Source organism: Delftia sp. DS1230, assembly GCF_040112715.1.
Taxonomy (GTDB): domain Bacteria; phylum Pseudomonadota; class Gammaproteobacteria; order Burkholderiales; family Burkholderiaceae_C; genus Comamonas; species Comamonas tsuruhatensis.
On sequence record NZ_CP157763.1, the window covers coordinates 3,753,621 to 3,810,557 of the forward strand.

Annotated in this window: 47 protein-coding genes and 1 pseudogene (2 of these 48 running past the window's edge); 22 read left to right on the forward strand and 26 right to left on the reverse strand. The window is 67.0% G+C overall.

The features are described from left to right. Both AAN986_RS16880 and AAN986_RS16885 read left to right on the forward strand, forming a co-directional pair. Positions 1 to 90 carry the end of a hypothetical protein gene (locus AAN986_RS16880; protein WP_047217284.1) on the forward strand. 1,224 nt of this gene lie to the left of the window's left edge, so the window shows 90 of its 1,314 coding nt (coding positions 1,225-1,314); its start codon lies beyond the left edge, outside the window; it ends in the stop codon at positions 88 to 90. 79 nt (positions 91 to 169) lie between these two features. Next, the gene (locus tag AAN986_RS16885) at positions 170 to 1,180 is read left to right on the forward strand and encodes a hypothetical protein (protein WP_047217283.1); all 1,011 of its coding nucleotides are present in this window, start codon (positions 170 to 172) and stop codon (positions 1,178 to 1,180) included. A 131-nt stretch (positions 1,181 to 1,311) separates the two neighbouring features. On the opposite strand, the gene gstA is transcribed toward AAN986_RS16885, so the two are convergent. Next, complete coding sequence (gene gstA, locus AAN986_RS16890) at positions 1,312 to 1,944, reverse strand: glutathione transferase GstA (protein WP_047217282.1); 633 nt, start codon at positions 1,942 to 1,944, stop codon at positions 1,312 to 1,314. Positions 1,945 to 2,094: 150 nt separating this feature from the next. Here gstA and AAN986_RS16895 point away from each other — a divergent pair, with 150 nt between their 5' ends. Both AAN986_RS16895 and AAN986_RS16900 read left to right on the forward strand, forming a co-directional pair. Further along, positions 2,095 to 2,418, forward strand: a complete 324-nt coding sequence (locus tag AAN986_RS16895) for a helix-turn-helix domain-containing protein (RefSeq protein ID WP_013802924.1) — start codon at positions 2,095 to 2,097, stop codon at positions 2,416 to 2,418. A 92-nt stretch (positions 2,419 to 2,510) separates the two neighbouring features. Beyond that, complete coding sequence (locus tag AAN986_RS16900; protein ID WP_349335407.1) at positions 2,511 to 3,491, forward strand: GyrI-like domain-containing protein; 981 nt, start codon at positions 2,511 to 2,513, stop codon at positions 3,489 to 3,491. A gap of 198 nt (positions 3,492 to 3,689) precedes the next feature. Here AAN986_RS16900 and AAN986_RS16905 read toward each other — a convergent pair whose 3' ends face one another. Both AAN986_RS16905 and AAN986_RS16910 read right to left on the reverse strand, forming a co-directional pair. Next, complete coding sequence (locus AAN986_RS16905; protein ID WP_047217280.1) at positions 3,690 to 4,316, reverse strand: hypothetical protein; 627 nt, start codon at positions 4,314 to 4,316, stop codon at positions 3,690 to 3,692. A gap of 21 nt (positions 4,317 to 4,337) precedes the next feature. After that, complete coding sequence (locus AAN986_RS16910; protein ID WP_156179759.1) at positions 4,338 to 4,889, reverse strand: hypothetical protein; 552 nt, start codon at positions 4,887 to 4,889, stop codon at positions 4,338 to 4,340. Positions 4,890 to 5,067: 178 nt separating this feature from the next. Here AAN986_RS16910 and AAN986_RS16915 point away from each other — a divergent pair. From AAN986_RS16915 to AAN986_RS16925, 3 genes and pseudogenes are all read left to right on the forward strand, one after another. Next, positions 5,068 to 5,160 (forward strand): annotated as a pseudogene (locus tag AAN986_RS16915) (integrase); the annotation flags it as partial. Between the two features lie 562 nt (positions 5,161 to 5,722). Continuing rightward, positions 5,723 to 6,661, forward strand: coding sequence for a Bro-N domain-containing protein (locus AAN986_RS16920; protein ID WP_047217279.1), 939 nt, complete (start codon positions 5,723 to 5,725; stop codon positions 6,659 to 6,661). Between the two features lie 34 nt (positions 6,662 to 6,695). Continuing rightward, the gene (locus AAN986_RS16925; protein WP_349335408.1) at positions 6,696 to 7,430 is read left to right on the forward strand and encodes a hypothetical protein; all 735 of its coding nucleotides are present in this window, start codon (positions 6,696 to 6,698) and stop codon (positions 7,428 to 7,430) included. A gap of 38 nt (positions 7,431 to 7,468) precedes the next feature. On the opposite strand, the gene AAN986_RS16930 is transcribed toward AAN986_RS16925, so the two are convergent. Together AAN986_RS16930 and AAN986_RS16935 are read right to left on the reverse strand one after the other, a co-directional pair. Beyond that, positions 7,469 to 7,753: an immunity protein Tsi6 family protein gene (locus tag AAN986_RS16930; protein ID WP_047217277.1), complete on the reverse strand. Its 285-nt coding sequence runs from the start codon at positions 7,751 to 7,753 to the stop codon at positions 7,469 to 7,471. 123 nt (positions 7,754 to 7,876) lie between these two features. Then, complete coding sequence (locus AAN986_RS16935; RefSeq protein ID WP_349335409.1) at positions 7,877 to 10,036, reverse strand: Cache 3/Cache 2 fusion domain-containing protein; 2,160 nt, start codon at positions 10,034 to 10,036, stop codon at positions 7,877 to 7,879. Between the two features lie 327 nt (positions 10,037 to 10,363). Here AAN986_RS16935 and AAN986_RS16940 point away from each other — a divergent pair, with 327 nt between their 5' ends. Further along, complete coding sequence (locus tag AAN986_RS16940) at positions 10,364 to 10,654, forward strand: hypothetical protein (RefSeq protein ID WP_047217275.1); 291 nt, start codon at positions 10,364 to 10,366, stop codon at positions 10,652 to 10,654. A gap of 25 nt (positions 10,655 to 10,679) precedes the next feature. Here the strand turns inward: AAN986_RS16940 and AAN986_RS16945 are convergent, their stop codons facing one another. From AAN986_RS16945 to AAN986_RS16960, 4 genes are read right to left on the reverse strand one after another with little or no spacing between them, the layout of a single operon-like run. Next, positions 10,680 to 11,333 carry a response regulator transcription factor gene (locus AAN986_RS16945; protein WP_047217274.1) on the reverse strand — a complete coding sequence of 218 codons (654 nt, stop codon included), beginning with the start codon at positions 11,331 to 11,333 and terminating at the stop codon, positions 10,680 to 10,682. 18 nt (positions 11,334 to 11,351) lie between these two features. After that, positions 11,352 to 14,612, reverse strand: coding sequence for a response regulator (locus AAN986_RS16950; protein WP_349335410.1), 3,261 nt, complete (start codon positions 14,610 to 14,612; stop codon positions 11,352 to 11,354). A 20-nt stretch (positions 14,613 to 14,632) separates the two neighbouring features. Further along, positions 14,633 to 15,844: an EAL domain-containing protein gene (locus tag AAN986_RS16955; protein ID WP_349335411.1), complete on the reverse strand. Its 1,212-nt coding sequence runs from the start codon at positions 15,842 to 15,844 to the stop codon at positions 14,633 to 14,635. Positions 15,845 to 15,848: 4 nt separating this feature from the next. After that, positions 15,849 to 18,038 carry an ATP-binding protein gene (locus AAN986_RS16960; protein WP_349335412.1) on the reverse strand — a complete coding sequence of 730 codons (2,190 nt, stop codon included), beginning with the start codon at positions 18,036 to 18,038 and terminating at the stop codon, positions 15,849 to 15,851. 489 nt (positions 18,039 to 18,527) lie between these two features. Here AAN986_RS16960 and AAN986_RS16965 point away from each other — a divergent pair, with 489 nt between their 5' ends. Next, positions 18,528 to 20,855, forward strand: coding sequence for an Ig-like domain-containing protein (locus AAN986_RS16965; protein WP_349335413.1), 2,328 nt, complete (start codon positions 18,528 to 18,530; stop codon positions 20,853 to 20,855). A gap of 31 nt (positions 20,856 to 20,886) precedes the next feature. On the opposite strand, the gene AAN986_RS16970 is transcribed toward AAN986_RS16965, so the two are convergent. From AAN986_RS16970 to AAN986_RS16995, 6 genes are all read right to left on the reverse strand, one after another. Further along, complete coding sequence (locus AAN986_RS16970; RefSeq protein WP_046984647.1) at positions 20,887 to 21,204, reverse strand: DUF3325 domain-containing protein; 318 nt, start codon at positions 21,202 to 21,204, stop codon at positions 20,887 to 20,889. Beyond that, positions 21,197 to 22,870, reverse strand: a complete 1,674-nt coding sequence (locus tag AAN986_RS16975; RefSeq protein ID WP_047217270.1) for a PepSY-associated TM helix domain-containing protein — start codon at positions 22,868 to 22,870, stop codon at positions 21,197 to 21,199. The genes AAN986_RS16970 and AAN986_RS16975 overlap by 8 nt, the downstream gene beginning before the upstream one ends. A 16-nt stretch (positions 22,871 to 22,886) precedes the next feature. Continuing rightward, positions 22,887 to 23,165 (reverse strand): hypothetical protein, encoded by a 279-nt coding sequence (locus tag AAN986_RS16980; protein WP_016448165.1) that lies wholly within the window; start codon positions 23,163 to 23,165, stop codon positions 22,887 to 22,889. 88 nt (positions 23,166 to 23,253) lie between these two features. Continuing rightward, positions 23,254 to 24,972 carry an FMN-binding glutamate synthase family protein gene (locus tag AAN986_RS16985; protein ID WP_047217269.1) on the reverse strand — a complete coding sequence of 573 codons (1,719 nt, stop codon included), beginning with the start codon at positions 24,970 to 24,972 and terminating at the stop codon, positions 23,254 to 23,256. Positions 24,973 to 25,059: 87 nt separating this feature from the next. Continuing rightward, positions 25,060 to 26,565 carry a HAMP domain-containing sensor histidine kinase gene (locus tag AAN986_RS16990; RefSeq protein ID WP_047217268.1) on the reverse strand — a complete coding sequence of 502 codons (1,506 nt, stop codon included), beginning with the start codon at positions 26,563 to 26,565 and terminating at the stop codon, positions 25,060 to 25,062. A 2-nt stretch (positions 26,566 to 26,567) separates the two neighbouring features. Continuing rightward, positions 26,568 to 27,284 (reverse strand): response regulator transcription factor, encoded by a 717-nt coding sequence (locus AAN986_RS16995; RefSeq protein ID WP_016448168.1) that lies wholly within the window; start codon positions 27,282 to 27,284, stop codon positions 26,568 to 26,570. Between the two features lie 168 nt (positions 27,285 to 27,452). Between AAN986_RS16995 and msrB the strand changes: the two genes are divergently transcribed. The 7 genes from msrB to AAN986_RS17030 all read left to right on the forward strand — a co-directional run bounded on the left by msrB (position 27,453) and on the right by AAN986_RS17030 (position 36,107). Beyond that, on the forward strand, positions 27,453 to 27,953 hold the full coding sequence (gene msrB / locus AAN986_RS17000) for a peptide-methionine (R)-S-oxide reductase MsrB (protein ID WP_047217267.1): 501 nt from the start codon (positions 27,453 to 27,455) through the stop codon (positions 27,951 to 27,953). A gap of 16 nt (positions 27,954 to 27,969) precedes the next feature. Beyond that, positions 27,970 to 29,799, forward strand: coding sequence for a cytochrome c biogenesis protein DipZ (locus AAN986_RS17005; protein ID WP_047217266.1), 1,830 nt, complete (start codon positions 27,970 to 27,972; stop codon positions 29,797 to 29,799). Between the two features lie 34 nt (positions 29,800 to 29,833). Beyond that, entirely contained in the window at positions 29,834 to 30,583 is a 750-nt protein-coding gene (msrA, locus tag AAN986_RS17010; protein ID WP_047217265.1) for a peptide-methionine (S)-S-oxide reductase MsrA, read from the forward strand. A 73-nt stretch (positions 30,584 to 30,656) separates the two neighbouring features. Beyond that, positions 30,657 to 32,015, forward strand: a complete 1,359-nt coding sequence (gene chrA, locus AAN986_RS17015; RefSeq protein ID WP_047217264.1) for a chromate efflux transporter — start codon at positions 30,657 to 30,659, stop codon at positions 32,013 to 32,015. A 13-nt stretch (positions 32,016 to 32,028) separates the two neighbouring features. After that, a complete protein-coding gene (locus AAN986_RS17020) occupies positions 32,029 to 32,856 on the forward strand; it encodes an AraC family transcriptional regulator (protein ID WP_047217263.1) in 828 nt (275 codons plus the stop codon). Positions 32,857 to 32,940: 84 nt separating this feature from the next. Then, positions 32,941 to 33,627 carry a phenylalanine--tRNA ligase beta subunit-related protein gene (locus AAN986_RS17025; RefSeq protein WP_047217262.1) on the forward strand — a complete coding sequence of 229 codons (687 nt, stop codon included), beginning with the start codon at positions 32,941 to 32,943 and terminating at the stop codon, positions 33,625 to 33,627. Positions 33,628 to 33,947: 320 nt separating this feature from the next. Continuing rightward, positions 33,948 to 36,107 (forward strand): TonB-dependent siderophore receptor, encoded by a 2,160-nt coding sequence (locus tag AAN986_RS17030; RefSeq protein ID WP_047217261.1) that lies wholly within the window; start codon positions 33,948 to 33,950, stop codon positions 36,105 to 36,107. A 36-nt stretch (positions 36,108 to 36,143) separates the two neighbouring features. On the opposite strand, the gene AAN986_RS17035 is transcribed toward AAN986_RS17030, so the two are convergent. After that, a complete protein-coding gene (locus tag AAN986_RS17035) occupies positions 36,144 to 37,094 on the reverse strand; it encodes a transglutaminase family protein (protein WP_013802957.1) in 951 nt (316 codons plus the stop codon). A 227-nt stretch (positions 37,095 to 37,321) separates the two neighbouring features. On the opposite strand from AAN986_RS17035, the gene AAN986_RS17040 reads away from it, so the two are divergent. Further along, positions 37,322 to 38,008: a GntR family transcriptional regulator gene (locus AAN986_RS17040; protein WP_012204906.1), complete on the forward strand. Its 687-nt coding sequence runs from the start codon at positions 37,322 to 37,324 to the stop codon at positions 38,006 to 38,008. Between the two features lie 12 nt (positions 38,009 to 38,020). Here AAN986_RS17040 and AAN986_RS17045 read toward each other — a convergent pair whose 3' ends face one another. From AAN986_RS17045 to AAN986_RS17055, 3 genes are read right to left on the reverse strand one after another with little or no spacing between them, the layout of a single operon-like run. Continuing rightward, positions 38,021 to 38,440, reverse strand: coding sequence for a heme-binding protein (locus AAN986_RS17045; protein WP_047217260.1), 420 nt, complete (start codon positions 38,438 to 38,440; stop codon positions 38,021 to 38,023). 48 nt (positions 38,441 to 38,488) lie between these two features. Beyond that, positions 38,489 to 41,575, reverse strand: a complete 3,087-nt coding sequence (locus tag AAN986_RS17050; RefSeq protein ID WP_047217259.1) for an FAD-binding and (Fe-S)-binding domain-containing protein — start codon at positions 41,573 to 41,575, stop codon at positions 38,489 to 38,491. An 8-nt stretch (positions 41,576 to 41,583) separates the two neighbouring features. Further along, complete coding sequence (locus AAN986_RS17055) at positions 41,584 to 42,273, reverse strand: GntR family transcriptional regulator (RefSeq protein ID WP_012204897.1); 690 nt, start codon at positions 42,271 to 42,273, stop codon at positions 41,584 to 41,586. A 158-nt stretch (positions 42,274 to 42,431) separates the two neighbouring features. On the opposite strand from AAN986_RS17055, the gene AAN986_RS17060 reads away from it, so the two are divergent. The 4 genes from AAN986_RS17060 to AAN986_RS17075 all read left to right on the forward strand — a co-directional run bounded on the left by AAN986_RS17060 (position 42,432) and on the right by AAN986_RS17075 (position 46,972). Then, positions 42,432 to 43,673 (forward strand): aminotransferase class V-fold PLP-dependent enzyme, encoded by a 1,242-nt coding sequence (locus AAN986_RS17060; RefSeq protein WP_012204896.1) that lies wholly within the window; start codon positions 42,432 to 42,434, stop codon positions 43,671 to 43,673. A gap of 105 nt (positions 43,674 to 43,778) precedes the next feature. Further along, positions 43,779 to 44,825, forward strand: a complete 1,047-nt coding sequence (locus AAN986_RS17065) for a tripartite tricarboxylate transporter substrate binding protein (RefSeq protein WP_047217258.1) — start codon at positions 43,779 to 43,781, stop codon at positions 44,823 to 44,825. A gap of 11 nt (positions 44,826 to 44,836) precedes the next feature. Beyond that, the gene (locus tag AAN986_RS17070; protein ID WP_082138041.1) at positions 44,837 to 45,436 is read left to right on the forward strand and encodes a tripartite tricarboxylate transporter TctB family protein; all 600 of its coding nucleotides are present in this window, start codon (positions 44,837 to 44,839) and stop codon (positions 45,434 to 45,436) included. Between the two features lie 27 nt (positions 45,437 to 45,463). Beyond that, positions 45,464 to 46,972, forward strand: a complete 1,509-nt coding sequence (locus tag AAN986_RS17075) for a tripartite tricarboxylate transporter permease (protein WP_047217257.1) — start codon at positions 45,464 to 45,466, stop codon at positions 46,970 to 46,972. 10 nt (positions 46,973 to 46,982) lie between these two features. Here AAN986_RS17075 and AAN986_RS17080 read toward each other — a convergent pair whose 3' ends face one another. The 7 genes from AAN986_RS17080 to AAN986_RS17110 all read right to left on the reverse strand — a co-directional run bounded on the left by AAN986_RS17080 (position 46,983) and on the right by AAN986_RS17110 (position 56,652). After that, complete coding sequence (locus AAN986_RS17080) at positions 46,983 to 48,200, reverse strand: Fic family protein (protein ID WP_016453711.1); 1,218 nt, start codon at positions 48,198 to 48,200, stop codon at positions 46,983 to 46,985. A gap of 94 nt (positions 48,201 to 48,294) precedes the next feature. Further along, positions 48,295 to 49,338, reverse strand: a complete 1,044-nt coding sequence (locus AAN986_RS17085) for a transporter (RefSeq protein ID WP_047217256.1) — start codon at positions 49,336 to 49,338, stop codon at positions 48,295 to 48,297. Between the two features lie 178 nt (positions 49,339 to 49,516). Further along, complete coding sequence (locus tag AAN986_RS17090; protein ID WP_016448183.1) at positions 49,517 to 50,134, reverse strand: hypothetical protein; 618 nt, start codon at positions 50,132 to 50,134, stop codon at positions 49,517 to 49,519. A 133-nt stretch (positions 50,135 to 50,267) separates the two neighbouring features. Then, on the reverse strand, positions 50,268 to 50,981 hold the full coding sequence (gene pdeM / locus AAN986_RS17095; RefSeq protein ID WP_047217335.1) for a ligase-associated DNA damage response endonuclease PdeM: 714 nt from the start codon (positions 50,979 to 50,981) through the stop codon (positions 50,268 to 50,270). Between the two features lie 34 nt (positions 50,982 to 51,015). Beyond that, positions 51,016 to 53,901, reverse strand: a complete 2,886-nt coding sequence (locus AAN986_RS17100; RefSeq protein WP_047217334.1) for a ligase-associated DNA damage response DEXH box helicase — start codon at positions 53,899 to 53,901, stop codon at positions 51,016 to 51,018. 22 nt (positions 53,902 to 53,923) lie between these two features. After that, positions 53,924 to 55,615, reverse strand: a complete 1,692-nt coding sequence (locus tag AAN986_RS17105) for an ATP-dependent DNA ligase (protein ID WP_047217255.1) — start codon at positions 55,613 to 55,615, stop codon at positions 53,924 to 53,926. Continuing rightward, a complete protein-coding gene (locus AAN986_RS17110; protein WP_047217254.1) occupies positions 55,612 to 56,652 on the reverse strand; it encodes a ligase-associated DNA damage response exonuclease in 1,041 nt (346 codons plus the stop codon). The genes AAN986_RS17105 and AAN986_RS17110 overlap by 4 nt, the downstream gene beginning before the upstream one ends. Before the next feature lie 224 nt (positions 56,653 to 56,876). Between AAN986_RS17110 and AAN986_RS17115 the strand changes: the two genes are divergently transcribed. Next, positions 56,877 to 56,937, forward strand: partial view of a DUF2789 domain-containing protein gene (locus AAN986_RS17115; protein ID WP_034364437.1) — the 5' portion only. It continues 203 nt past the right edge of the window; the window shows 61 of its 264 coding nt (coding positions 1-61); its start codon is at positions 56,877 to 56,879; the stop codon falls past the right edge of the window.

Below are 56,937 nucleotides of genomic sequence, written 5' to 3' on the forward strand. Positions count from 1 at the left end.
ACCGCACAGGCCAACACCTTCAAGGGAAGCAGCACCTCGGTGAACCCGCAAATCATCGGCGTGATCGTCGACTTCCCGGGCATCCACTGACCTGAAGACCAGCGGGTGGGCGGGACGCCGCAGCGGGTCCCGCCCACCCGCCCACCCCCGTCAACCGGAGACAGCGTTCATGAACGTGATCCATCAGTTCCTCGGCGGCCTGGCTGATCTGGTGCCTCCGCCCCCAAGGGCCCCAAGCGTATCGAGCGGGCCGAAAACCGGCATGGTGTTCAAGCGCTCGGCATCCATTTCGGCGCCGCTGGTGCGGGGGCAGATGCTGATGCCAGTGACCGCGTGGAACTGGCCGGATCCAGTGACTGGCACCATGGCCGACGCGCAGTTCCTCTTTGCAGATACGGTGCCCCAGTCCGCTGCCAATGGCGCGCTGTACCAAGCGTCGGGGCGCAGCTTTTCGCAGGGATACAAGACCTTTCTGCAGGTACTCGAAGCCTGCAAATTTCCTTATCAGTCGATGCTTGCAGGCGCCATGCAGAAGATGGCGGCACCTCCAGGCGACCCTGCCTACTCGCCCACTCCGGTGGGATGGACCAAGGTGTACGAGACCGGCTACCTCCAGTGGAAACCGATCTGGACACTGCCCAAGAGTTCGTCGGAGTGGAGCGCAGCAGTGGCTGTCGGCACGATCGCAAACCCCGGCACCTTGCGCTTGAATCTCAACGACACATCCGGCGCAGGGCCGCAGGCTCCGGCTTCCCTGCAGGCCCTGGACGCTTCCGGCCGCGTCCTTGCGCTACCCGCCGCTTCGCTGGAGACGGTGACGATCACCTCTGAATGCTGGGACCAAGTGCCGATCTACCCCGGCAGCTGGTACGACGCCTCGATGGTGGCGCTGGGTCGCGGCCTGGTGCCGGATGCAGGCGTATTCTTCGGGCCTGGCGGACTGATGGCGTGCCGTGTGTCAACTTTCTACGTCGCGTTGAAACCCCGCTTCGACTTCACTGCCGCAGCGCCGATCCCCGCCTCGCTGCGCCAGACGCTGGATGAGGCGGACACCGTGCAGGCCATGGGTGTGACAGTTCAGCGCGCACGCGGAGACGGACAGCCAAACCAGGCCTTGCGCCTCGTGAACACCGATCCTGCCCCCGTCATCGTGGCCGTGAGCCTTGAAACCTTGGCGTGATCCGTCACGTCCACATCACGTCACTTCACGTCAGACGATTTGCATTGGGCACCCTCAAGGCCGCAAGGCGCGGGCTACTTGCCATGACGCAGCAAAGTGCGTGGTGGCCGCATGCGTGGCGGCCCCCGGCCCTACCGCAGCCCTTCCGCCTGCAGCGACCGGCGCACGGCAGGCCGCTCCCGCATCCGCGCATACCAGCCGGCAAGATGCTCCAGGCCATCGAAGCGAATGCTCGTCTTGTAGACCGACTCCAGCCACGGCGCCTGCCCCCACTGCGTAAGCGCGAACAGATAGGCATCGGCCACGGTGAAGCCATCGCCCATCAGGTAGCGCTTGCCGGCCAGTTGCGCGTTCACCCAGGCATACCGCTGCTCCAGCTTGGGCTTGGCCGTCTCCACGCCGTACTTTCCCGCCGCCACTGCATACAGCAGCGGGATGAAGCCCTTGTGGATCTCCGAATTCAGGAAGGCCAGCCACTCCAGCAGCCGATAGCGCTCCAGGCTGCCATGGGCTGGCGCCAGAAGCGATGCAGGCCGCAGGTCCGCTAGGTACTGCAGGACGGCAGGCCCTTCCCGCAGCAGGCTGCCGTCGTCCAACTCCAGCAAGGGGACATAGCCGAACGGGCTGAGCGCACGGAAGTCCCTGCCGTCTTCCGTCTGGTGGGTCTTGTGGTCCACCCTGACCAGCTTGTAATCAAGCTCCAGCTCGTTCAGGACAATGTGCGGCGCCAGCGAACAGGCGCCCGGCAAGTAATACAGCTTCATGGAATTTCTCTGGTGATGGAACAAGGGGCCTGCGCATTCAGGCGCAGCCCCTGGCCAATGTCATGCACCAGGGAACAATCTGGAAGAAGGCAATAAAACTGCCCATAGGTTAAAAAAATATACCTACCGCCTGCCTATGATGAATGTGCTATGAAATCCAACATCTCCGGCTGCTCCGTGGAAGAAGCCATGCGCCTGCTGGGCGGCCGTTGGAGGCTGCTCATCGCCTCCTACCTCATCGACGGCCCCCGGCGCTTCAACGACCTGCGCCGCGACATGCCCGGCATTTCCCAACGCTCCCTCACCCTGGACCTTCGCGCGCTGGAGGAAGCGGGCCTGGTCAAGCGCACCGTCTACCCCACGGCGCCGATCAAGGTGGAGTACGAATTGACCCAGGATGGGGAGCGGCTCAAGCCGGTAGTGGGGGTGATGAAGGAGTTTGGGTTGTGGGTGAAAGGCAAGGCGCCGGCCTGACGAAAACTGCGCCGGCTGGTCGTCTCCATCCGCCCCCCTGCTGACAGGCAAGCCCCATCGCCGCATGCACGGTGATTTGAAGAACAACGACCATGACGAACAAGCCTTCCGAGCAGGCATCCCGCGCCGAGTACGCGCGACGGATCAATCGCGTGCTCAACTACATCGATGCCCACCTGGATCAGCCTTTGGATGGTGCGCATCTGGCCGACATCGCCAATTTCTCGCGCTTCCACTTTCACCGAATTTTTGCCGCATGGATGGGAGAAACGCTGGGCAGCTATGCGCAGCGCCGACGGCTCGAGAAGGCGGCGTTCCGGCTGTCCTGCGGCAGCAAGGAAACCGTGCTTGAAACCGCCTTGGCCACCGGCTTCCAATCGGGCGAAGCATTTGCGCGCGCCTTCAAACTCAAGTTTGGCTGCACGCCATCGGCCTGGCGCTCCACCACGCTTGAGCGGCTGAAAACCCAGGCGGCCGCCATCGGGCAGCCGCCAGTCAGCCAGCAGAGCAATCCTGATCAGGTCTTCGGCAATCTCCATCAGGAAGACCTGCGCGCGTTCGGCGAACCTCAGGGCTCTTGTCACCTGAAGGAAGAAATCGCCATGGACGTACGCATCATTGATCTACCCAAAGCACATGTCGCCTATCAACGCTTGATCGGCCCCTATGGGCCAGCCATAGGCCAATTCTGGCGAGGCACCATTGCGCCGTGGATGCACTCCAATGGCCTCAGCGATCAAACGTGCTACGGCATAGGTTATGACGACCCCTCTCTCACGCCCGCCAACAAATGCCGCTATGACGCCTGCGTGGAAGTCCCCGCGCATTTCGTCGCCAGCGGCCAGGTGGACATTCAATCCCTGCCGGGCGGCCGTTACGCCGTGGCAAGGTTCAAAGGAAAACCCGAAGGTCTGGCCAATGCCTGGATGTGGCTGACGCGCGAATGGATGCCGTCCAGCGGAATGCAATGCGACGACCGGCCTTGCTTTGAGATGTTTTCTGCGGCCACCGCAATGGATGCCGACACAGGCGAGTTCTGCTGCGACATCTGCATTCCGGTGCGCGCGCTGTAAAGCGACTTAAGCCGGTTGAGGTTTGACGAATGTGTTGGGTTGGCCGGGTGAATCCACTACCCGCTGCAGGCGTTGGACCTTAGCCGTCAGGTGTCGGCTTTGCAGCGGTTGCGGTCATCCAGACTTGGCCGTCGAACGCGTACTATCGGCCAGAAGCGGCCGATGGTGGGATCAAGAAGCAGACATTCAACGCCTGAATTAGACCTCACCCGCACTGCTCAACTCTTGTAGCGTGTGAAGGTACTGATTAGCGATCAAGTCGAATCCGAACTCAAGGTCTAGAACAGGAAAATTCGGCGATGAACCCCCAAGTGCTGAGGTGACAACGTTGTTCAGGTTCTTTCCATGCGTATCAAAACTTGTTATCCGGTAGATCGGGTACAAGTAGTCCAGCTTGTTGCCATGCATATTCTGAAGGCGACCAAGCATGGTTCTCACATCAGGAGCCCGCGGAAGTTGCCGCCATGCAGGATCAGGCTGTGCAAGTGACGAGTTGATCGGCAGTTGCTCGTTGTGAAGCTTTAGGTACTCGCTCTTGAATGAGTCAACAAACTCATTGTAGCGGGCCTGCCTCTGTGTAGGGTTGTCAAATATGTAGGTGATCCAGAAAAAACTCTCTATCAAAGATCTTGCCAAAATGTGCGTGATATAACGCTGGTCAACGCTGCTGTTATCAAGCATCCCGTTGGCTTTGAGTGTGCCCGCAATAGACCGAAACCGCAGGGCCTCTTGGCCAAGCAATCCTATCGGTCCGGCCGATCCAGAAATAGCGTCAAAGCGAGCAATCTCGCTGTTTAGAAGTTCAAAGTGATCAATTTTGTTCATGTGAGGTCTAATGCCCTGAGTTCAGCCGATGCCGAAGGCGGTCGGCTGCGATGAATGATTAGTTGCAATCATATCTATTTCATCTAGGTAGGATTGCCACCAATCATGTGCTTCCCAAGCTATGTCTTTCTCATATTTTCCAGAGTAGTGCCCGGTAGATATCCATGAGCGAAGTGGGGCTCCAGGATTGATCTGACCACCACGTGAATTCGCACAATCGATTCTCACAACTGTTGCTCCTCGATTATCGTCATAAGGGCCGGCGACAGTTAGATTTCTGTCGATTCCGTATTCATAGCTCTTTAGAATTCTATTTCTCTCGGATTCGATAAATTCCCAAAATATCGATGGCTCTGGCTTGCTCTTTTGTAGCTCTGCCCACTTCACTCGGATTGCATATGCCATTGAAGGGCTAATTTGGGAGTCAACTTTATCTAATACATGACCAACTGATCGTAGTAATCCAATTATTCCAAACCAGCTGATCCGGAACCACTCGGATTGGAGTGTATTTGAGTGCTTGGAAATAGCAAATTTTGCATCCTGCAAAACTATGCGCGCAGCTCGGGTCATATGGCTAATTCAATTTATCCCGCAGAACCTGCGAAATAAGTTGGGCAAGGCGGGATATTCTGGGCACGGCCTCCTCCTGAAAGTGGCTTGCAGCCTGGGTTGGCGATCGATACATTGTACAAAAACACAAGCATAAAAATTCCATGAAACTCGGCACACCAGTTTTCGCTCCACACGACTGTTGGACCAAGTCCGTGAGCGAATTCGTTACAAACACTATAGCCTGTGCACCGAGCAGGCCTACGTGCAGTGGGTGCGCGTATTTGTGAAATAGTACGGTGTGCGAGCCTGGTTGAATGACGGCTTTGGAGCTTCTAGCTGGATGGCGGCTCTGGGTCGAGAGCCGTCGTCTGGTTGTCTCCGCTGAACGTCGGCTCCCAGCCTGAAGCCGTCGTTCAATCGCCTGCGGTGGCCTACTGCTGACGCACAGGCCTTGAACGACTGAACTGCCAAGAAACCAAAACAGTGAGGTTTCCCTCGCAATTCACTGCAAAGCCCCTCATTCAACAAGTCCCTGCACCCTCCATCCAGCACCCCCTACGTAACAGCTTTGGGTAGCTCCTGCACCCCCACACCTGCTACGATCCCCCCCGGTGCTCAACACACCTCATAGGCGGAAGTCACTCCCGTAAGTCCAGTGGCTTTTTTTCGTCCATACGTTTCGTCTTGCCCCGAGCTCCGGGGCAAGGCTTGCTTATGGCCGGGTGGCGCGCAGCTATACAAGACCCTTCGGGGGAAATCTGCGGGCGGCCCTATGACCGTGTTGAAGCACCCGGCCGCCTCTCTCAACAGGAGGCGAAGTTGGTAGTCCAACGAATCATAGGAGGCCAGTCATGGCTACGCAGACCCCGTCCGTCCGTGGAATCCCTGCAGACGACATCACCCCCCAAACCTTCCACTTCGGTAACACCCCGATTCGCACATTCCCCAGGAATGGCGTGACCTGGCTTTTTGCCAAGGATGCGTGCACCGCCCTGGGCATCTCCCGACACAAGCTGGCCACGGGCAAGCTCACCGACGACCAGCGTTGCACCGTCCGCCTTGCCAGCGAACCCGGCCGCAAGCCCAGGCGCGAAGCCGTGACGGCCATCAGCGTGGAGGGTCTGCATGCACTGATACAGGCCAGCCCCTCACCTGAGGCCAAGCGCTTCAGGCGCTGGGTGAAGCACAAGGTCCTGGCCAGCATGGATGCATCGGCCAAAGACCGCAAACCCAAGTACAAGACCAAGCATCCGCCCCAGAGCCTGATCCCGGGGCCTGCGCCCAAGGTCTTGCGCCGCATCCGCACCTGCGATGACCTGTCTTTCACACGGCGCAATGAGAAGGGGGAGCGCATTCAGTGGTTTGTGCCGCAGCGCGTGAACAGCGGGCATGAGCACTACGGGATTGGAGAGATCTGGTTCAGCGAGGTGGTGGAGCTGGCCCGCCACAACCCCAGGCATGCCTATGACGCCATGCGGTTTGCGGGGCCGGAGATGGCGCGCTACTGGAACCATGGGCACCCTGACGGGTTCTTTGACCGCATGGCACGTTGGGCGCTGGGGGCCATTCTTGCCAATGCGCAGGAGCCCGTGCTGCCGTTCGAGCTGCCCTGCCTGGGCTTTGCGCCGCTGGAGGGCATGGAGGCCATGCTGGCGACTGCGGCTGCGCCCCGGCCGTTGCCGGACCATGTGCAGGAGACCATCGACAGGCAGGCCTGGCAGGAGGCGGCCGAGTGCCAGCGGCATTACTACGAGCGCCGCCGCCGTGACCTGATGGCGCGGCACGACTGAAGCGCGCGTCAAATGCCACTCCTTTGCCCCAGGAGTGGCCAGCGGCTGGCCGGGCAGTGAACCGAGCAGTGACCCGGGCAGGGACAATGGCGCATATAGCGAGACTCCCATGAAGTTGAACCTGCTCACCCTGCACGAAAGTGACCTGGCCGCACTGCCTGAAGGCGTGTACCCTCGCCGCCTGACCCACCCCGTCACCGAGATGTTCATGGCCCTGCTGCCTGCGGTTGAGATCAATGGCAGCAGCAAGATTGCCGTGGTTCTTGGCCCCCAGGGCGAAGCGGAGGCATTCGACAACGTTCTTGGAGTGACTGCGGTTTTTGTTGAGGATTTCGACTTTCCGCATTTTCTGGCGCAGGACCGCGCTGCCCAGAACCAGCAGTTGCTGGAGCTCCTGCGCCAGTGCCTGATGGACATCGCCAATCGCAAGGTACCGAACCTGCAAGCCGTGCAGGCCATCAACGCAGCAGCGGATGCGGTGGTGCAACGCCAATTCCAGCTGACGCTGCCCATCAAGAAGCTGGGCAAGCGCAGCAAGGACAGAAAGTCCCGGGTGGAAGTGTTCCGGCGCCTTGATTCCGAAGTGGGTGAAGCCTGGTATTGCGAAGTCACCAGAGCAGGACAGAGCACCCCGCAAAGGCTGTGGATGAGCGATGTGCCCGGCTTCATTGACCGGCGCGACTATTTCAAGACCGCCGAGATCAGCGGCAACAGCTACATCGCCAAGAGCCGCCTGGGCCGGGTGGTCTTCGAGACTCCGCTGGCGTAGCGCCAAACGGCCCCCGCCATTTCCTGTGCTGGGGGCGCTCAGGGCAAATCGATCTTCAGCCCGCGTCCGGTCTGCACGGCCACGTGGTGCGCATCCTTCAGGGCACGGGCCAGCTCTGGATCGGTCTCGTCGAACTCCTTGACCGCAACGCTGCCGATGGTGATCTGGTGCAGCCTGGAGCGATCCAGGCCCCGGTCCAGCAGCACCGCACGCACGTATTGCAGCTGTTGCGTCAGGTGTTGGAAGACATCGTGCCCTGGCAGGGCCAGGGCACGTTGGGCCACCAGCGCCAGAGCGCAATCGATGTATTCAAGGGGCGTCAATGGGATTCAACCGGTTCATGGAGTGGCTGCAGAGCATGCCAGAGCGCCGCGGGCCTGAGAGGGCGGGCCGCTGGAACCAGGGCACCAGGGGCTCCAGGCTCCCCTGGCCTCACCCGGTGGCTCTCAGAAATTGTCCCAGTCGTCATCGGCCGTGGAGGCCATGGCGACGGGCTTGGCGGCGGCCGTTTTTACTGGGGCCGCCGGGGCTGCGGGCTTGGCCGCGGCAGCGCTGGGCGCCAGGGCCGGGGCACGGTGGATTGCGTCGCTGGTGGTTGGCGCGGCGCTCGCTGCGCGGGCCGCAGTCTGCAGCGGCGCACCGCTGCCGCCCGGCAGCCTGAAGACCGAGACCACGCGCACCAGTTGATCGGACTGGTGGCGCAGGCCTGCGGCGGCGCCGGCCATTTCCTCGACCAGGGCGGCGTTTTTCTGCGTGGTCTGGTCGATGTGGGTGATGGCCTCGGCCACCTGGGCGACGCCGCTGTTTTGCTCGGCGCTGGCGTGGCTGATGTCCGAGATGAGCTGGGTGACCTTGCGGATTTCCTCCATGGCCTGTTCCATGGTTTCCCCGGCAAACGCGGCCTCCTGGTTGCCGGTGTGGATTTCGGCGACGCTGTGGCTGATGAGCTGCTTGATTTCCTTGGCGGCCTCGGCGCTGCGGCCTGCCAGGGCGCGCACTTCCTCGGCCACCACGGCAAAGCCCCGGCCATGCTCGCCCGCGCGGGCCGCTTCCACGGCGGCGTTGAGGGCGAGGATGTTGGTCTGGAAGGCAATGCCGTCAATGACGCCGATGATGTCGGCAATCTTCTTGCTGCTGGCGTCTATGCCCTGCATGGTCTGCACGACCTTGCGCACGGCCTGCCCGCCTTCGGTGACGACGCGCTGGGCCTCGCGCGTGATGCGGTCGGCCGATTGCGCGTGGTCCGCGTTGTGGGCCACGGTGGAGCCCAGCTCTTCCATGGCGGCGGCGGTCTGCTCCAGCGCGCTGGCTTCGCTTTCGGTGCGGGCGGCCAGGTCCTGGTTGCCCTGGGCGATTTCCGCGCTGGCCAGAGCCACGCTATGGGCCTGTTCGTTCACGCTGCCGACCACGCGGGTCAGGCCCGTGCTGGTGGTGTTCATGGCCTCCAGCAGGTGGCCGATTTCGTCATGGCGGTCGCTGTGCACGCGCAAGGTGAGGTCGCCATCGGCAATGGCGTAGGCCATGTGGCTGGCCTGCTTGAGCGGGCGCACGATCATGCGGCGGATGAGCCAGAACCACGCGGCCGACAGCAGCAGCACGGCGCCCAGGCCCATGAGGGCGAACTGCAGGATCAGGCTGCGGGTCTCGGAGACGAATTCGTCCACGTATGCGCTGGTGGCGATGACCCAGTTCCAGGGCGCGTAGTGGCTGAAGACGACCAGCTTGTCGCGGGGCTGCTCCTCGCCCGGGTTGGTCCAGGGATAGGCGATGCTGCCCTGCTTGCGGTCCAGCATGTCGCGGATGAAGAAGCGGCCGTCGCCGTCCCTGGACTCGCTGATGTTCTTGCCCTCCATGGCGGGATGCACCACCAGCTGGCCGCGCTGGGGGCCGTCTTCGGCGTTGAGCACGAAGTAGTAGCCGGTCTGGCCGACCTTGAGCGCGCGGATGGAGTCCTTGAAGTGCTCCAGCAGTTGCGAGAAGTCCTGGCCCACGAAGGCAATGCCCACGGTGGCGCCCGCCGCGTCCTTGAGCGGGCGGTAGTGCGTCATGTACTGGCGGCCGAACAGATGGGCCAGGCCCATGTAGCTTTGGCCGGCCTGGATGGCGGCGTAGGCGGGATGGGCGCGGTCCAGGCGGCTGCCCAGCACGGCCCCGCCCTTGTCATCCTTGTCGTTCTTCAGGGTGGTGGCAATGCGCACGAAGTCGCCCTGCCCCTGGGCCGCGAACACGGTGGCCACGGCGCCGGTGCTGCGCGTGAAAGCCTGCAGCTGCGCATCGTTGCCGTTGAACGGCTGGCCGTCCAGGCTCAGCACCGGCTCGCTGCCGCCGGTGTCCAGGCTGAGCGTGCCCTGCAGGCTGTGCGCCAGGCTGTCGGCCAGGAACTGGGTGCGCTGGCGCAGCTCCTTGTCGTTGGACTCGATGAAGTTGTACAGCGTCCGTATGCCCTGCTGCATGTCGCTGTTCATCCTGGACTGCAGGGACTTGCTGACATCCCAGGCAATGCCCAGGACCAGCAGGCCCAGGATGGAGGCGACCCAGACGAAATTGGTGATGGACAGTTTGGTGCCCAGCCCTTGGCGGCGCCAGAAACGTTGGCCGATGTGCATTGATGCATCTCCTGTGCGGCGTAGGGCGCCGCTGTTGTGTGCGCACGCGGTATCGGCATGGAATGCCTGCGTGCCAGGCCAGGCTGACCCAAGTCAAGCCGTGGCGATTCATGGGCCGAAGCGTATCGGCGCCGCCGCCTGGGGGATTTGAGATGGGTCAAGGAAGTAACCAAGTGTTGCAACAGCAGCGGAGACTGTCGGATTGCCGCCGGCGGCGGCATTCATTGCAACGGATATGACAGCCGACGATAAGAATCGTCTTAACCTGGATTGCGCAGGTTCTGGCAAGACTGGACAGCGGTATATCGATCCGTTTTATTTCCAGAAATGCAGCCGAAAACAACCCAGAAACTGTGCGACCCATGCTACGAATTGCTGAGCAATACATCCCTGTCCAAGCCGCACCCCGGACTGAGGTTCCGCTTTTACTCGCTGGAGCAGGATGCCAATTTCGTGAACTATGGCTGCGTGCATTGCCAGGCGCCCCTGGCGATGAAGACAAGCCGGCGCGGGGCACTTCTGGGGTTTCGCCTGATGCCGTCCGAACCGCACTATCGCCTGGGCGAGGGGGACGCCGAGGGCGGCAGCCAGGCGCAAGGCCAGGTGCTGGAAGGTTGACCGGCTGGTGCAGCCCGCAGGCCGGTCAGTCGAAGAGATGGTGCTCGGCGCAGAAGGCGGCCAGGTCCTGGTTGCTGTCCACGTTCAGCTTGCGCATGGCGGAGTTCTTCTGGAGGCTGACGGTCTTGACGCTGCGCCTCAGGCGTGCGGCGATTTCCGTGATGGATTCCCCCTTGGCGAAATGCCTGAGGACTTCGAATTCGCGCGGCGAGAGGTTGTTGGCGCGTTCGCTCAGGAAAACCGTCCTCTCCTGCCTGGGCGTGCCTGCCTGGAACGAGGGCGAGTAGTAGCGCGTGTTGAGGCGCACGCATTGCAGCGCCGCCATGATCTGGCTGAGCGGATCTTCCTTGAGCAGCACACCGGCGACGCCGGCGTCATACAGGGCCGAGATGATCATGGGGTTGGAGACGGTCGTCAGCACCAGCACCTTGATGTCCGGGAAGTGGCGTATCAGATAGTCCACGTAGCGCAGGCCATCGCCATAGACATCGTCGCCCGGCATGGAGTAGTCGGTCAGAACCACGTCCAGGGGGTTCGATCTGGCGTATTGCATCAAGGACGATGGCGTGCTGAACGTGGCCACGACCTGGAGATTGGGGTCCTGCTCCAGGAAGTCCTTGACGCCAAGCAGGACCACGGCGTGGTCGTCCACGACAGCAATGCGCAGTTTCAGTTTCATGGGATCGCAAGCAAAGGGTTAGGGCTGGGGCAATTGCGCCATCATGGCGCGAAGGTCGGCCAAGAGGTCGTCCAGCAGGACTGACAGCGCGGCCTGCAGGCCGGGCTCCCGGGTACCGTTCGGGAGCTGGTCCTCCAGCGACTGGGTGCGCGCGGCAAGCTCCTGCATCCTGGCCAGCAGCAAGGCGCCGCGCATGCGATGCAGCGCCTGCGCGGCCAGGTCGGGCCGGCGCTCATCCAGGCCACGGGCCAGCATTGCGATGTCGTCGTTCATGCACTGCACGAAGACCTGCCGGTGCGTCTGCAGCACGTTGGGCTCCGACAGGGCCGCAGGCTGCGGGGTATCCCCCGCCGGGGTGCCGGCCTGGGCAGGCGCCGGACGGAGCCGCTTTTTCGGCGCGAACTTCTCCAGGGTGCGGACCAGCGTGCGCAACGGGATGGGCTTGACCAGCCAGGCATTCATGCCGGCATCCAGGCAGCGGTTTTCCTCGTCCAGCATGGCATTGGCGGTCACGCCGACGATGGGGCAGGCAACGCCCTCCGCACGCAGCCGCTCCGCCAGTTCGTAGCCGTTGAGGTAGGGCATGTTCACGTCCGTCAGCACCAGATCGTGCGGGCTGATGTCCCACAGCGCCAGCGCCTCCTCCCCATCGTCGGCGACCGTGACTTCGCAGCCCAGGCTCTCGAGCTGGCCGCGCAGCGTCACCTGGTTGACGGGATTGTCCTCGGCGACCAGCACGCGCAGGTCGAACAGGGGCAGATCGGAGCCGGAGCCGGCCGAGCGCTGTGCGCCGCCGAGCACTTGTGCAATGCCCAAACCGATGCTCAGAACGTTGTGCCCGTCGATGCCCCGGTTGTCCGGCGAGGAAAGGTTCAGGTGCGGCCCCATCCATCCGGGCGCGGGGCTGTCCGCCGGCAACAGGACGTCCAGCAGCAGTTCATCCTTGTCTGCGGCCACCGGAGCGGCGCCCGCCGCGCGGGCCTGGCCGCCCCAGCGCTGCAGCCAGGCACAGATGTTGTCCGTCAGTTCCGGGTGGGGGGTGCGCACCGCGATGCGGGCACCCTTGAGCTCGGGCGCCTCCTCCTCCTCCTGCGCGACGGTCTCCAGCCCCAGCTCGAACCAGAACCGGCTGCCCAGGCCGGGCTCGCTCCAGACCTCGATGGAGCTGGACATCATCCGGGCCAGGCTCCAGCAGATGGACAGGCCCAGGCCCGCTCCACGGGCGGTGCGGCTGCTGTTCTTGACCAGATAAAAGGGCGTGAAAAGCTCGCCATGCAGGGATTTTTCTATGCCCACGCCCGTGTCGCAGACCTCGAACACCAGCCGGACCTGGGAGGCCGTGCCCGGCACGCTGCGCAGGCGGACGATCACATGGCCGGCCTCCGTGAACTTGATGGCATTGCTGATGAGATTGCCCAGGATCTGGCGGATGCGCACCGCGTCGCCCAGCACCGACTCGGGCACCTGCGCGTCCACGCAGGAAAACAGCAGCAGGCCGTTTTGCTGCGCCATGGCGGCATAGGAGCTGGTGCAGTTTTGCACCAGCTCCCGGGGGTTGAACGGGGCCTTTTCCAGTTGCAACTGGTCCGCCTCGATCTTGCTGGTGTCCAGGATGTCGCTGATGATCTGCAGCAAGATGGACGAGGAGGCCTCGATACGGTCCACATACTTGCGCTGCAGCTGCGTGAGCTCGGTCAGGCCCAGCAGCTCCAGCGTGCCCAGCGCGCCATACAGCGGCGTGCGGATCTCGTGGCTCATGGTCGCCAGAAAGGTGGACTTTGCCTCGTTGGCCTCGTCCGCCGCGATTCTTGCCCGCTCCAGATTGCTCTCGATTTCTGCGCGCGCACTGACGTCGGCAAACACGCACAGCGTCACATCCTGGCCCAGGTAGCGGGTGGGCGCGTAGGCCACGTAAAGCGTTCGGCCCTGCGCGGTGACCAGGCGCTCCATGGTGCCTGCGGCCCGGGCCTGGACAATCCCGTCCAGTGCCGCCTTGTTCTCCGGCGAGCCGGGGCGCAGGTAGCCATCGGCCGAGTGCAGCCACTCCTGCACCAGCGAGTTGCTGAAGATGATTTTCCCGCTGCCGTAGGCCACAAGACAGATGGCCACGGGAGCGGTTTCGATCAGCGTCCTGTTGAATTCATTGCTCTCGACGATGACCCGCTGCGCCTCCTGCGCGGGCGCAATCACCTTGCGGTTGAACCAGCGGGTATAGGCAATACCGGCCAGCAGGCTCAGCAGTAGGGCCAGCACCAGGCCGGCAGAAGGCGCGAACAGCCGGCCCTGGAAAAAGGTGGCGTAGTCCACCTGGTAGTAGCCGGTCCACCGGCCGGAGGCATCCTCGGTCTTGAGGATCAGGCCATTGCGCGTGTACTGCATCCCCGTGTCGTCCACCTGCGGGACGGGGCCGGTGCCCATGAGCACGCCGAAATCCCGGTGCTCCAGCCAGAAAAGATGCCTGGGCAGCGTATGGATGGTTCTTTCTATGGCGCTGATGCGCTGGCGGCTGAAAAGGATGGCGGCGTAGATCGGGCTTGCGGCGGCTTCGTCGCCGGCATCGATATGGCTTGAAAAGCCGGCGGCGACCATGCCGATCATCTTTTCCGGGAACTGGGGCGACCGGAACCAGACGATCTCCTGCGCCGGCGCCGTGGAGCCGGCGCCCGGCCGGGCATCGGCGGCCCTGGCCCGCAGATGCGCCTTGACGGCGGCAATCGTGCTGTCGAACATTTCCTGCGTGACGCTCTCGTTGCCGATGGGCACGTCGATGGCCGGCACGCCGATGCTGATCGCCCCATCCTCCTTGGTGAAGAAGGCAGCGGCTGCAGGGAAGTAGGAGCCTGCCCAGAAGGAGGAATAGCCTGCGGCCAGGGAGCTGCCCAGCGAGAAAAGCCGGTCCGGGAGCGTGTCGCAGGCCACGCGCGCAGAGCATTGCAATGAAAAGGGAATGCCGCCGATGGCCTCGCGGCCACGGAACATGCGGTAGTCCGCCTGCGCAGGAGCGGGCACGTCGACGATGGTGGCTATCCTCTGGTCCGGCAGCGCTTTCCAGGACTCGTTGCGGCCCTTGAGCCGCCGAAGGAAGATTTCCTGCTCCTGCAGCGAGCCGACGATGGCGGAGAAGTTCAAGGCCAGGCGGCCCTGCTCCTGCTCGAAGATCCTCTCAGAGCCCCACAGCAGCACAGCGATGAGGAAGATCGCAAGGGGAAGCACTCCAAACAGTACCCGGTTCTGCCAGCGTGTGGTGCGTGTGATCTTGCTGAACGGGGAGTCGGGCATGGACGCCTTGCGTGCTTGGGTCAGGTGGGGTTGCCTTGGTGCCGGGGCTCGGATGCCAGCATAAGGGCAAATTCAACCGCAGGCACCGCGGCGGACAGCAGATAGCCCTGCACGCAATCGCATCCGATGCTGCGCAGCAACTCCAGGTCCCGGGTGGTCTCCACGCCTTCCGCCGTCACCGTCAGGCCCAGCTGCCGCCCCAGTTGCACCGACGACGTCAAGGCCGCAGTCCGCACCTCGTCACCTGCCGCACCGGCCACGAAGGCCCGGTCGATCTTCAATTCGGTGAAGGGCGTGGAGATGAGGCTGTACATCGAGCTGTAACCCCGCCCGTAGTCATCCTGGGCCAGGCCAAAGCCTTTGAGCCGCAGGCGGCTCGCGCACATGTAGTAGTTGGCGGGTATGCCGACGGCCTGGTCCTCCAGCAGCTCGAACGTGATGTTCTCCGCAGCGATGCCGCACCGGGCCGCCATGCCGTGCAACTCATCCGGCAGCCCGATATCGTCCAGCAACGGTATCGGCAGGTTGACGGATACGGGAATCACATATCCCGAACTGCGCCAGGCCAGGTGCGCCGACATGGCGTCTTCCATCATCCGCACCAGCAAGGCATGGTCCAGGCCATGGAACCGGATGGCGGACATGAACGAGCCCGGCATCATGAAGCCGAACTGCCGATCGTTCCAGCGTGCCAGCGCTTCCACACCGACGGTGTGGCCCGTGAGCAGGGATTTCTTGGGCTGGAACCAGGCCTGTATGGTTTTCTCCTCCAGCGCCTGGATCAGGTGCGCCTTTGCGAAAATCGGCCGTTCCTTGATGCCTGGAGCGCTTTTCCTCTCGTATGCACGCAAGGACCTGAGTTGGCTCGCCAGGACCTGGACATGGTCCGCACCGAACGGCTTTTGAAACATCCCGATGACGGAAAAGCCGGACTCCTTGGCCATGAGACTGACACTGTTCATCAACCGGCGCGAGCAGGAGCTGGATATGACGAGCATGGGATGCAGGCCGCGCTGGCTCAGTTCATTGATGAACTGCAGGCCGTCCATGTCGGGCATTTTCAGGTCGGTGATGACGAGGTGGAATCCGCCATCGCGCAGCATTTGCAGGGCATCGCGTGCGTTGCAGGCAATGTGCGTGTCCACGATTCCCGCCTCCATGAGCAGGCTGCGCGTGTGCTCGCAGCACAGGGCGTGGTCGTCAAGAATGAGTACTTTGAATGTCGACAGCATGGGATCAGTTCCTGCATTGCTTGATGTGGTTCAGGGTGGTGCGCAGCACCGCCAACGTGAATGGCTTGCACAGCAGGCTGTCGAAGCCGGCCGGCAGTCCGTCGCCCTGCCCTTGCGCCTGCCCTTGCGCCTGCGTTTGCGTCTGCCCCTGCGGCTGTGCATTGGCCGTCAGCCCGACGATCGGGCGGACATACCCGCGCTTTCTGAGCGCACGCGCCAGGGCCGGGCCGTCCAGCAACGGCATGTGCAGGTCGGTGAGAACGGCATCGAATTCGAGCAGGCCGGGCAGGGACAGCGCGTCCTGTCCATTGCTGGCCTGCTGGACCTCGCAGCCCAGCACCTGCAGTTGCTCTCGCAGGATGATTCTGTTGATGGGGTTGTCCTCGACGATGAGCACACTCAGCCCCATCGGCTCGTGGACCTGGGGAACGGTGGCGTACAGGTCAGGGCGCGCGCCCGGCGCAATGCCCTGCTGGGCCATGCCCAGCGCCTGGCCCACGGCCAGCACGCCAGGCATGCTGGTTTCCCACACACGGGCCTGCAGGGTTTCGCGGGGGACCTCGCCCGGCGCCAGCGCCACAACGCATTTGCCCGTCCATTGCGGACGGCGCACCGACCGTGGCCAGGCTTGCACCAGCACCGCCTGTTCATTGGGGCCCTGCACCTGCTCCCGGTACGGCTGGGCCATGGCGCCCCAATGCCGCAGCCAGGCGCACAGGTTGTGCACGACTTCCGGAATGGCGCCATCCACGTAGACGGTGTGCGGCAACAGGTTGGGCACTGCCTCATAGCCTGCCGCGCTCTCGCGCGGCAGGCGCAGCTCGAATGACACGCAGGTCCCCAGTCCCGGCTGGCTGGCGGCCGTCAGCCGCCCGCCCATCTCCTGGCTGAGGCGCAGGCAGATGGACAGCCCCAGGCCTGCTCCCTGGACCTGCTGCTGCGTGGCCGCATGGGCACGGAAGTACGGGTCGAACAGGAAGGGCTGCTGCTCCGGGTCGATGCCGATGCCGGTGTCCTGCACCTGGAACCGCAGGTCGGTGCCTTCCTCGCTCTCTCCCATGACCTGCAGGCGGATGGCCACATGGCCGGAGAACGTGAACTTGATGGCATTGCCCACCAGGTTGTCCAGGATCTGCCGCAGCCGCAAGGCATCGCCCACCAGCAGGGGCGGCGTTTTCACATCGGAGACGGCATACAGCTGCAGCCCCTTTTGCTCGGCACGCGACAGCAGGCCTGCGGCCACGCTGTCGAGCAGTTCGGTGGCCGAGAACGCATGGGCCTCCAGTTGCAGCCGGCCCGCCTCGATGGCCGACAGGTCCAGGCTGTCGTTGACGATGCGCAGCAAGGAGGCCGATGCCTGCTGCATGGCCCCCAGGTAGCGTGTCTGTTCGGAAGGAACCCTGGACAGCGCCAGCAGCTCCAGCGTTCCCAGGATGCCAAAGAGCGGCGTCCGTATTTCATGGCTCATGGTGGCCAGAAACTGCGTCTTGGCCTGGCTGGCCGATTCGGCGCGCAGCTTGGCATCAACCAGCGCTGCCTGCACCTGCCTGAGCGCCGTCACATCGCTGACCAGGCAAAAAACCACCGGCTCGCCTGCGTGGCTGGTGTGCGTGGTGCTGACCTCCACCAGCCGACCGTCTCCCAGCACCAGCTCGCGCCGGCCCTGCTGCGCGCCCGCGGCAACGGCATGCTCGAACCACGAAGAATCACTGCACACCCACTGCCGCGCCAGCCCGTTGGACAGCAGCAGGCTGCGATCGCTGCACCGCACCAGTGCCAGGCCCACGGGGGCCGTGTCCAGCAGCTTTCGGCAGAGCGCATCACCGGCGGCGCAGGTGCCTGCCCGGCTCCAGGCCGAAGCCGGCACGCCGCGGCGCAGCCGGCGCACGCACCATGCAAGAACAGCCATGAAGGCAAGTCCCAGCGACACGGACCCCAGCAGCAGCCAGACATGGGCCCTGACCAGCTGCCGCGCGGACTCCCAGCGGCCTGCAAGCCATCCGGCGTTGTTCGCGGATTTGCGCAGCAACAGGGATTCGGGAAGCGCCCGGCCTGCCTGCATCAGTGAATGGAGCGGCCCGGGCTGGACCTGCGGTGCGCTGGCGCGCCACGGCCAGGCATAACCGGCTTGCGCGTGGATGGCTGCGTGCGTGGCCCCCAACGCAGCGTCCAGCAGCAGGAAACATCGGTCCATGAAAAACAACTGAATGTCTCGCACGGGCACATGACCGAGGCTGCGCGATGGCGTCGCCGGGGCGGCGTCGTCCCTGCCGCCGTGACCGGCACAGGCCAGCATGGCCATGATCGCCAGTGCAAATGCCATCAAGTCACGCCGTGCCAGGGACAGGCACAGCCTGTGATGTATCGATCTGGAAGAAAGCAAGAGAGCTTGAAACTGGCGCATTGCCGAATCTTAGAAATCAAAAGGCGAATTTGGACTAAGAATTTTCTTAATGCTGAAACCTCTTGCACGCCACCTCGCCAAAGAGCGATTTCAAGCATCGATCCGCCATCGGAAAATTGCCCAAATTCTTTGAAAATGCCATTATTCCTGTCACTTTAAGAAAATTCTTAAACCAATATCCCAATGACCTGGAGATCATTGCCGGATTGATTCATCGACAAAGGCTGCTCCGTTTCTCACCACCCCTGTGATATTGAACACAGACGTCGCGCATGCAGAATGCCAGCGCTTTTTTCACGTCCTGTGTTGCGCAATATCCAGAATGCGTTTCGGCAGCCCATTTCAGGGAAAGTGAAAAAGGCAATGAAGATATACAGGCAACGATTCATTCCCATGGCGGCACGCAGGCCCCTGCGCCTGCTCGCCCTGGCATTGCTGTCGCAAGGCTGTGTCGCCACGGCCCAGGCATGGACCGTCGTGGTGGACAGCGCCGCCGACGCAAGCGGCCCGTGCGCCAGCACCGGCCTGGGACCCTGCTCCCTGCGCGACGCCATCACCTACGCCAACGCCAACCGCAACAAAGGGGGCGACAACCGCATCGAGTTCAACATCGGTGCGGGGGGAGAGCAGACCATCGTCACCCAAAGCAACTGGAATGGCAGCCTCATGCAGCCCATTGCACCCGCCACATCACTGACGGTGGACGCCAGCACGCAACCCGGCTATGAGGACCACTTGCCACGCCGCCCCCTGATCACGCTGCAGGCAGGCAGCTCCGAGTTCGGTACAGGGCTCGAGCTGGCAGGCGCCATCACGGTGCGCGGTCTGGCGATAGGCGGCTTCAACACCGCCCTGGCGGTGACCGGCGACGGCAACACCGTGCTGGGCTGCCATATAGGCGTTGACGCATCGGGAACGGTCGCCATGGGCAATCGCAGCAACATCCTTGTCAACTCCGGCAACCGCAACCGCATCGGTAGTCTCGATATTGGCGGGCGAAATGTCATCTCCGCGGCGGAAAATTCCGGAATATGGCTTTCCTGGCCGGGCGCCGGTACAGAAAACATCATTCAGGGAAATTACATAGGCACCGATATCACCGGCAATGTGGCGCTGGGAAACCAGGGAAACGGCATCAGCGTGGCATCCGGATTTACCGGCACGCTGATCGACGGCAACCTCGTCTCCGGCAATGTCAGGGAAACCGGTGGTTCATCCGGGATTTCCATTTCCGGCTCGCACACGCTGGTGACCCGCAACCGTGTCGGGACCAATGCAGCCGGCACGGCCATGATTGCCAACAATGGTCCAGGCATTGCCGTATTCTTCTCACCGGAAGGCGGACATCGCATTGGCACAGGCCCTGAAGACGGCAACCTGGTTGCCGGAAACAAGGAAACGGCCATTGAATTGAATGGAAACTACGCCGCACGCAACTCGAATACCCTGATTGCCGGGAATATCGTGGGAACCAGCCTGGATGCCAGCACCATGCTGCCCAATCAATGGGGCATCGTCATCAAAGATTCGGACGAGGTGACCGTGCGCGGAAACATCGTCGGTGGCAGCAAGGCCTCCGGCATACAGTTCCAGGGCGCCGGCAAGAACAACCTCGTGCAGGGCAACTACGTGGGCGTCAGTCCCCAGGGAACCGCCCTGCCCAATGGGGAAGGCGTTTCCTTTTTCCAGAAGGCCCATGACACCCTGGTCGGCGGTGACGACGCGGCACATGCCAACGTGATTGCGCACAACAGGCTGTTCGGCGTGGGATTGCGGGGGGACGAAGTCAAGGGCGTCTCCATGCTCGGCAATGCCATCTACGGCAATACCGAGGGAGGCATCGCACGAACCAGCCTGGCCAACGGAGATCCTGCCGATCCGGTGCTGCTCACGGTGACGCCCGACGGCCTGTCCGGCACGCTGGACAGCGTCGCCAACGAGAGCATGCGCATCGAGTATTTCTCGACGCCCAGGCTGCCCGACGGGCTGGTGGAGCGCGCCGCCGGCAAGGTTCTGCTGGGCTCGCAGACCGTGACCACCGATGCATCCGGCCATGCGCCTTTGGTGTTCAAGGGCGCCATGCCCCCGGGCGACCAGGCCGCTGTCACGGCGACCGCCACCCGGATTTCCACCGGCGACACCTCGCGCTTTTCCAACGCGATGGCGGCCAACGCCGCCCCCGTGGCGCTGCCGCAAGCCGTCACGACGCCGCAGGATACGGCGCTGTCCATCACCCTCGCTGGCACGGACTTCGAGTCGGACCCGCTGCGCTTCGAGATCACCGCCGGCCCCGCCCATGGCGCCATCAGCGGCTTCGATCCCCAGACGGGTACGCTGGTCTACACGCCGGCGGCCGGCTACTCCGGGCCGGATACCTTCGCCTTCACGGTATCCGACGGGCACCAGAGCGCTGCCGCACCAGCATCCGTGACCATCGAGGTGATCGCTGCCGATCCTCCCGACCCCGGTCCGGGCACGGACCCAGGACCCGGTGCCGGCCCCGGAAATGTCCAGGCCGTTCCCGGCCTGGGCCAGGGTGGCATGCTGGCACTGTTGTGCGGCATGGCCTATCTGGCCAGCCGCAGGATGAGGAAAAGGCAGGCCTGAGCCCGCAGCGGGCGCAGGTCCCGCGCAAACGTCAGGCCGGCAGCCAGCGCAGCCAGCGCGGCCGCCAGGTCAGCGTGAAGGCAATGGCCAGGGCGGCGGCTGCCAGCGTCATGATCCAGACCAGGGAGGCCATGGAGGCATGGTCCACCGCCAGGCACAGGCCCAGCGAGGCGGCCAGGCCTGAGGCGCCCAGCCAGCGCAGCAGCCTGACCTTGCCATCGGGCTGGGGCATGTCGCCGTGCACCTGCTCCCAGTGCACGTCCTTGGCCAGCGCAAACCAGGCCATGCCCAGCAGCGATGCCGCAAAGGCGGCGGCCAGCAGCAGTGCGTCCATCAGTCCCTCAGACATGGGCCACCTCCGCGGCGCGCGAGGGCATGGCGGGCGCGGCGCGCGTCTTGAGCTTGCGCGCCACCACCACGGCCAGCACGGCGCTGGCCAGCATGAACAGGTCCACGCCGGCCACCGGCCAGTAGCCCGCGCCCAGGGTCTTGAACAGGTGGTCGCCCGTGGTCAGCCAGTTCAGCAGCACGGCCACCACGGCCATGGCAGCCACGGCCCAGCACTGCTCGCGCCAGGCGGGGTTGGGCAGGCCCCGGGCCACGGGGGCGCTGCGCACAAAGGCATGCGCCATGGCCAGCAGCCAGGTGGCCCAGAAGAAATAGCGTTCCATGTCGCCCCGGCCCGGCCAGCCCTGGGGCATGGCCTCGGGCAGCAGGCGGTTGGCGATCAGCATGCCCAGCGTGGCCACCAGCATGCCGGTGACCGTGGTGACGGCCAGGGCATCGACCACGCGCGCGCCCTGCACGCCCTGCTTGGCGTGCTGCTTCTTGCGCTTTTCCACGAAGAAGACAAAGCCGGTGGCAATGCACACGCAGCCGGCCAGGCCGCCCAGCACGTACAGCCAGCGCAGCAGCCAGTGGCGGAAGTGCTGCAGGTGCAGGCCGGTGAGGAAGGTGTTGATGCTGTCCACGGCCGTGCGCGGAGGATCTTCGCGCAGCAGGGCGCCCGTGCTGGCCTTGAAGTGGATGCCCTCGCCCGTGAGCGCGATGCGGTCGGTGCCGGCCCGGTAGACGCTGACGTAGCCATTGGCATCGCCCACATGGGTGACGGACAGGAAACCCACGTCGCCGGCCATGCCCTTGGCGGCCCAGCGGCGCTGCGCCTCGGCCACCATGGCGTCCACCGAGGCCATGGGTGCGGCCACGCCGGCGCGGTCGTGCGGCAGGCCGGTTTCCTCGGCCTCCATTTTTTCGTGCAGCTCGTGCAGCGGCTCCAGCTGGGTGTGGGTGATGGGGAAGTAGATGCCCGCAAAGATCACCAGGCCCGTGAAGGCGAAGAAGAAGTGGAAGGGCAGCGCCACCACGCCGGTAAGGTTGTGCAGGTCCAGCACGCTGCGCTGCGTGGCCTTCTTCGGACGGAAGGTGAACAGCTCGCGGAAGATCTTGCGGTGCATGACCACGCCGCTGACCAGGGCCACCAGCATGATGAGCGCGGCAAAGCCCACGATCCAGTAGCCGAGGTTCATCCAGTTGAGCGTCAGGCTGTAGTGCAGCGGGTAGAAGAAGCGGCTGCCGATCTTGAGGTGGTCGTCCGGCAGGGATTCGCCATTGCGCGGGTCGATGGTGCGCATGGCCCAGATCAGGGTCTCGGGCTTCTTGGCGTTGGGCACCTCGTAGCCGGCGAACAGGCCCAGCACGGGATCGCGGTGGGTGGTGTAGGCGCCCCAGCGCTGGGGCGTGTCGAAGCGCTCGGGCAGCGGGCCGTTGACCTCGCCGCGCATGGCATCGCGCGCCTGGGCGTTGGGCTGCATGGACTCGAAGACCGGCTTGAGGATCTGGTCGTACGAGGGCATGGGCGTGGGCTCGAAGCGCGAGGCCGGGATGGCCCAGCGGTCGATCTCGCGATCGAACACCGACAGCGCGCCGAAGAAGAAGGCGGCCATGAGCACGAAGCCGAGCGCAAGCCCGAACCAGGTGTGCAGCCAGGCCATGGAGAGGCGGAAGTTCTGGAACATGGGGCGTTCTCCGGATTCAGGGCAGCAGCATCTGCTGGAGCAGCGATGCGCAACCGGTCATGACAATGCCGCCGCCGGCCAGCACGGCCCAGACGCGCGGGAGGCTCTGCGCCGCAAAGGCCCAGAGGAACACCGTCAGAAACACCAGGAAGCCGAGGATGTAGCCCAGATGCTCGGCATCGTGGAACTCCATTCCGGCGGCAAACATCAGCGCCACGCCCAGGGCGATGAAGCCCCAGGTGAAGGCATAGCCGCCGAAGACGGCAGCTGCAATGCGAACCAAAATAGTTTTCATTTACAAAGAAAAATACAGTCGTGGACCAAAGTGCTCGGGGCGCATTATCCCCGAGCGCCGTCAAAACCCGTGATCGGCCGTGGTGTCCCTATGCGGGCTGGCCTGCCGCCTGCGCCTTGGCCTGCGGTGCCGAAGGCTTGAGCGTGGGCGGCACGAACTGGAAGGTATCCGCGCGCGCCCCTGGCCAGTAGAGCTTGAACACGTTGTGCTGCTTGTCCAGCGGCCCCAGCAGAGCGCCGGGCTCCACGCGCAGGACCAGGTTGGCGAGCTGGCGCACCTCGGTGTCGGAGATGCGCCGCACGATGTGGTGGGCCGTGATGTCGCAGGGGTGCTCCAGGCCCGCCGCCTGCACCAGCTCCTGCAGCGCATGCAGGGTCTTGTCATGGAAGTTGGCCACGCGCGTGGCCTTGTCGGGCACGACCAGGGCCTTCTGGCGCGCCGCGTCCTGCGTGGCCACGCCCGTGGGGCAGTGGCCGGTGTGGCAGTTCTGCGCCTGGATGCAGCCCAGGGCCATCATGAAGCCGCGCCCGGCGTTGCACCAGTCGGCGCCCAGCGCCATCATGCGCGCGATGTCGAAGGCCGTGATCACCTTGCCGGCCGCACCGATCTTGATGCGGTGGCGCAGGCCCACGCCGATCAGCGTGTTGTGCACCAGCAGCAGGCCTTCCTGCAGCGGAACGCCCACGTGGTCGGTGAACTCCACGGGCGCCGCGCCCGTGCCGCCCTCGGCGCCATCGACCACGATGAAGTCCGGCGTGATGTCCGTCTCCTGCATGGCCTTGACGATGGCGAACCACTCCCAGGGATGGCCCACGCAGAACTTGAAGCCCGTGGGCTTGCCGCCCGACTTCTCGCGCAGGCGGGCGATGAAATGCATCATCTCCACCGGTGTCTTGAAGGCGCTGTGGCTGGACGGGCTGATGCAGTCCACGCCCACGGGCACGCCGCGCGCGGCGGCGATCTCAGGGGTGACCTTGGCGCCCAGCAGCATGCCGCCGTGGCCGGGCTTGGCGCCCTGGCTGAGCTTGATCTCGATGAGCTTGACCTGCGGGTCGGTGGCGTTGGCGATGAATTTTTCTTCGTTGAAGCTGCCATCGTCGTTGCGGCAGCCGAAGTAGCCCGAGGCCACCTCCCAGATCAGGTCGCCGCCGTGCACGCGGTGGTGCTGGCTGATGGAGCCCTCGCCCGTGTCGTGCGCAAATCCGCCCATCTTCGCGCCCTTGTTCAGCGCCAGGATGGCATTGGCCGACAGCGCGCCGAAGCTCATGGCCGAGATGTTGAAGATGCTGGCGCTGTAGGGCTGGGTGCAGGGCGAGGCACCTTCATCGGCGCAGCCGATGGTGATGCGGAAATCATGCGAGGCCAGCCTGGTGGGCTGCATGGAATGGTTCACCCATTCATAGCCCTGGGCCGTGACATTGAGCTGCGTGCCCAGCGGGCGGCTGTCCGGGTCGCCCTTGGCGCGCTGGTAGACCAGGGAGCGCTGGGCGCGCGAGAACGGCAGCGCCTCATGGTCGGACTCGATGAAGTACTGCCGCATCTCGGGCCGGATGAACTCCAGCAGGAACCGCAGGTGGCCGATGATGGGGTAGTTGCGCAGCACCGAATGGCGCACCTGGGTCATGTCGCGCACGCCCAGCAGCGCCAGCGCGGCGCACACGCCGAAGCCCAGCCACCACCACAGCCCTCCCCACACCAGCGCCGCCACCAGCAGCCCCGCGCTGCCGACCAGGCTCAGGCAGAACGTGGTGTAGCGCAGCGGCACCCATGCGGGCAGGCGATGAACGGGAGATGCAGACGTTGACATGGCGTGGGTCCTCGGAACGAGTTGACGATCTTGTGCATGCCGCGCCTTCGAGGGCGCGCTGTGCACAAGGTTAACCCACGATCCGCGTCAGCCCTGGCGCGGCCGGGCGCCGGCGCCCGTTGCCTGCGCGGCCGCAGGCAGCACGAACCGGAAGCTCGCCCCCTGCCCCGGCGGGTCCACCAGTTCGATGCGGCAGCCGTGCAGCTCCAGCATGCGGTGGACGATGCGCAGGCCCAGGCCGCCGCCGCGGCGGGCGCCGCCCACGGTGAAGGGCCGCTCGAACAGGCCTTCGCGCAGATCGGCCGGGATGCCGGGGCCGGTATCGGCCACGGTGACTTCGACGGCGTTGCCCGCCGCCGCCAGCACCACCTGGATGCTGCCGCCTTCGGGGGTGTGGCGCAGCGCGTTGTCCAGCAGGTTGCCCAGCACGCGCTCGATCATCCCCAGGTCGGCCTGGACGACGGGCAGGCGGGCTGGGAAGTCGGCCCGCAGCGCCACCTGTCGCGCCTCGGCACGCAGCTCGAATTTCTGGAACACGTCCTGCACCAGGTCGGGCATGGAAAACGGCTCCGGCTCGGGCTGGACAAAGCCGTATTCCAGGCGCGCCAGCTCGAACAGGCTTTGCGCCAGCTCGCCCACCTTCTGGCTCTGTGCCAGGGCAATGCCCAGGTAGCGGCGGCGTTCGGTGGTGTCGAGCACGGCGTCCTTGAGCAGCAGCGTTTCCAGGTAGCCGTGCAGGGACGACAGCGGCGTGCGCAGGTCGTGCGAGACGTTGGCGATGAGCTCGCGCCGCTCCTGGTCCTGGCGCGTGAGGGCGCGCCACTGCTCGCCGATGCGCGCCACCATGCGGCGGTAGGCCGCGTCCAGCACGGCGATCTCGTCGCGGCTGTCCTGCGCGGCGCCGGGCTGGGGGGGCGGCAGGTCCGGGGGGGTGCCATGGATGTCGAAGCCGGCCACCTCTTCGGTGAGCCGGCGCAGCGGCCGCGTGATCAGCGCAAAGGCCACCAGGCCGGCCACCAGGCACAGCAGCGCCACCAGGCCGATGGACCACAGCGCCGTGCTGAGCACCGAGTTGGCCGAGCCCTGCGCCACCAGCTGGTCATGCGCCTCGCCCTGCAGCACCACGTAGATGAAGCCCACTTCCTTGCCGTTGACGCGCAGCGGCGCCGCGCTGAAGACCTTGCGGCCTTCGGTGCTGCGCGGGTCGTCACCCAGGATGGGCAGCGTGCCGCCTTCCAGCAGCCGGTGCACGGGCGCCAGGTCCACGCGCTCGCGGCGCACGCGGCCGTCGGGGGCGGCATGGCCGGCAATGCGGCCGTCGGCGTCCAGCAGGTAGACCTCCACGCTGGGGTTGACCAGCATGAGCTGGTTGAAGAAGCTGCGCACGGCGCCGGGCATGAGGCCGTTGGCGTCGGTCAGCTGGGCGTCGCGCGCAATGCTTTCGGCCACGTCGCGCGACAGGCCCTGCACCACTTCCAGCTCGTGCATGCGGCTGGCGCGCAGCTGCATCCAGGCCGAGGTGCCGCTGCACACCAGCAGCAGCACGGCAAAGACCAGGGACAGGCGCTGGGTCAGTGTCAGGCGCAGTTTCATGGTCATGCGCCCTCGCCCGCTTCGGCGAACTTGTAGCCGCGCCCCCAGACGGTGAGGATGCGCGCGGGCTGGGCCGGGTCGGCCTCGATCTTGGCGCGCAGGCGGTTGATGTGGGTGTTGACGGTGTGCTCGTAGCCCTCGTGCTGGTAGCCCCAGACGGCGTTGAGCAGGTCCATGCGCGAGAACACCTTGCCGGGCTGGCGCGCAAAGAAGTACAGCAGGTCGAACTCGCGCGGGGTCAGGTCCAGCCGGGCACCATGAAGCCGGGCATCGCGCGCCACGGGGTCCATGGCAAGGCCGTCAATGGACAGGCTGCCGGACTCCAGCCGCGCGTTCTGGGCCAGCGCCTCCACGCGGCGCAGCAGCGCCTTGACGCGCGCCACCAGCTCCAGCACCGAAAACGGCTTGGCCAGGTAGTCGTCGGCGCCGATCTCCAGGCCCAGGATGCGCTGCACCTCGCTGGAGCGCGCGCTGATGATGATGATGGGCGTGTAGCGCGCCATGGCGCGGGCGCGGCGGCAGATCTCCAGGCCGTCCACGCCGGGCAGCATGATGTCCAGCACCAGCGCGTCCCAACCGCCGCGCTCCAGTTGGCGCAGGCCGTCGTCGCCGCGCGCGCAGTGCATGACTTCCAGGCCCTCGTCGCGCAGGTGCAGCGTGAGCAGGTCGGCGATATGGGCGTCGTCCTCGACGAGAAGTACGCGGCGCGTGGCGGTCATCGGATGCGGTTTCCTGGAAGTGGCGGGAGTGGCTGCCATTGTGCGCAATACCGGGGCCGGGAGTTATCACGAATCTTTGAACTCTGCGTGAGGACTTCGGGAGGCCGGCGCCCTAACCTGACTGGCATCGCATCGTTTTCAGACGCACGCAACCTTCAGGAGCACACCATGACCACCAGACGCCATCTTCTGTGGACCGCAGGCGCCGGCACCACCGCCGTGCTGGCGGCCAGCCTGTTCCCGCGCCGCGCGCCAGCGGCCGCCTCCAGCGAGGTCTTCGAGGTCAGCTACACGGATGCCGAGTGGCGCGCCCGCCTCACGCCCGAGCAGTACCGGATCCTGCGCAAGGAAGGCACGGAGCGTGCAGGCTCCAGCCCCCTGAACAAGGAGCACCGCGCGGGCACCTTTGCCTGCGCGGGCTGCGCGCTGCCCCTGTTCTCTTCCAAGACCAAGTTCGACAGCGGCACGGGCTGGCCCAGCTTCTGGCAGCCGCTGGACAAGGCCGTGGCCACGCGCCAGGACCGCACCTACGGCATGCTGCGCACCGAGGTGCATTGCCGCCGCTGCGGCGGCCACCTGGGCCATGTCTTCGACGACGGCCCCAAGCCCACGGGCCTGCGCTACTGCATGAACGGCCTGTCGCTGACGTTCACGCCCCAGCCAGCCTGACCCCGGGAGCCACGCCATGCTGCTGATCGTCCTGGCCTATCTGGGCGGGGTGCTGACCATCGTCAGCCCCTGCATCCTGCCGGTGCTGCCCTTCATCTTTGCACGCGCCGACCAGCCCTTCGCCAAAAGCGGCCTGCCGCTGCTGGCGGGCATGGCGCTGACCTTCGCCCTGGTGGCCTCGCTGGCGGCCGTGGGCGGCGGCTGGGTGGTGGCCGCCAATGAATACGGCCGCTGGCTGGCCCTGGGCCTGGTCGCCGTGTTTGCGCTGACCCTGCTGTGGCCCGGCCTGTCCGAGCGGCTGACGCGGCCGCTGGTGGCGGCGGGCTCGCGCCTGTCCGAGCGTGCCCAGGGCACGGACGGCGGCGCCCGCCCCGGCGCCTCGCTGCTGCTGGGCGTGGCCACGGGCCTGCTGTGGGCGCCCTGCGCAGGCCCCATCCTGGGCCTGATCCTCACGGGCGCCGCACTGCAGGGCGCCAACACCACCTCCAGCCTGCTGCTGCTGGCCTATGCGGCCGGTGCGGCCACCTCCATGGCGGCGGCCCTGCTGCTGGGCGGCAAGGTGTTTGCGGCGCTCAAGCGCATGCTGGGCGCGGGCGAATGGATGCGGCGCGGGCTGGGCGCAGCCATGCTGGCCGGCGTGGGCGCGATTGCGCTGGGGCTGGACACGGGCGTGCTGGCGCAAGTGTCCACGGCCTCCACCGGCGGCCTGGAGCAAAGGCTGGTGGACCGCCTGAGCGGCAGGCCCGAGGGTGGCGCCATGGCCATGCAGGCCGGTCCCGCAATGATGGCCGCCGTGGACAGGGGCTCCGGTGCTGGCCCGGCCATGATGGCCGCAGGCGGCGCCATGCGCATGGCCGGCGGCCCGTCCCGCGCCGCCCTGCCGGACGAAGGGCTGGCCCCTGCGCTGGACGGCGCCACCGACTGGCTCAACTCCACCCCGCTGACGGCCGAACAACTGCGCGGCAACGTGGTGCTGGTGGATTTCTGGACCTATTCCTGCATCAACTGCCTGCGCACCCTGCCCTATGTGAAGGCCTGGGCCGAGAAATACCGCGACCAGGGCCTGGTGGTGGTGGGAGTGCATGCGCCGGAGTTCGCCTTCGAGCGCAAGCTGTCCAACGTGGAAAAGGCCATCAAGGACCTGGGCATCAGCTACCCCGTGGCTGTGGACAACGGCTACAAGATCTGGCGCGCCTTCAACAACCAGTACTGGCCGGCGCACTACTTCATCGACGCCCAGGGCCGCATCCGGCACCACCACTTTGGCGAGGGCGGCTATGCCGAGTCCGAGCGCGTGATCCAGCAACTGCTGCAGGAAGCCGGATCGAAGCAGGTGGACCAGGGCCTGATCGACGTGCAGGCCAAGGGCGTGCAGCAGGCAGCCGACATGGCAGCCGTGCGCTCGCACGAGACCTACCTGGGCTATGAGCGCGCCGAGCAATTTGCCGCCACGCCTGCCGCCGTGCACAACCAGGCCACCGCCTATGCCACGCCCGAGCGCCTGCCGCTGAACGCCTGGGGCCTGAGCGGCCAATGGACGGTGGGCCCGGAAAGCGCCACGCTGGACGGCGCCACCGGTCGCATCACCTACCGCTTCCAGGCACGCGACCTGCACCTGGTGCTGGGCCCGGGCAGCGATGGCAAGCCCGTGCGCTTCAAGGTGCTGATCGACGGCAAGGCGCCCGGCGCCTCGCGCGGCATGGACGTGGCCGCCGACGGCAGCGGCAGCGTGACCGAGCAGCGCCTGTACCAACTGGTGCGCCAGGACGGCGGCGCAGCCGAGCGCACCTTCAGCATCGAATTCCTGGATCCCGGCATCTCCGCCTATGCCTTCACCTTTGGCTGATCCCTGGCCACTTCACTTTCACCGGAGAGATACCATGACCAACGATTCCACCCTCGCCACCCCACCCCGCCGCCGCGGCCTTCTCCAACTGCTGACCGGCAGCGCCGTGCTGCTGGGCGGCGCCCTGCTGTGGCAGGGCAGCAACCTGCAGGCGGCCGAGCAGGCCGTGCGCATTCCACCACCCGCGCAGGATGCGCCCGCCACGGGCCAGGGGCCGCAGAAAGCCATCTTTGCGGGCGGCTGCTTCTGGGGCGTGCAAGGTGTGTTCCAGCACGTCAAGGGCGTGCAGCGCGCCGTCTCGGGCTACAGCGGCGGCACGGCGGCCCAGGCCTCGTATTCGGCGGTGAGCAGCGGACGCACCGGGCATGCGGAGTCGGTCGAGGTCACCTATGACCCGGCCCAGGTCAGCTACGGGCAGCTGCTGCAGATCTACTTTTCCGTGGCCCATGACCCGACCCAGCTCAACCGCCAGGGGCCGGACACGGGCACGCAGTACCGCTCGGCCATCTTCGCCACCGACGCCGCCCAGCTCAAGACCGCCCAGGCCTACGTGGCCCAGCTGGACGCGGCCAAGGTCTTCGGCAAGCCCATCGTGACCCGGCTGGAGGACAAGCCCAGCTTCTTCCCGGCCGAGAACTACCACCAGGACTTCATGACCGAGAACCCGCGCCATCCCTACATCGTCATCAACGACCTGCCCAAGGTGGAGCAGCTCAAGCAGCTGTTCCCGGGCAGCTACCGCGCCGAACCGGTGCTGGTCAAGCAGGCCGCCCGGCAGATGTAGCGTCTGCGCAGCACAGGTGCGGAGCGGGTGCCGGCAGGCGTCGGCGGCGGCTGCCGTATGAGACATTTGCGGCATGCCTCCCAGTTCGCTTGATGCACCCGCTGCACCCCTCCCGCCCACCCGCGCCGAAGCCCTGCGCTACTGGCTGAAGCTGGGCTGCATCAGCTTTGGCGGGCCGGCCGGGCAGATCGCCATCATGCATGAGGACCTGGTGGAGCGGAGACGCTGGATCTCTGAGGGGCGCTTCCTGCATGCGCTCAACTACTGCATGCTGCTGCCCGGCCCCGAGGCGCAGCAGCTGGCCACCTACATCGGCTGGCTGCTGCACCGCACCTGGGGCGGCATCGTGGCCGGCGGGCTGTTCGTGCTGCCTTCGCTGCTGCTGCTCATCGCCCTGTCCTGGATCTATGTGGCCTTCGGCCATGTGCCGGCCATTGCCGGCATCTTCTATGGCATCAAGCCGGCCGTGACGGCGCTGGTGGTGCAGGCGGCCTGGCGCGTGGGCTCGCGCACCCTGCGCAACGGCTGGCTGTGGGGCATTGCCGCGGCGGCCTTCGTGGCCATCTTCGCGCTGAAGCTGCCGTTTCCGCTGATCGTGCTGGCGGCCGGCGCGCTGGGCTACCTGGGGGGCAGGCTGGCGCCACGCCACTTCTCCCCTGCGGGCGGGCACGGCCCGCGCGGGGGCAGCCACGGCCCGGCCGTCATCGACGATGACACGCCCACACCGGCCCATGCACGGTTCCGCTGGCGCTTTTTCAGCCAGGTGCTGGCGGCCGGCCTGGGGCTGTGGGCGCTGTCGCTGGGCCTGCTGGCCGCCGCCTTCGGCTGGCAGGGCGCGCTCACCCAGATGGGCTGGTTCTTCACCAAGGCGGCGCTGCTGACCTTTGGCGGCGCCTACGCCGTGCTGCCCTACCTCTACCAGGGCGCCGTGGACCACTACCACTGGCTCACGGCCACGCAGATGATGGACGGGCTGGCCCTGGGCGAGACCACGCCGGGGCCGCTGATCATGGTGGTGTCCTTCGTGGGCTTCCTGGGCGGCTGGAGCACGCAGGTGTTCGGCCCCGATGCGCTGCTGCCGGCCGGCGCCGCCGCCGCCCTGGTCGTGACCTTCTTCACCTTTTTGCCGTCCTTTGCCTTCATCCTGCTGGGCGGCCCCTTCATCGAGTCCACCCATGGCAGGCTGGGCTTCACCGCGCCGCTGACGGGCATCACGGCCGCCGTGGTGGGCGTCATCGCCAACCTGGCCGTGTTCTTTGCCTGGCATGTGCTGTGGCCCCAGGGCTGGGCGGGTCCCTTCGACTGGCCATCCGCACTGCTGGGCCTGGCTGCGGCGGCCGCGCTGCTGCGCTGGAAGGTGGGCGTGATCCCCGTGGTGGTGGGCTCGGGGCTGGCCGGCCTGGCGATCACGCTGGCGCGCCAGGTTGGATAGGAAAGGCTGCGGCATGGTATCGACCACGGATGGGCATTTCAGCTGGCTGCGCTGCCGCACCGCAGGCGTGGAGGCCGTGGCCGCAGACACGGCGAGGCACTTTGGGCGGCACGCCCACGAGCAGTACGGGATCGGCCTGATTGAGCGTGGCGCGCAGAAATCCGCCAGCGGGCGAGGTCTGTACGAGGCCGGGGCTGGCGACCTCATCATGGTCAACCCCGGCGAGTTGCATGACGGCATGCCCCTGGGCGATGGCGGTCGCGCCTGGCGCATGCTCTACCTGGAGCCCTCGGTCGTGGCCGGGCTCATGGCGGACATGGATGGCGCAGGGCCAGCGACCGGCTTCGAGTTCAGCCAGCCCGCCGTGCGCGACCCGCGCCTGGCCGCGTGTTTTCAGGCTCTGTACCGCAGGATGACCGGCAGCGGCGAGGCAACGGACGCCCTGGACCTGGACGAAGGCCTGCTGCAACTGCTGGGCGGCATGCTGCAGCGCCCTGCCCCGGCGCCCCGCGCACCGGCCCCCATCACACTGGCCCGCGCCCGGATGGACGACGATCCCGGTGCACCGCTGACCCTGGGCGCCCTGGCCCACGAGGCGGGCCTGAGCCGCTACCAGTTCCTGCGTGCCTTTGCGCGCGCCACGGGAATGACGCCCCATGCCTATCTGCTGCAGCGGCGCCTGCACCAGGCGCGCAGGCTCATCGCCAGCGGCATGCCGCTGGCCGAGGCAGCCGCGCACAGCGGCTTTGCCGACCAGAGCCATATGACGCGCCTGTTCGTGCGCAGCTTCGGCATGGCGCCCGGCTTCTACGCCAGGGCAGCCAAGGCCTGCGCTGCGTGACGCGCTGCAATTTCCTTCAAGACCACGCAAACCGGCCTGGCGAGGATGGAGATCACATCCCCTCTCCACTCACAAGGCCTGATCTTGCAGTTCTCCTACTCACCCTCCATCCCCCGCGACTTTACTGAACTGGCCTCGCAGACCTTGCTGCTGCGCGGCCTGTCACCCGACGTGCCCGCACACGCCGTGATCGCCCCCTTCATGGCACAGGCCAGGCAGAACCTGGTGTGCACCCCGGAAAGCGAGATGCCATCCATTCAGGCCTGGCGGCGCGGCTTTGCCAGGATGGGCCTCAAGCCCACGCAATACCGCTGCGCCGCCGAGGCCCTGCTGCGCCGCCTGCGCAAGGAGGGTGATCTTCCCGGCCTGCATCCGCTGGTGGACCTGTGCAATGCGGCCTCGGTGGCCTTTGCCATTCCCGTGGTCGTCTTCGACCTGGACCGCATCAGCGGCTGCCTGCAGGTGCGCCCCGCAACTGGCAGCGAGGTCTACGAGACCTTCTCGGGCGAGATCGAATATCCCGAGCCCGGCGAAATCATCTTCGCCGACACGGCTGGCCGCGCCCACGCCCGGCGCTGGTGCAACCGCCAAAGCGGCCACTCGGCAGTGCGCGAATCCACAGTCAACGCGCTGATCGTGACCGAAGCGCTGCACGCCACGGGCAAGGCGGATACGCGGCAGCTGGTGGAAGCATTGCAATCGGCGGCCGGGCGACTGTGGCCCGAGGCCGTTTCACACCGAAGCAACCCCTCGCAGGCCGCCCTGGCCTGAGGCGACCGGGGCCGTTGGCGCCCCGGCGTGAAAGGGGCTAACACGCTGCGCGGACTTCCCGCAAGCAAGACCTCACGCGTATCGCACCGCCCTGTACATCGACTCGCAGATCTCTTCAAGACATGCTTTGTTGCTATCAAAATGATACCAATGCGTTGCATGCTACATACAAATGAAAAGAAAAAGCAATCATTCTCATTGTCATTCTAGAATCCGCACCCGCCATGACAGGCTGCGCCGCTGGCCCCAGGCCGGCAGCAGCGCCGACGCACCCAGAGCACGCCCCACGGCACAGGTTTCCCAGCTCTCGACCATTGACCATGCTTATCCAAAGACTCTCGCGCACGGCAGTTGCGCATGCCGCCCTGCTTGCCCTGTGCGGCGCCGCCCACGCGCAGGCCCAGCCTGAAAATGCTCCCGAGGCCACGCTCGCCCCGGTCACCGTGAACGCAGGCAACGAGAAGGAAAATCCCACCGGAGCCGTGGTGGGCTTCACCGCAAAGCGCGCCATCTCGGCCACCAAGACCGACACGCCGCTGATCGAGACGCCCCAGGCCATCAGCGTGGTCACGCGCGACCAGTTCGAGGCGCAGGGCGTGCAGACGCTGCGCCAGACCACGGCCTACAGCGCGGGCGTGGTGTCCAACTACTTTGACAGCCGGGTGGACAGCTTCTCGGCACGCGGCGGCAGCGTGAGCCAGTACCAGGACGGGCTGCTGCGCACCTACGGCACCTACAACACCAGCCGCCCCGACCCCTACACGCTGGAGCGCGTGGAATTCCTGCGCGGCCCCTCTTCCGTGCTCTACGGCCAGGGCAGCGTGGGCGGCGTGCTCAATCTGACCAGCAAGCGCCCGCAGGCCGAGGCGCTGCGCGAGGTGCAGGTGCAGATGGGCAGCTACGGGCGCAAGCAGATCGCCACCGACCTGACCGGCGCCGTCACCGAAGACGGCCAGTGGCTGTACCGCCTGGTGGCCGTGGGCCGGGAAAGCGGCACCCAGGTGGACCATGTGAACGACGACCGCCTGGTGATCGCGCCCAGCCTGACGTGGCGGCCCAGCGCTGATACCTCGCTGACGCTGCAGGCGCTCTACCAGAAGGACAAGAGCGGCTCGCTGATCGGCTTCTTCCCCTGGCAGGGCACGCGCCTGCCCAGCCCCTACGGCCAGATTCCCACCAGCACCTTCATCGGCGAGCCCGGCTGGGACTCGTTCGACACAGAGAACAAATCCTGGGGCTACCTGTTCAGCCACCGCCTGAACGCGGACTGGACCGTGCGCCAGAACCTGCGGCGCACCATCAGCGACGTGGACTACCGCTCCATCTACACCAGCTTCACCGCCATCCCCGGCCAGGGCCGCCCTGCGCGCCCGGTCTTCAACCCCGACAACCGCAGCGTCTACCGCGATGCCTCCTGGCAGGTCAACGGCGGGCGCATGCTGGTGATCGACACGCAGCTCGAAGGCCGGCTGCGCTGGGGCACGGCCGAGCACACCGTGCTGGCCGGCATGGATGCGCAGCGCAACAGCACCAGCCAGTCCACCTGGCGCGGCCTGACCGCGCCGTTTGACGTCTACAACCCCGTCTACGGCAATTTCACCCCGCCCACGGCCTCGCAGCTGGTGCGCCAGCCGGGCGTGTCGCAAAAGCAATTGGGCTTCTACGCCCAGGACCAGATCAAGTGGGGCCGCTGGACCGCCACCCTGGGCCTGCGCCACGACAGCGCCCAGACCGATACCGAAGGCCGGCCCGCCTCCGCCGTGGACGAGAAGGCCTGGACCAAGCGCGCAGGCGCCACCTACCAGATGGACGGTGGCTGGGCGCCCTACCTGGGCTACTCCGAGTCCTTCCAGCCGCTGGGCGGCGTGGATGTCTACGGCACGCCCTACAAGGCCCAGCGCGGCGAGCAATGGGAAGCCGGCGTGAAGTGGCAGCCACCGGGCCAGGGCCTGTCGGCCTTTGCCGCCGTCTACACGCTGCGCGAGAAGAACCGCAAGACCACCGACCCGGCCAACCCGCTCAACAGCCTGCAGATCGGCGAGGTCAAGGTCAACGGCTTCGAGGCCGAGCTGACCGCCAGCCTGGCCCGCCACTGGGACGCCACCCTCGCCTATGCGTACACCGACGCCGTCATCTCGCGCAGCAATGGCGGCGACCAGGGCCAGCGCGTGACCAGCGTGCCGCGCCACACGGCATCGGCCTGGCTGACCCACCGCTTTGCCAGCGAAGGACGCGGCGGCTGGAGCCTGGGCGCGGGCGTGCGCTATACGGGTTCGCAGTGGACGGGCACCAGCCTGGTGGACACGCCTTCGGCCACCCTGCTGGATGCCATGGTGTCCTATGACGCCGGCCCATGGCGCCTGGCCTTCAACGTGGTCAACCTGACCGACAAGGTGCAGATCACGCAATGCCTGGCACGCGGCGACTGCTTCTACGGCCAGCGGCGCACCTTTGCGGTGACGGGAACGCACCGCTTCTGAGGACCGCCGCCGTGCGCCTTTCACAGCGCAGGCAGCTCAGGCAGGCAGCTGCCTGAAGCTCCTTCGGTCCGCCGTGCTGCCAAACGATGCGCAGCCCGACAGCACGGCGGGCGAAGGCGCGGTGGTCGACAGCGCCTCGCTGCACAGCCGGGGCAGTTGGCTGTGCTCGTCTTCCAAGGCCTGTGTCTGGATCATGGGGGCCATGGCCACCACGTTGCCGAAGATGGTGGCAAAGGCCACGTCGGCCGCGTCACGGCCCGTGCCAAAGCGCATGAAGCCCATGGGAATGGCCGTGCCCGATGCATCGAACAGATACCACCTGTCGCCCAGGTAGGCTTCCACGTAGGCATGGAAATCGGGCGGGCCCAGTGCAGGATCGGCGCCGTAGTCCGTGCCGGTGGCGATGCGGGCGGGAATGTTCAGCGCACGGCACAGGGCGATCATCAGGTGCGTGAAATCGCGGCACACGCCCACCTGCTCCACCAGGGTATCGACGGCCGAGGTGGACGAGTTGCTGGTGGCCGAAGCGAAGGTCACCAGCTCCTGCACCCATTGCTGTATGGCCAGCACGCGCGAATAGCCCGGCGCCAGTTGGCCGAAATTGCGGAAGGCCAGCTGCATCAGCCGGTCGGACTGGCAGTAGCGGCTGGGGTAGATGTACGGCAGGACCTCCAGCGGGATGCAGCGCACCGGAACCTCGCCCAGCGCCGCCGGATCCTCGCGGTGGTGCGCGATGCAGACGGTGGCCGTGTAAGTCAGGTGCAGGGGGCCTGGGTTGGCATGCAGGCGCATGAAGCGGGTGGAGGTGGCGGGCTCGGTGGCAATGTCGGGCTCCACGGGCTGGCTGAGTACCAGACGCTCGTTCTCCACCGTCTGGTGCGAGGTGTGGGCCGCATGGATGTTGAACACGAAATCGGCCCCGGCCGGATCGCGGATGTCATAAGCAAGATCCACCTGGATCTGCAGCCGGATCGCTGCGTTGGCCATTGTTTGTCCCTGGTTGGTGTGTCTGATCGCCACCATGGTGCGGGCAGCGACGCCCGCAGGCCGTAGGCCCCTGCTGAAAAGCCTGTAGTGCTTGGCAGGGACAGCGCGTGCGCCGGGCAGGAGGCCCGCCTGGGGTGCAAACTCGGCTAACATCGGCGCCGCCCCGCATGGCGCAATGCCTGTGGCGGGGGCATCCACCAGCCAGGAACAGCCAAGGAGACCGCTAGATGGCGGAGATCATCGAGATATCGCGGGCGGCGCTGCACGAGCAGGTGGCGGACCGTTTGCGGTCCATGCTCATCGAGGGGCGCATCGCCCCGGGAGCCAAGCTCAACGAGCGCGAGCTGTGCGAGCAGCTGGGCGTCTCGCGCACGCCGCTGCGCGAGGCCATCAAGCTGCTGGCCGCCGAAGGCCTGGCCGACCTGCTGCCCAACCGCGGCGCCATCGCCGTCAAGCTGAGCGAGGCCGATGTCATGCACGCCTTCGAGGTGCTGGCCGGCATCGAGGGCCTGTCGGGCGAACTGGCCGCCCAGCGCATCACCGACCAGGAATTCGCCGAAATCCGCGCCCTGCACTACGAGATGATGGCCAGCGTGGCGCGCGCCGACGTGTCTGCCTACTACCGGCTCAACGCCGCCATCCACGCGGCGCTGAACAGCGCCGCCAAGAACCCCGTGCTGACGGAGACCTTCCAGCGCATCAACAACCGCGTGCAGTCGCTGCGCTTTCGCACCAACCTGGACACGGCCAAGTGGAAGCAGGCCGTCAAGGAGCACGAGGCCATGATCGAGGCCCTGGGCGCACGCGACGCCACGGCCCTGCGCGAGCTGCTGGTCACCCACCTGCACCACAAGCGCGATGCCGTGCTGGCCATGCTGCGCGCCGAGGCCCTGCAGCCGCGCAAGGCGCGCTGAAGCCCAGGGCCGCTACCGCTGCGGCGCGGCCCCCAGCGCCGCAACGCCGGCCCGCGCCACCTCCGCATCCTCTGCCGGCTTCACCCCGCTGACGCCCACAGCGCCCAGGCAGTGGCCCCCCCTGGTGATGGGCACGCCGCCTTCCAGCAGGCCCTGCAGCGCGGGCACGCTCAGGTAGGCGGTACGGCCACCATTGATCATTTCCTCATAGACCCGGCTTTCCTTGCGGCCCAGTGCTGCGGCGTGGGCCTTGGCCGGCGCGATATGGGCCGAGGCCGGTGCCGCGCCGTCCAGGCGCTGCAGCCACAGCAGGTGGCCGCCGTCATCGGCGATGGCGATGCTGACGGCCCAGCCGCGCGCCGTGGCATGCGCCTCGGCGGCCTGGGCGATGGTCTTGATGTCCTGGAGGTCCAGGCAGGGCTTGTGCTTCATGGGAGTGCCTTGTCTTGTGCGGTAGGGAGGATGGCGGTCAGCGGGCAGTCATCGGGCATCCAGCAGGCTTTCCAGCAGCCGCGCCACATGCACGGCGTCGCGCGCCGCGCCATCGGCGATCTGGTGGCGGCAGCTGGTGCCGTCGGCCACGACGATGGCCTCGGGGCGCTGGCGTATGGCCGGCAGCAGGGCCGCCTCGGCCATGTCCATGGACACCTGGTGGTGGCTGGCCTCGTAGCCGAAGCTGCCGGCCATGCCGCAGCAGGAGCTTTCGATGAGCTCGGGCTGGGCGCCGGGAATCAGCCGCAGCACGTCGAGGATGGGGCTGACGGCGCCAAAGGCCTTCTGGTGGCAATGGCCGTGCACGAGGATGGGTGCCTCGGCGGCGCGCAGCGGCAGCGCGAAGCGGCCAGCCTTCACTTCACGGGCAATGAATTCCTCGAACAGCAGGGCCTGGGCGGCAACGGCCTGTGCAGGCTCGCCCAGGCCCATGACCAGGGCTTCGTCGCGCAGGGTCAGCAGGCAGGAGGGCTCCAGGCCGACGATGGGGATGCCGGCGCGGGCCAACGGCGCCAGGGCGTTGATCAGCGAACCCGCGCTGGCCTTGGCCTGCTCGACCATGCCGGTGGCCAGGTAGGTGCGGCCGCAGCAGTGGTGGCCGCCCCCCTCTTTGGCGGACTTGCTGGCGGTGTGCAGCGCATAGCCGGCCGCCTGCAGCACGCGCGCGGCGGCCAGGGCGTTTTCGCTCTCGAAGGTGCCGTTGAAGGTGTCCACGAAGAGCACGGCCACGCGCTCGCCGGCCGCCGCGCGGGCCAGGGCCTGGTCGCGGTCAAGAAAGGTATGTGCTTCGGGCGTGCGCCAGAAGGTGTCGCTGCGCCAGGCCGGCAGCGAGCGCCTGGCGGACAGGCCCAGCAGTTTTTCGCCCAGTTGGCGCAGCACGGGCAGGCGGTTGCGCAGGTTCAGCAGCCAGGGCATGCGGCTGGCCGTGGCGGCGTAGCGCGGCAGATGGGCGACCAGCCGGTCCTTGAGCGTGTGGCCATGGCGGGCCTTGTAGTGGGCCAGAAATTCCACCTTCATGCGGGCCATGTCCACGCCCGTGGGGCAGTCGCGCCTGCAGCCCTTGCAGCCCACGCACAGGTCCATGGTGTCGTGCAGGGCCTCGCTGGTGAAGGCGTCCGGCCCCAGCTGGCCCGAGATGGCCAGGCGCAGGGTGTTGGCGCGGCCGCGCGTCAGGTGCTGCTCGTCGCGCGTGACGCGGTAGCTCGGGCACATGGTGCCGGCGTCGAACTTGCGGCAGTGGCCGTTGTTGTTGCACATCTCCACGGCCTTGGCAAAGCCGCCGGTGACGTCGCCGCCCGTGCCGGGCGCCGTGGTGACCTCGGTGACCGGGTCGGCCTGCACGTTCCAGGCGGACCAGTCGAGCACGGGCGTGATGGGAATGCGCCGGTAGGGCCGGGGCGCGTCGGCGGGCGCGAAGCGAAACAGCCGGCCATCGTCCATCCTGGGCGTATCGATGATCTTGCCGGGGTTGAAGAGGCCCTGGGGATCGAACTCCTGCTTGATGGCGCGCAGGGCCTCGGTGATGGCGGGCCCGAACTGCCAGGCAATCCACTCGCCGCGGCACAGCCCGTCGCCGTGCTCGCCGCTGAAGGCGCCCTTGTATTTGCGCACCAGTTCGGCCGCTTCCTCGGCAATGGCGCGCATGCGCGCCGCGCCGTCGGTGCGCATGTCCAGGATGGGCCGCACATGCAGCGTGCCCACGGAGGCATGGGCGTACCAGGTGCCCCGGCTGCCATGGCGCGCGAACACTTCGGTGAGCGCATCGGTGTACTCGGCCAGGTGCTGCAGCGGCACGGCGCAGTCCTCGATGAAGCTCACGGGCTTGCCGTCGCCCTTGAGGCTCATCATGATGTTCAGCCCCGCCTTGCGCACTTCCCAGAGGTTTTTCTGGGCCGCTTCCTCGCGCATTTCCACCACGCTGCCGGGCAGGCCCAGCTCGCCCATCAGCTCCACCAGCTGGCGCAGCCGCGCCAGCAGCGCGGCGCGGTCGTCGCCGGCGAATTCCACCAGCAAGATGGCAGCCGGGCGGCCGATGAGGGCGGTCTCTATGGTGGGCTTGAAGGCCGGGTTGGCCAGGCCCAGTTCGATCATGGTGCGGTCCACCAGCTCCACGGCCGTGGGTCCCAGCTTCACGATGTGCTGGGCCGAGTCCATGGCCGCGTGGAAGGTGGGGAAGTTGACCACGCCCAGCACCTTGGCGCGCGGCAGCGCGCTGAGCTGCAGGGTGAGCGAGCGCGTGTAGGCCAGCGTGCCCTCGGCGCCTATCAGCAGATGGGCCAGGTTGACGCTGCCGTCGGCCGTGTAGGGCCGCTCGCTCTGGTTGTCGAAGATGTCGAGGTTGTAGCCGGCCACGCGGCGCATGACCTTGGGCCAGTGGGCGTGAATGTCCTCGCGATGCTGTTGCGCCAGCCCGTGCACGAACTGCGCAATGCGCGCCGCGCGGCCCGTGGCCTGGGCGACGGGGCCGAAGTCCAGCAGCTCGCCATCGGCCATCCAGGCGCGGGCACCGCGCACGTTGTGCACCATGTTGCCGTAGGCAATGGAGCGCGAGCCACAGGAATTGTTGCCCGCCATGCCGCCCAGCGTGGCCTGGGCGCTGGTCGATACGTCCACCGGATACCACAGGCCGAGCTTCTTGAGCCGGGCGTTGAGGTGGTCCAGCACCAGGCCGGGCTCGACCTCGGCCGTGCCTGCATCAGGGTCCACCGAGAGGATGTTGCGCAAATGCTTGCTGTTGTCGATCACCAGGGCCGCGCCCGTGGTCTGCCCGCACTGGCTGGTGCCGCCGCCACGCGGCAGCACGGGCACCTTCAGCTCGCGGGCGATCTGCAGGGCCGTGGCGATGTCCTGCTCGCAGGTGGGCACGAAGACGCCCACCGGCATGATCTGGTAGATGGAGGCGTCGGTGGCATAGCGCCCGCGCGAGGCGGCGTCGAACAGGACCTGGCCGCGCGTGTCCGAGCGCAGGCGGCGCGCCAGCGCCTGGCAGACATCGTTAGGCGGCAGCACGGTGCCGGGGGCGGGCACGGTGTCGTCGGGGGAAGCGGCAAGGCGGTGCGTGGATTCCATCAGCATGGCGGCTCTCATTCGTTCATGGTTCGTGGGTAGATCTGGCCTGCCTTGAGCAGGGCGATGACGGTGTCGCGCTTGTGCTCCAGGTGGGCGACCAGCACCTGGCGCAGCGCGGCGGCATCGCGCGCCTGCAGCGCCTCCAGCATGCGTTCGTGCTCCTGGACGGCGCGCTTCCACTTGGCCGCGTCCTGGTTGGTGCGAAAGCGCAGCGACTGCACGCGGGCGTTGATGCGGCCATAGGTCTCGGCCAGCACGGGGTTGGCGGCGGCGCGGTTGATGGCCGAGTGGATCAGCGCATTGAGCCGGTAGTAGCCGGACAGGTCCTGGCGCGCATGGCTGGCCAGCATCTCGAAGTGCAGGGCCCGCACCTCGGCCAGTTGCTGCTCGCTGATGCGCTGCGCGGCCAGCTCGCCCGACATGCCCTCCAGCCCCGCCAGCACCTCGAAGGTCTGCAGCACATCGGCCTCGCCCAGGCGCACGGCCACGGCGCCGCGGTTGGGCACCAGGTCCACCAGCCCTTCGGAGGCCAGCAGCTTGATGGCCTCGCGCAGCGGCGTGCGCGAGACGCGCAGCTGCTCGCACAGCGCGCGCTCGTTGAGCTTGGCGCCGGGCGGTATGCGCCCCTCCACCAGCCAGGTGCGCAGCCGCGCCGCCACCTGGTCATGCAGGGCAAGCCGCGAAATCTCGATGATCTCCGCCATGGATTCTCCTGGTCGAATGAATTTTGCATTCATTTTTACGCAAGCATTTCTCAAGGCATTCATGGTTATCACCAAGGCATTTATGAATTTTGAATGCAAAAATTCGCAAACACCCTCCCCCGCAGACCGACCTGGCATTTCCTTGAAAAGGACGCACCATGCTCACGCTCGACAACCATCCCACGGGCCGCCACTTCCTCCAGATCCCCGGCCCCAGCCCGGTTCCCGACCGCATCCTGCGGGCCATGAGCCTGCCCACCATCGACCACCGGGGGCCGGAGTTCGGCCAGCTCGGCCTCAAGGTGCTGGCCGGCATCCAGCAGGTCTTCAAGACCCGGCATCCGGTGGTGATCTATCCGGCCTCCGGCACGGGCGCCTGGGAGGCGGCCCTGATCAACACGCTCAGCCCTGGCGACCATGTGCTGATGTTCGAGACCGGCCACTTCGCCTCGCTGTGGCAGAAGATGGCCACGCGCCTGGGCCTGTCCACCGAGTTCCTGTCCTATGGCGGCTCCGATGAGCACCTGCCCCAGGCGCCGGGCTGGCGCCATGGCGTGCAGGCCGGGCTGATCGAGGCACGGCTTCGCAAGGACACGGAGCGCCGGATCCGCGCCGTGTGCGTGGTACACAACGAGACCTCCACGGGCGTGACCTCGGACATCGCCGCCGTGCGCCGCGCCATCGACGCGGCGGGCCACCCGGCCCTGCTGCTGGTGGACACCATCTCGGGCCTGGCCAGCGCCGACTACCGCCACGATGAATGGGGCGTGGACGTGACCATCAGCGGCTCGCAAAAGGGCCTGATGCTGCCGCCCGGCATCAGCTTCAACGCGCTGTCGCCACGTGCGCTGGAGGCCGCCAAAAGCGCCAAGCTGCCCAAGTCGTTCTGGGCCTGGGACGAGATCGTGGAGATGAACCAGACCGGCTACTGGCCCTACACGCCCAACACCAACCTGCTGTACGCCCTGTCCGAATCACTGGACATGCTGCTGGCCGAAGGGCTGGATACGGTCTTTGCGCGCCACCAGCGCTGGGCGGCCGGCGTGCGCGCCGCCGTCCAGGCCTGGGGCCTGCCCATCCAGTGCGCCGATCCGCAGGTCTACTCCCCCGTGCTCACCGGCGTGATCACGCCCGAAGGCGTGGATGCCGACGCCCTGCGCCGCCTGATCCACACGCGCTTCGACCTGTCGCTGGGCGCGGGCCTGGGCAAGCTCAAGGGCCGCATGTTCCGCATGGGCCACCTGGGCGACAGCAACGACCTCACGCTGCTGGCCATGGTGGCGGGCGTGGAGATGGGCCTGAAGCTGTCCGGCATCCGGCTGGCCGGCAGCGGCGTGCAGGCGTCCATGGACTACTTCGCTGCCCACGCCGCAGCCGGGGCGCTGCGCAAGGCCGCCTGAACCCATCGGCCGCGCGCCGAAAGCCCTTGGCAGAGCCGGAGCACATGGCTCGCCCCCTTGATCGTGGATTGCACCAATACCAGGAAATAACAGGAGACAAGAGACATGACATCGCCCCGCAACCGCCTGGCGGCAACTGCCGTCGCCACCCTCGCCACCCTCGCCGTCACCGCCGTCACCGCCCTCTCAGCCCCTGCCGCCTGGGCGCAGTGGAAGCCCGCCAAGTCCGTCGAACTCGTCGTGCCGTTCTCGGCCGGTGGCGCCTCGGACCAGATGGCGCGCGTGATCCAGGCCATCGTCACCAAACACAAGCTGATCGAGCAGCCCGTGGTCATCCTCAACAAGGCGGGCGCCTCCGGCGCCGAGGGCATTCTGGATGTCAAGGCCTCGGCGCGCGACCCGCACAAGCTGCTGGTGGCATCCACGGCCATCTTCACCCTGCCCATGGCCACGGCCCTGCCCTTCCAGTGGCGCGACCTGAATCCCGTGGCCATGATTGCCCAGGACCAGTTCGTGCTCTGGGTCAATGCCGAGACCGGCTACCAGACACCTGCCGACTACCTGGCCGCAGCGCGGCAGGCCGGCGGCAAGTTCAAGATGGGCGGCACCAGTTCCAAGCGCGAGGACCAGATCATCACGGCCAACATGGAACAGGCCGCCGGCGTGAAGTTCACCTACATCCCCTACAAGGGCGGCGGCGAGGCCAGCACCCAGCTGGTGGGCAAGCACATCGACTCCAACGTCAACAACCCCAGCGAGTCCATGGCGCAGTGGCGCGCGGGCCAGGTGCGGGCGCTGTGCGTGTTCGACACGCAGCGCATCGAGTACACGGCCAAGGTCACGGGCAGCCAGGCGCTGTCGGACATCCCCACCTGCAGGGAGCAGGGCCTGGACGTGCAATACACCATGCTGCGCGGCTTCTTCCTGCCGCCCGGCACCACGCCCGAGCAGGCGCAGTTCTATGCGGGCGTGATGCACAAGGTGGTGGCCACGCCCGAGTGGAAGGAGTACCTGGAGAAAAACGCGCTCAAGCCCGAGTACATGACGGGGCAGGCCTTCGTGGACTTCCTGGCCAAGGACGAGACGCGCCACCTCGACATCATGAAGAAGGCCGGTTTCCTGTCGGCCAGCGTGGCCGCCGCCGCCAAGTGAGGAGCCGCGCCATGGACACCGCCATCCACCTTGCCCCGCCCTCCTCCAATTCAGCAGCAGCAGCAGCGGCAGCAGCAACCCCGGCCCAGCCCTCCAGTGCGGCCACCGAATCCATCCCCGCCACCGAAGCCCAGGCCCCCGGCCTGTCCCGCCGCCATGTGGAGTACGGCGTGGCCGCCGTGCTGCTGGCGCTGGCCGTGCTGGTGGTCTGGGACAACCAGCGCATTGGCGCGGGCTGGAGCGACACCGGCCCGCAGGCCGGCTACTTCCCGCTGCGCGTGGGCGCCGTGCTGGGCATCTGCGCCATCGCCGTCTTCGTGCAGGCGCTGCGCAGCCGCAGCCAGGAGCAGTTCGCCAGCTGGCTGCAGCTCAAGCGCGTGGCCCAGGTGCTGCTGCCGCTGACGGCCTACATCGCCGTGATCGCGCCGCTGGGCATCTACGCGGCCTCGGTGCTGTTCATCACGGGCTTCATGGTGTTTGCGGGCCGCTATCCCTGGTGGAAGGCCGTGGCGCTGTCGGGCTTCACCAGCGTGCTGCTGTTCTACGTCTTCGAGATCCAGTTCAAGGTGCCCCTGCCCAAGGGTCCGCTTGAAGCCTGGCTCGGCTATTGACCCCTGTCGCCGCCACGGAGCAACACCATGGACGAACTCCAATACCTTGCGCACGGCTTCGCGGCCGTCACCACCTGGCAGAACACGGGGCTGATGCTCACGGGCATCCTGCTGGGCATCGTGGTCGGCGTGCTGCCGGGCCTGGGTGGCCCCAACGGCGTGGCCATCCTGCTGCCGCTGACCTTCGGCATGTCGCCGACCTCGGCCATCATCCTGCTGTCGTGCATCTACTGGGGGGCGCTGTTCGGCGGCGCCATCACCTCGGTGCTGTTCAACATCCCGGGCGAGGCCTGGTCGGTGGCCACCACCTTCGACGGCTATCCCATGGCCCAGCAGGGCCACGCGGGAGCGGCGTTGACCACGGCCTTCACGGGCTCGTTCATCGGCGCCATCTCGGGCGTGATGCTGATCACCTTCCTGGCGCCGGTCGTGGCCTCGTTCGCGCTGCAGTTCGGGCCGCCGGAGTTCTTTGCGGTCTTCTTCCTGACGTTCTGCTCCTTCATCGGCATGGGCAAGGAGCCCAAGGCCAAGATCGTGGCCGCCATGGCCGTGGGCCTGCTGCTGGCGGCCGTGGGCATGGACACCATCTCGGGCGACCTGCGCATGACCTTCGGCTCCACCGAGCTGCTGCGCGGCTTTGATTTCCTGGTGGTGGTGATCGGCCTGTTCGGCATCAGCGAGATCCTGATGACCATCGAGGAAGGCCTGGCCTTCAAGGGCAAGAAGGCCTCCATCGACCTCAAGGTGGTGTTCAGGACCTGGGCCCAGCTGCCGCGCTACTGGCTGACCATGCTGCGCTCGGCCCTGGTGGGCTGCTGGATGGGAGTGACGCCCGGCGGCGCCGTGGCGGCCAGCTTCATGGGCTACGGGCTGGCCAAGAAGTTCTCGCGCGACCCCGACAGCTTCGGCAAGGGCAACCCCGAAGGCGTGCTCGCCCCCGAGACCGCCGCCCACGCGGCCGGCACCTCGGCCCTGCTGCCCATGCTGGCCCTGGGCATTCCGGGTTCGGCCACGGCGGCCGTGCTGCTGGGCGGGCTGATGATCTGGGGCCTGCAGCCCGGCCCGCTGCTGTTCACCGAGCAAAAGGACTTCGTCTGGGGCCTGATCGCCAGCATGTACCTGGGCAACATCGCCGGGCTGGTCATCGTCATGGCCACCGTGCCGCTGTTCGCGGCCATCCTGCGCGTGCCGTTTTCCATCGTCGCGCCCATGATCCTCATGGTCTGCGCCATCGGCGCCTTCACCGTGCACGGCAATGCCACGGACATCTGGCTCATGCTGGTCTTCGGCGTGGTCGGCTACGTGTTCAAGAAGCTGGACTATCCGCTGGCGCCCATGGTGCTGGCCATCGTGCTGGGCGACCGAATGGAAGACGCCTTCCGCCAGAGCATGCTCTCCAGCCAGGGCGCGCTGGGCATCTTCTGGCACAACGGCCTGTCCGGCACCATCACCACGCTGGCCCTGCTGATGCTGGTGTGGCCGCTGCTGGGCAAGTTGCGGGCGATGGTGTTCGGGGCGAGGGCTGTGGCGGCCTGAGAGGAGCCGTCTACAGCGAGTCAGCCTCCGCTTCCGGCCAGAGGCGGGGGAAGTAAAAACGCAGGGCGTGCAGCGGCACGCCCAGGCGCACTCTTCCATACGGTGAATCCGTCTCCAGCAGGCCGCGCTTGAGCAGTGCCGATACCTGGGCGGTGGCCAGCCGGTCACCCAACCCCAGCATAGCCTTGAAGTCGGCCCGATCCATCTCCGCCTGGGCCGCAAAAAGATAGTGCAATGCGCGCAATGCCTCGCTGCGCACGCCTTGGCGCACCACCCGTTCCTCATAGGCAAGGCATGCCGCCATGCGTTCCTTCATGCCGTCCAGCGACAGAAGTCCCTCCATGAAGCTCACTTGGTCCATGCACAGTTCCAGCACGTATGCGATCCAGTCGATCAACCCCAGTTCGGTCAGATTGCCACGGCCATCAAGGTCACCACGGCGCGGCTCGTCTGCGGCGGCAAGCAAGGCGTAATAGCGCTCCTGCGACCGTGCGAACCCCCTCAGGGGGGACCACAGACCATTGCTCAGGCCCATGTGGGTTAGTACGAGATGTGAATGCAGCCGGGCCACGCGCCCGTTGCCGTCCCGGAACGGATGGATCCAGGCCAGGCGCTGGTGCGCAGCGGCCATGGCCACCAACTGCAACTCGCCACGGCGCACGCCGGAGTAGAAGCTGGACCAGCGGTCCAGAAAAAATGGCAACTGCCCCGCTGCAGGCGCCGCATGCCTGCCCACGCTAACCTCCCGCGTGCGCCATCGACCCGGCTCGATGGCATCGTCGCCAAGGGCGCCGGCCTCCAGATCGGCCTGGGGCAGACGGGCGAAGAGATCCTGGTGGATATCGGCCAGCATCTGGGGGGTCCAGACCTGCGCATTCGTCCATTGCGTGGACCTGTACTCCAGTTGCTCTTCAGTGGCCATGTGCGCCAGCGCCAATCGCTGACGGCGGGCCTGATCTTCGTCCTGCGCATAGTCGTTGTGCAGGGCGCGCTCGATATCCAGCGGAAAGGTGTGCTGCCCCTCGATCCTGTTCGAGTAATACGAGTTCATGGCCCGAAGCAGCCGGCGCAGGCCTGGCAATGTGTCTGGTCGGTAGCGGCCGGCCAGCCGCTCACCCAACCTGATCAGGTCATGGGAGAGCTCCAGCAAAGGGCCCAGCTTGTGTTCCCCCGGCAGCAGCGGCTCCATCTGGGCAGGATGGTCGTAGAGCAGGAATTTTTGCGACATTGATCACCTATATAAGCAGCTGATTTATATAGATGAAATCCGTTTAGTGCGAGATATTTTGCGAGTTCTTCTGCAAGATTCCCTGACACGTCCCCTAATCCCTGTACCGCTTCTTGCGAAACGCCAGCCAGGCGGCGATGACGGTGAAGGCGACGACGATGGACACCACGATCCAGAAGCCGTGCTCGTGCTCGGCCAGCGGTATGCCGCCCACGTTCATGCCGAACAGGCCGGCCAGGATGTTGATGGGCAGGGCCAGCACGGTGACCACGGTCAGCACGAAGAGGCTGTTGCTGTTGTCCTCGTTCACGGCGGCGGCCACCTCTTCCTGCAGCAGCTTGATGCGGTCCTGCAGGGTCTGCATGTCGCGCAGCATGAGCGAGAACTCCTCGCTCGCTGCGGCCAGGCCGCGCCGGTCTTCCTCGCCCATCCAGCCGGGGGGCTGCTGCAGCAGGCGGAACAGCGCGGCGGGCTCGGGCGCCAGCAGGCGCTGAAGGCGCACCAGCAGGCGGCGCAGCCGGCCCAGGTGGGCGCGCGGATGGTGGTAGCGCTGGGCCAGGATGACGTCCTCGATATCGTCCACGCGCGCCGTGGTCTCGCGCACCACCTTGACCAGCACATCGGCCTGGGTGCGCATCAGGTGCTCCAGCAGCTCGGCCGTGCTGGCGGGGCTGTCGCCGCGGCGCACGGCGTCGCGCAGGGCATCGACAGAGCGCAGCGGCTGGGTGCGCGCGGTGATGACCAGGCGCTCGTCCAGGCAGATCCACAGCGTGGCGATGTCGGCCGAATCGAAGTTGAACTCGAAGTTCACATCGTTGAGCACGGCGACCAGGCTGTCGTCGGCGCGCTCGATGCGCGTGGAGGTCAGGCCCTCGCGCAGGGCGGCATAGAACACGTCGGGCAGGCCCGCATGGCGCTGCAGCCAGCGCAGGGACTGGGTGTGGGTCAGGTTGAAGTGCAGCCACAGGAAATCGCGCCGGCCCGCATCGGACCGGGCTGCGGCATCGGCCAGCCACTGCGCGGCGGATGGCGCCGTCACGGCCTGCACGCACTGGCGTGTGTCACTGAAGAAGCGCCAGCCGCAGATCAGGCCTGCGTCTTCGTGGGCCTGTGCCAGGGGGGAGGCTGCATCGGTCATGGGGAGGAGGAAGCACCTGCGGAAGTGGCCTGCCCGGGCCGGGCAAGTGCGGGATTCTTGGCTGCGTCCATGACAGGGATGTGACAGCCGTCATCAGACCGTCATGCACAGGCCCTTGCGTCCCCTCTCCGCCCCCTCACTGCCCCTGCTCCTCCCCTCCCCTTGCCGCGACCCTGCATCAGCACATCACGACGTTCTCCAGCGAGAACGAGAAGGGGCGGGAATTCGCCCCCGAGCCGCCGCCGCGCATCACGATGTCGGCACGGGAGATGCCCAGCAGGGAGATTTCGGTGTTCATCTGGGAGACGATGGCCGAGTTCATGATCTGGCCCTGCTGGATGTGCGAGGCCACGCCGATCCAGATGCTGGGCTTGAATTCGAAGACGGCCTTTTGCCGGGGGGCAATCGCGGTCTTGACGGCCAGCAGCCTGCCGTCCTTGTAGCAGCTGGCGTTGATGGCGCCTTGGGGCAGCGCGTTGAGCACCTGCACTTCCTTGGAGCTGGCGCCGTAGCCTGCGGGCGCCAGGCGATCGCCGGCGGTGGACGGTGCCATCTGGAACTGCTGGCCGTACTGCGCCTCCAGCTGCGGCGTGCAGTTGCCATGGCTGTCGCTGGCGCCGACCTGCAGGCCCAGCGGAAAGGTGAACGGATGGTTGTCGCCCTGTCCGCAGTACTTGATGACGCGCCACGCCACGGCAGGCGCATCGAGGTCGCTGGCGACGTTCTTCTGGAAGATGACGATCTGCGGGTGGTTCGCGTCGTTCGATTGGTTGAAGAAATTGAGTTGAACGCCCATGCATTCCTCCTGGTGGAACGAAAAGCGCTGCGGCATCCCCGGGCACTGCCTGCTGTCCCGCCACGCTTGCTGCGGGAGTCACTGTAGGGAACAACGGCCTTGCGGAGAATTACGCCCGATTACATCCCTGGGCTCACCCAGGCACGGCCCAGACCCGGTCCGCGCCCACGGCAAAGAGCTGGCGGCCTGGCTCGGGCGGCAGGCTGGCCATGCCGGTGAACAGGCCGAAGGCGGGCAGCAGGGTAAAGCCCGCGTGCACGGCAAAGCACGGCAGGCGCAGGGCGTCGCGGCCGGTGCCGCGCAGCACGATGGCGGGATGGACATGGCCGGCCAGCACATGCCAGGGCCGGGCCTGCTGCGCCTGCAGGTCCTGCGTTGGCGGCGGGGGGTGATGGCAGGCGGCGAACGGCCCCAGGTGCCAGGGCTCGTCCACGATGGCAAAGCCCAGCGCGGGCGGCGGATCGCCTGCGTGGCTGTCATGGTTGCCGCGCACCAGCACCAGTTCCACGGCCGCATGGCGGCTGCGCCAGCGGGCCAGTGCAGCCAGTACGGCAGGATTGCGTGCCTCGGCCGCGTGCAGGAAGTCGCCCAGCACCACGAGCCGCCGCACGGGCAGGCCCAGAAGAAGGGCCGATAGCCGCTCCAGGTTGCCCTGCGTGGTGCCCGCCGGCACGGGGATGCCGCGCGCGCGGAAGGTGGCGGCCTTGCCCAGGTGCAGGTCGGCGATGAACAGCGTGCCCTGGGCGGGCCACCACAGCGCATGCTGGGCCAGCAGGTGCACGGACTCGCCGGCCAGGAACATGCCCAGGCTGCCGGCCAGGGCGTCGGGGGAAACAGGACTTGGCAACGGTGCGTGGCCTTTCATCAGCGGTGCAATGGTTCTACAGCAGCGGCAAGGGCCGCGAGGGCTTGCGTACGCGGCGCGGGCGGCGGCTGGCGGCATCGGCCTCGGGGCCGTCGGTGGCCTGCAGCGAGAAATCCAGCGTGCGGCGCACGGCGGCCGTGTCCTCGTCCACGGCGGGGGGCTGGTCTGCCTTGGGTTTTTTCCGTGGACGCAGCGGCGGATCGGGCGGGACCAGGTCCTGCGTGCGCGGCTCGCTGGCTGCACCGCCGGCGTCTGCCGCCTCGTGCAGCTGGGCCAGCATGCGCGCGATGCGGTCGGCCAGGTGCTCGTTGGTGAGCTTTTCGCGAAAGCGCTCCACCATGAGCGGGAAGGCAAACGGGCTGGGACGGCGCAGCGCGCTCACCACCAGCGTCTGCGCCTGCATGCGGCGCAACGCGGCCAGCAGCTGGGCGACATCGAGTTCCTGGCTCAGCACTTCCTCGTCGGCCTGGCGCAGCAGCAGGTTGCTGTCGTCGTACTTGCGAAACACCTCGAAGAACAGCTGTGACGAGGCCTGCAGCTGGCGCGCACTGCGGCGCTCGCCCGGGTGGCTCTGGAAGATCAGGCCCGAGACGCGGGCGATCTCGCGGAAGCGCCGCCTTGCCATCTCGGTGGCGTTGAGGCTGGCCAGCACTTCGTGCAGCAGGGCATGGCGGGCTTGATGGGCCTCCTCGCCCGCCAGGTGGGCATCGTCGGCGGCCTGGTCCCAGTGGCGGTCCGCATTGGCGGTGTTGCGCGTGGCGACCGCCTGGCTGGCGGACACGCGCCCGGGCACTGCCACGGCCTGGGCAGGCTCGGCGCGCAGCAGCTCGGGCAGCATGGCGGCCCAGTCACGCTCGGTGGCGCTCAGCAGCTCCAGCCCGTAGTCGTTGACGGCGATGGAGAAGGTGCCCGTCTCGCCCTGGGCGGCGCGCCAGGCCAGCAGGCTGGCCAGGCCCATATGGGCATGGCGGCCTGCAAACGGATAGAGAAACAGGTGCCAGCCCTCGCGCGTGCGCAGGGTTTCGGCCAGCAGCGTAGCGGGCGTGGGCAGGGCCGACCAGCGCTGCTGCACTTCCAGCAGGGGGCGCACGCAGCGCAGCTCGGGCGAGTGGTAGTCGCCCGCTGCCGCCAGCGCCAATTGCTGCACCACGAAGTCGGCCAGCACGGTGGACAGCGGCATGCGCGCGCCGGCCCAGCGCGGCACGGTGGGCCGCGTTCTGGCGGCGCGGCGCACGTAGGCGGTCATGTCCTCGATGCGCACCAGCTCCAGCACCTGGCCCGCGAAGACAAAGGCATCGGCGGGCGACAGGCGCGACAGGAAGCTCTCTTCCATGCTGCCCAGCCGCGCGCCGTGCAGGATCTGCACGCTCATGCTGGCATCGCTGACGATGGTGCCGATGTTGGCGCGGTGCCTGCGCGCCAGCCGCGCGTCGGGCATGCGCCAGATGCCCTCCGCGTCGGGCCGCACGCGCTGGTAGTCGGGATAGGCGGCCAGCGAGGGGCCGCCGCGGTGCACGAAGTCCAGGCACCACTGCCAGACCGCAGGCGCCAGCCCGGCGTAGGCGACGGTGCGGCGCACTTCGGCATACAGCTCATCGGGCACGAAACCGCCGCCCAGGGCCACGGTGGCCAGGTGCTGCACCAGCACGTCGGCGGGCTGGCGGGGGCTGGCGCGCATTTCCACCTGCTGCGCGCGCACGGCGGCGCGGGCGGCGGCGGCCTCCACCAGCTCCAGGCTGTGCGTGGGCACCAGGGTGATGCGCGAGGGCCGGCCCGGCGCATGGCCCGAGCGGCCCGCGCGCTGCAGCAGCCGCGCGATGCCCTTGGCCGAGCCGATCTGCAGCACGCGCTCCACGGGCAGGAAGTCCACGCCCAGGTCCAGGCTGCTGGTGCAGACCACGGCCTTGAGCGTGCCGGCCTTGAGCCCGGCCTCCACCCATTCGCGCACACCCCGGTCCAGAGAGCCATGGTGTATGGCCAGCAGGCCGGCCCAGTCGGGCCGGGCTTCCAGCAGCGCCTTGTACCAAAGCTCGGCCTGCGAGCGCACATTCACAAAGACCAGGGTGGAGCCGGCCGTGGCCTCCAGCTCGCGCACCACGGCCGGCAGCATGGCCAGGCCCAGGTGGCCGGCCCAGGAAAAGCGCTCGGGCCGGTCGGGCAGCAGGGTGTCCACCACCAGGCGCTTGTCCACCTGGCCCTGGACCAATACGCCGGGCCGCGGCTGGCCATGGTCGTCCAGGCCCAGCAGGGTCTGCATGGCCTCGTCCAGATTGCCCAGCGTGGCCGACATGCCCCAAACGCACAGCTGCGGGCTCCAGCCGCGCAGCCGCGCCAGGGCCAGCTGCAGTTGCACGCCGCGCTTGTTGCCCAGCAGCTCGTGCCATTCATCGGCCACCACCAGGCGCACGGAGCCCAGCAGCTCGCGCGCATCGGCGCGCGCCAGCAGCAGGGACAGGCTCTCGGGCGTAGTGACCAGCACGGTGGGCAGCTGGCGCGACTGCGCGCTGCGCTCGGCGCTTCCCGTATCGCCCGTGCGTGCGCCCACGGTCCAGCGCGCCAGCGCGGGATGGCCCTGGGCCAGCGCCTGCAAGGGCGTCTGCAGGGCCTTGAGCGTGTCGGCCGCCAGGGCGCGCATGGGCGTGATCCACAGCACGGTGAGCGGTGCGGAGGCCGGTTTTCGTTTTCCGGTGTGCGCCGGCATCGGGGTTTGCGGCGGGCCCGCAAAGGCCTGCAGCGCGCCCAGCCAGACCGCATAGGTCTTGCCCGCGCCCGTGGTGGCGTGCAGCAGGCCGCTGTGGCCCTGGTCCAGCGCCTTCCACACGGCGCGCTGGAAGGCAAAGGGCTTCCAGCCCCGTGCGGCAAGCCAGGCGGTGGCGAGGGGATGGGGGGAACGGGTGGCCATGGCGCGGTGCGTCAAGGGTGGGTCACGGGTCGGAGTGCGGCAGCAGGGCCGCCAGCGTATCGATGGAGTCGGCCTCCTGCACAGGCTTGTCCTCGCGCCAGCGCAGCATGCGCGGAAAGCGCACGGCGATGCCGCTCTTGTGGCGCGCGCTGCGCGCAATGCCCTCGAAGCCCAGCTCGAACACCAGGGTGGGCCGCACGCTGCGCACGGGGCCGAAGCTCTCCACCGTGGTCTTGCGGATGATGGCGTCCACGCGCGCCATTTCTGCATCGGTCAGGCCCGAATAGGCCTTGGCGAAGGGCACGAGGGCCCGGCCCTCGGTGCCGGGCGGCGCGTTCCAGACGGCAAAGGTGTAGTCGCTGTAGAGGCTGGCGCGACGGCCATGGCCGCGCTGTGCGTAGATGAGCACGGCGTCCACGCTCAGCGGATCGATCTTCCACTTCCACCACACGCCGCTGTCCTTGGTGCGGCCCACGCCGTAGGCGGCGTCGCGGGCCTTGAGCATCATGCCCTCCACGCCCAGGGAACGGGCCTGTTCGCGAAGTTCGGCCAGGGCCTGCCAGCTGTCGCCTGCCAGCACGGGGCTGGGCAGCAGCGCCGGGTGCGCCACCAGGGCCACCAGCCGTTCCAGCCGCGCGCGCCGTTCATGCTGGGGCAAGGCGCGCAGGTCCTGGCCGCCCTCCTCCAGCAGGTCATAGGCCAGCAGCACCACGGGCAGCTCGCGCAGCAGCTTGGGGCCCAGGGTCTTGCGGCCTATGCGCTTTTGCAGGTCGGCAAAGGGGCGCACATGGGCGGGCGCCTCGCCCTGCTGGGCGGCCCAGACGACGATCTCGCCGTCGATCACGGTGCCCGCAGGCAAGGCATCGCCCATGGCCTGCAGCTCGGGGAAGCGCTCGCTCACCAGTTCCTCGCCGCGCGACCAGATCCAGGTGCCCAGCGCGTCACCGCTGCCGCGCCGCACGATCTGGGCGCGTATGCCGTCCCATTTCCACTCCACCACCCATTGGGACGGCGGGCCGAGCACGGCGTCGAACTGCTCCAGCGGCAACTGCAGCGGATGGGCCAGGAAGAAGGGATAGGGGTGGCCACGGGCTTCGCCCGAATGCGCGTCATCGCCCTCCTCCTCGCCTGCCACCAGCCGCAGGTAGTCGGCCGCCCCGGGCCGCGCGCCGATGTGGGTGTAGCCCATGAGCCGCTGGGCGATGCGCTTGGCATCCACGCCGCTGACGGCCGCCAGCGCCTGCGTGACCTGCAGCCGCGACACGCCGACCCGGAAGGCCCCCGTGATCAGCTTGAAGTAGACCAGCCGCTCATCGGCCGCCAGCCGCGCCCATTGCATGCGCAGCGTGTCCGCCAGCGCCTCGGGCGCCATGCCGCGCAGCGGCAGCAGGTGGTCCGTGACCCAGGCGGCCAGGCCCAGGTCGTGCGCGTCACCGGGCGGCGGCAGCAGCAGCGCAATGGTCTCGGCCAGGTCGCCCACGGCCTCGTAGCTTTCGTCGAACAGCCATTCGGGCAGGCCGGCCGCCTCGCGCGCCAGCTCCTTCAAGACCTTGGTAGGCACCAGCTGGCGCGGCTTGCCGCCGGCCAGGAAATAGACGGCCCAGGCCGCATCGGCAGGCGCGGCGGCGCGCAGATAGGCCTGCAGCGCGGCCTGCTTGTCGCGGCTGGCGGTGCTGGCGTCCAGCGCGCGGTAGAGGGCGGCGAAGTCCTTCATGGCGCGGGCGCCTCATCCGGTGCAGTCTGGGCGGCGGCAGCCTCGTCCTCATCGCCGTATTCGGTCTGGAAGGCCTGGGCGTCCAGGCCCTGCTCGCGCAGCCAGCGCACCAGCACGGCCACGCTGCCGTGGGTGACGAAGACCCGCTCGGCGCCCGTGGCGCCAATGGCGTACTGCAGGCCGGGCCAGTCGGCATGGTCGGACATGACGAAGCCCCGGTCCACGCCACGGCGGCGGCGCGTGCCGCGCAGCTGCATCCAGCCGCTGGCAAAGGCATCGGCATGGCCGGGAAACCGGCGCATCCACGGCGTGCCCTGCGCCGAAGGCGGCGCCAGCACCAGGGCCGTCTTGAGCAGTCGTGCATCCACGCCGGGGTCGGTCACGCGCAGCGTGGGCGGCAGGTCCACGCCTGCCGCGCGGTACACGGCGTTGAGCGGCTCCACCGCGCCGTGCACGACGATGGGGCCGATGCCGCTGTCCACCCCGTGCAGGATGCGCTGGGCCTTGCCGAAGGCATAGCACAGCAGCACCGAGGGCCGGCCCTGGGCCGCGTTGGCCTGCCACCAGGCGTTGATGTCGGCCATGAGCTCCGGCTGGCGGGGCCAGCGGTAGATGGGCAGGCCGAAGGTGGATTCGGTGATGAAGGTGTCGCAGCGCACGGGCTCGAAGGGGGTGCAGGTGCCGTCGGCCTCGGTCTTGTAGTCGCCCGAGGCCACCCAGACCTGGCCGCCATGCTCCAGCCGCACCTGGGCCGATCCGAGCACATGGCCGGCCGGGTGCAGGGAGATGCGCACGCCGTGGTGATCGATGGCTTCGCCATACGGCAGGGTCTGCAGCGTGATGTCCGCGCCCAGCCGTGCGCGCAACACGCCTGCGCTGTCGTCATGGGCTAGGTAATGGGCGTGGCCGGCGCGCGCATGGTCGGAGTGGCCATGCGTGATCACGGCCCGGTCCACGGGCCGCCAGGGGTCGATGTAGAAATCGCCGGCCGCGCAGTACAGGCCTTCGGGGCGGGCCACGATCAGGTCGGCGGGCATGCGGGATCGGGGAAAGCAGTGCTCATGTCCCCATGCTAGTGGGGCAGTCGACGGACGCGCGCTGGCCCGGAGCGCGGCAGGCTGTCAGCCTGCACCTACCCGCGCTGCCATGCTGCCGCAACTGGCCTGCGGCGCCCTGCAAATCGGGGAAGATAGCGCCCTGGCCCCTTCCTGCAGCCGGCCCGCCGGCTCCTTTTGATCCCACACGCACCGAACACGCCTCCATGAACAACTCCGTCGTCCGCATGTCCAATCTCTTCCTGCAACTGGGCCTGGATGCCAGCG

Bases quoted from the DNA above. Each gene is read 5' to 3' on its own strand.
- AAN986_RS16885 (WP_047217283.1), top strand. From the start codon at position 170: ATGAACGTGATCCATCAGTTCCTCGGCGGCCTGGCTGATCTGGTGCCT.
- gstA (WP_047217282.1), bottom strand. From the start codon at position 1,944: ATGAAGCTGTATTACTTGCCGGGCGCCTGTTCGCTGGCGCCGCACATT.
- AAN986_RS16895 (WP_013802924.1), top strand. From the start codon at position 2,095: ATGAAATCCAACATCTCCGGCTGCTCCGTGGAAGAAGCCATGCGCCTG.
- AAN986_RS16900 (WP_349335407.1), top strand. From the start codon at position 2,511: ATGACGAACAAGCCTTCCGAGCAGGCATCCCGCGCCGAGTACGCGCGA.
- AAN986_RS16905 (WP_047217280.1), bottom strand. From the start codon at position 4,316: ATGAACAAAATTGATCACTTTGAACTTCTAAACAGCGAGATTGCTCGC.
- AAN986_RS16910 (WP_156179759.1), bottom strand. From the start codon at position 4,889: ATGACCCGAGCTGCGCGCATAGTTTTGCAGGATGCAAAATTTGCTATT.
- AAN986_RS16920 (WP_047217279.1), top strand. From the start codon at position 5,723: ATGGCTACGCAGACCCCGTCCGTCCGTGGAATCCCTGCAGACGACATC.
- AAN986_RS16935 (WP_349335409.1), bottom strand. From the start codon at position 10,036: ATGCACATCGGCCAACGTTTCTGGCGCCGCCAAGGGCTGGGCACCAAA.
- AAN986_RS16940 (WP_047217275.1), top strand. From the start codon at position 10,364: ATGCAGCCGAAAACAACCCAGAAACTGTGCGACCCATGCTACGAATTG.
- AAN986_RS16945 (WP_047217274.1), bottom strand. From the start codon at position 11,333: ATGAAACTGAAACTGCGCATTGCTGTCGTGGACGACCACGCCGTGGTC.
- AAN986_RS16950 (WP_349335410.1), bottom strand. From the start codon at position 14,612: ATGCCCGACTCCCCGTTCAGCAAGATCACACGCACCACACGCTGGCAG.
- AAN986_RS16955 (WP_349335411.1), bottom strand. From the start codon at position 15,844: ATGCTGTCGACATTCAAAGTACTCATTCTTGACGACCACGCCCTGTGC.
- AAN986_RS16960 (WP_349335412.1), bottom strand. From the start codon at position 18,038: ATGGACCGATGTTTCCTGCTGCTGGACGCTGCGTTGGGGGCCACGCAC.
- AAN986_RS16965 (WP_349335413.1), top strand. From the start codon at position 18,528: ATGCCAGCGCTTTTTTCACGTCCTGTGTTGCGCAATATCCAGAATGCG.
- AAN986_RS16970 (WP_046984647.1), bottom strand. From the start codon at position 21,204: ATGTCTGAGGGACTGATGGACGCACTGCTGCTGGCCGCCGCCTTTGCG.
- AAN986_RS16975 (WP_047217270.1), bottom strand. From the start codon at position 22,870: ATGTTCCAGAACTTCCGCCTCTCCATGGCCTGGCTGCACACCTGGTTC.
- AAN986_RS16980 (WP_016448165.1), bottom strand. From the start codon at position 23,165: ATGAAAACTATTTTGGTTCGCATTGCAGCTGCCGTCTTCGGCGGCTAT.
- AAN986_RS16985 (WP_047217269.1), bottom strand. From the start codon at position 24,972: ATGTCAACGTCTGCATCTCCCGTTCATCGCCTGCCCGCATGGGTGCCG.
- AAN986_RS16990 (WP_047217268.1), bottom strand. From the start codon at position 26,565: ATGAAACTGCGCCTGACACTGACCCAGCGCCTGTCCCTGGTCTTTGCC.
- AAN986_RS16995 (WP_016448168.1), bottom strand. From the start codon at position 27,284: ATGACCGCCACGCGCCGCGTACTTCTCGTCGAGGACGACGCCCATATC.
- msrB (WP_047217267.1), top strand. From the start codon at position 27,453: ATGACCACCAGACGCCATCTTCTGTGGACCGCAGGCGCCGGCACCACC.
- AAN986_RS17005 (WP_047217266.1), top strand. From the start codon at position 27,970: ATGCTGCTGATCGTCCTGGCCTATCTGGGCGGGGTGCTGACCATCGTC.
- msrA (WP_047217265.1), top strand. From the start codon at position 29,834: ATGACCAACGATTCCACCCTCGCCACCCCACCCCGCCGCCGCGGCCTT.
- chrA (WP_047217264.1), top strand. From the start codon at position 30,657: ATGCCTCCCAGTTCGCTTGATGCACCCGCTGCACCCCTCCCGCCCACC.
- AAN986_RS17020 (WP_047217263.1), top strand. From the start codon at position 32,029: ATGGTATCGACCACGGATGGGCATTTCAGCTGGCTGCGCTGCCGCACC.
- AAN986_RS17030 (WP_047217261.1), top strand. From the start codon at position 33,948: ATGCTTATCCAAAGACTCTCGCGCACGGCAGTTGCGCATGCCGCCCTG.
- AAN986_RS17035 (WP_013802957.1), bottom strand. From the start codon at position 37,094: ATGGCCAACGCAGCGATCCGGCTGCAGATCCAGGTGGATCTTGCTTAT.
- AAN986_RS17040 (WP_012204906.1), top strand. From the start codon at position 37,322: ATGGCGGAGATCATCGAGATATCGCGGGCGGCGCTGCACGAGCAGGTG.
- AAN986_RS17045 (WP_047217260.1), bottom strand. From the start codon at position 38,440: ATGAAGCACAAGCCCTGCCTGGACCTCCAGGACATCAAGACCATCGCC.
- AAN986_RS17050 (WP_047217259.1), bottom strand. From the start codon at position 41,575: ATGCTGATGGAATCCACGCACCGCCTTGCCGCTTCCCCCGACGACACC.
- AAN986_RS17055 (WP_012204897.1), bottom strand. From the start codon at position 42,273: ATGGCGGAGATCATCGAGATTTCGCGGCTTGCCCTGCATGACCAGGTG.
- AAN986_RS17060 (WP_012204896.1), top strand. From the start codon at position 42,432: ATGCTCACGCTCGACAACCATCCCACGGGCCGCCACTTCCTCCAGATC.
- AAN986_RS17065 (WP_047217258.1), top strand. From the start codon at position 43,779: ATGACATCGCCCCGCAACCGCCTGGCGGCAACTGCCGTCGCCACCCTC.
- AAN986_RS17070 (WP_082138041.1), top strand. From the start codon at position 44,837: ATGGACACCGCCATCCACCTTGCCCCGCCCTCCTCCAATTCAGCAGCA.
- AAN986_RS17075 (WP_047217257.1), top strand. From the start codon at position 45,464: ATGGACGAACTCCAATACCTTGCGCACGGCTTCGCGGCCGTCACCACC.
- AAN986_RS17080 (WP_016453711.1), bottom strand. From the start codon at position 48,200: ATGTCGCAAAAATTCCTGCTCTACGACCATCCTGCCCAGATGGAGCCG.
- AAN986_RS17085 (WP_047217256.1), bottom strand. From the start codon at position 49,338: ATGACCGATGCAGCCTCCCCCCTGGCACAGGCCCACGAAGACGCAGGC.
- AAN986_RS17090 (WP_016448183.1), bottom strand. From the start codon at position 50,134: ATGGGCGTTCAACTCAATTTCTTCAACCAATCGAACGACGCGAACCAC.
- AAN986_RS17100 (WP_047217334.1), bottom strand. From the start codon at position 53,901: ATGGCCACCCGTTCCCCCCATCCCCTCGCCACCGCCTGGCTTGCCGCA.
- AAN986_RS17105 (WP_047217255.1), bottom strand. From the start codon at position 55,615: ATGAAGGACTTCGCCGCCCTCTACCGCGCGCTGGACGCCAGCACCGCC.
- AAN986_RS17110 (WP_047217254.1), bottom strand. From the start codon at position 56,652: ATGCCCGCCGACCTGATCGTGGCCCGCCCCGAAGGCCTGTACTGCGCG.